This is a genomic window from Corallococcus sp. CA041A (assembly GCF_003612075.1).
GTDB lineage: Bacteria > Myxococcota > Myxococcia > Myxococcales > Myxococcaceae > Corallococcus > Corallococcus exiguus.
In genome coordinates this window covers 1-55807 of record NZ_RAWF01000016.1, presented here as the reverse complement: position 1 = coordinate 55807, position 55807 = coordinate 1, and the positions used below count along the sequence as shown (strand labels likewise).

The 55807-nt window shown below is 70.6% G+C and carries 48 protein-coding genes and 1 pseudogene (1 of these 49 cut by a window edge); 22 read left to right on the top strand and 27 right to left on the bottom strand.

Features of this window, described 5'->3' with window-relative positions; translation table 11 throughout:
- Together D7V77_RS05285 and D7V77_RS05280 are read left to right on the top strand one after the other, a co-directional pair.
- Window positions 1-85, top strand: the 3' portion of a protein-coding gene (locus tag D7V77_RS05285) for an aldo/keto reductase (RefSeq protein ID WP_120575171.1). The gene continues 869 nt to the left of window position 1, outside the view; only the last 85 of its 954 coding nucleotides appear in the window; the start codon falls outside the window, past its left edge; it ends in the stop codon at window positions 83-85.
- Between the two features lie 155 nt (window positions 86-240).
- Window positions 241-3081 carry a GAF domain-containing protein gene (locus tag D7V77_RS05280; RefSeq protein WP_120575170.1) on the top strand — a complete coding sequence of 947 codons (2841 nt, stop codon included), beginning with the start codon at window positions 241-243 and terminating at the stop codon, window positions 3079-3081.
- Window positions 3082-3105: 24 nt separating this feature from the next.
- On the opposite strand, the gene D7V77_RS05275 is transcribed toward D7V77_RS05280, so the two are convergent.
- Both D7V77_RS05275 and adh read right to left on the bottom strand, forming a co-directional pair.
- Window positions 3106-3495 carry a DUF779 domain-containing protein gene (locus D7V77_RS05275; protein ID WP_120575169.1) on the bottom strand — a complete coding sequence of 130 codons (390 nt, stop codon included), beginning with the start codon at window positions 3493-3495 and terminating at the stop codon, window positions 3106-3108.
- Window positions 3496-3505: 10 nt separating this feature from the next.
- Window positions 3506-5032 (bottom strand): aldehyde dehydrogenase, encoded by a 1527-nt coding sequence (gene adh / locus D7V77_RS05270; protein WP_120575168.1) that lies wholly within the window; start codon window positions 5030-5032, stop codon window positions 3506-3508.
- Between the two features lie 239 nt (window positions 5033-5271).
- Between adh and D7V77_RS44600 the strand changes: the two genes are divergently transcribed.
- From D7V77_RS44600 to D7V77_RS05255, 3 genes are read left to right on the top strand one after another with little or no spacing between them, the layout of a single operon-like run.
- Window positions 5272-5943: a phosphoribosyltransferase gene (locus D7V77_RS44600; RefSeq protein WP_120575167.1), complete on the top strand. Its 672-nt coding sequence runs from the start codon at window positions 5272-5274 to the stop codon at window positions 5941-5943.
- A gap of 3 nt (window positions 5944-5946) precedes the next feature.
- Window positions 5947-6648 (top strand): dienelactone hydrolase family protein, encoded by a 702-nt coding sequence (locus D7V77_RS44595; protein ID WP_120575166.1) that lies wholly within the window; start codon window positions 5947-5949, stop codon window positions 6646-6648.
- A complete protein-coding gene (locus D7V77_RS05255; protein WP_120575165.1) occupies window positions 6645-7589 on the top strand; it encodes a ribokinase in 945 nt (314 codons plus the stop codon). The genes D7V77_RS44595 and D7V77_RS05255 overlap by 4 nt, the downstream gene beginning before the upstream one ends.
- 25 nt (window positions 7590-7614) lie before the next feature.
- Here the strand turns inward: D7V77_RS05255 and D7V77_RS05250 are convergent, their stop codons facing one another.
- The 3 genes from D7V77_RS05250 to D7V77_RS05240 all read right to left on the bottom strand — a co-directional run bounded on the left by D7V77_RS05250 (window position 7615) and on the right by D7V77_RS05240 (window position 9099).
- Entirely contained in the window at window positions 7615-8151 is a 537-nt protein-coding gene (locus D7V77_RS05250) for a cupin domain-containing protein (RefSeq protein WP_120575164.1), read from the bottom strand.
- A gap of 9 nt (window positions 8152-8160) precedes the next feature.
- On the bottom strand, window positions 8161-8478 hold the full coding sequence (locus tag D7V77_RS05245) for a hypothetical protein (protein WP_199733740.1): 318 nt from the start codon (window positions 8476-8478) through the stop codon (window positions 8161-8163).
- A 213-nt stretch (window positions 8479-8691) separates the two neighbouring features.
- On the bottom strand, window positions 8692-9099 hold the full coding sequence (locus tag D7V77_RS05240) for a hypothetical protein (RefSeq protein ID WP_120575163.1): 408 nt from the start codon (window positions 9097-9099) through the stop codon (window positions 8692-8694).
- Between the two features lie 30 nt (window positions 9100-9129).
- Between D7V77_RS05240 and D7V77_RS05235 the strand changes: the two genes are divergently transcribed.
- The 3 genes from D7V77_RS05235 to D7V77_RS05225 all read left to right on the top strand — a co-directional run bounded on the left by D7V77_RS05235 (window position 9130) and on the right by D7V77_RS05225 (window position 13512).
- Entirely contained in the window at window positions 9130-9609 is a 480-nt protein-coding gene (locus D7V77_RS05235; protein ID WP_120575162.1) for an SMI1/KNR4 family protein, read from the top strand.
- A 660-nt stretch (window positions 9610-10269) separates the two neighbouring features.
- Window positions 10270-12126 (top strand): serine/threonine-protein kinase, encoded by a 1857-nt coding sequence (locus D7V77_RS05230; RefSeq protein ID WP_233596702.1) that lies wholly within the window; start codon window positions 10270-10272, stop codon window positions 12124-12126.
- A 75-nt stretch (window positions 12127-12201) separates the two neighbouring features.
- Window positions 12202-13512: an AarF/ABC1/UbiB kinase family protein gene (locus D7V77_RS05225; RefSeq protein ID WP_120575160.1), complete on the top strand. Its 1311-nt coding sequence runs from the start codon at window positions 12202-12204 to the stop codon at window positions 13510-13512.
- A 22-nt stretch (window positions 13513-13534) separates the two neighbouring features.
- On the opposite strand, the gene D7V77_RS05220 is transcribed toward D7V77_RS05225, so the two are convergent.
- The gene (locus D7V77_RS05220; RefSeq protein ID WP_120548103.1) at window positions 13535-13930 is read right to left on the bottom strand and encodes a response regulator; all 396 of its coding nucleotides are present in this window, start codon (window positions 13928-13930) and stop codon (window positions 13535-13537) included.
- Between the two features lie 257 nt (window positions 13931-14187).
- Here D7V77_RS05220 and D7V77_RS05215 point away from each other — a divergent pair, with 257 nt between their 5' ends.
- Both D7V77_RS05215 and D7V77_RS05210 read left to right on the top strand, forming a co-directional pair.
- On the top strand, window positions 14188-14607 hold the full coding sequence (locus D7V77_RS05215; RefSeq protein WP_120575159.1) for a hypothetical protein: 420 nt from the start codon (window positions 14188-14190) through the stop codon (window positions 14605-14607).
- Window positions 14608-14726: 119 nt separating this feature from the next.
- Window positions 14727-15785: a chemotaxis protein CheB gene (locus D7V77_RS05210; protein WP_120575183.1), complete on the top strand. Its 1059-nt coding sequence runs from the start codon at window positions 14727-14729 to the stop codon at window positions 15783-15785.
- 9 nt (window positions 15786-15794) lie between these two features.
- On the opposite strand, the gene D7V77_RS05205 is transcribed toward D7V77_RS05210, so the two are convergent.
- Window positions 15795-17045, bottom strand: a complete 1251-nt coding sequence (locus D7V77_RS05205) for a sensor histidine kinase (RefSeq protein WP_120575158.1) — start codon at window positions 17043-17045, stop codon at window positions 15795-15797.
- Complete coding sequence (locus D7V77_RS05200) at window positions 17042-18976, bottom strand: CheR family methyltransferase (protein WP_120575157.1); 1935 nt, start codon at window positions 18974-18976, stop codon at window positions 17042-17044. The genes D7V77_RS05205 and D7V77_RS05200 overlap by 4 nt, the downstream gene beginning before the upstream one ends.
- Before the next feature lie 234 nt (window positions 18977-19210).
- Between D7V77_RS05200 and D7V77_RS05195 the strand changes: the two genes are divergently transcribed.
- Window positions 19211-19900, top strand: a complete 690-nt coding sequence (locus D7V77_RS05195; protein ID WP_120575156.1) for a response regulator transcription factor — start codon at window positions 19211-19213, stop codon at window positions 19898-19900.
- Window positions 19901-19910: 10 nt separating this feature from the next.
- Here the strand turns inward: D7V77_RS05195 and D7V77_RS05190 are convergent, their stop codons facing one another.
- The 9 genes from D7V77_RS05190 to D7V77_RS05150 form a co-directional block, all read right to left on the bottom strand.
- Complete coding sequence (locus D7V77_RS05190; protein WP_120575155.1) at window positions 19911-20585, bottom strand: dienelactone hydrolase family protein; 675 nt, start codon at window positions 20583-20585, stop codon at window positions 19911-19913.
- Between the two features lie 322 nt (window positions 20586-20907).
- Window positions 20908-21942, bottom strand: coding sequence for a methyltransferase (locus D7V77_RS05185; protein WP_120575182.1), 1035 nt, complete (start codon window positions 21940-21942; stop codon window positions 20908-20910).
- A gap of 8 nt (window positions 21943-21950) precedes the next feature.
- Window positions 21951-23096 carry an aminotransferase class V-fold PLP-dependent enzyme gene (locus D7V77_RS05180; RefSeq protein WP_120575154.1) on the bottom strand — a complete coding sequence of 382 codons (1146 nt, stop codon included), beginning with the start codon at window positions 23094-23096 and terminating at the stop codon, window positions 21951-21953.
- Window positions 23093-24658 (bottom strand): tryptophan 2,3-dioxygenase family protein, encoded by a 1566-nt coding sequence (locus tag D7V77_RS44210; RefSeq protein ID WP_199733739.1) that lies wholly within the window; start codon window positions 24656-24658, stop codon window positions 23093-23095. Before D7V77_RS44210 ends, D7V77_RS05180 begins: the two co-directional genes overlap by 4 nt.
- 212 nt (window positions 24659-24870) lie before the next feature.
- Window positions 24871-25290 (bottom strand): response regulator, encoded by a 420-nt coding sequence (locus D7V77_RS05170; RefSeq protein ID WP_120575153.1) that lies wholly within the window; start codon window positions 25288-25290, stop codon window positions 24871-24873.
- On the bottom strand, window positions 25283-28249 hold the full coding sequence (locus D7V77_RS05165; protein ID WP_120575152.1) for a response regulator: 2967 nt from the start codon (window positions 28247-28249) through the stop codon (window positions 25283-25285). Before D7V77_RS05165 ends, D7V77_RS05170 begins: the two co-directional genes overlap by 8 nt.
- A 7-nt stretch (window positions 28250-28256) precedes the next feature.
- Window positions 28257-29420: an FIST signal transduction protein gene (locus D7V77_RS05160; protein ID WP_120575151.1), complete on the bottom strand. Its 1164-nt coding sequence runs from the start codon at window positions 29418-29420 to the stop codon at window positions 28257-28259.
- A gap of 27 nt (window positions 29421-29447) precedes the next feature.
- On the bottom strand, window positions 29448-31307 hold the full coding sequence (locus D7V77_RS05155) for a cytochrome C (RefSeq protein WP_120575150.1): 1860 nt from the start codon (window positions 31305-31307) through the stop codon (window positions 29448-29450).
- A 268-nt stretch (window positions 31308-31575) separates the two neighbouring features.
- A complete protein-coding gene (locus D7V77_RS05150; protein ID WP_120575149.1) occupies window positions 31576-33432 on the bottom strand; it encodes an ATP-binding protein in 1857 nt (618 codons plus the stop codon).
- 342 nt (window positions 33433-33774) lie between these two features.
- Here D7V77_RS05150 and D7V77_RS05145 point away from each other — a divergent pair, with 342 nt between their 5' ends.
- The 5 genes from D7V77_RS05145 (at window position 33775) to D7V77_RS05125 (ending at window position 40941) form a co-directional block, all read left to right on the top strand.
- Window positions 33775-36834 (top strand): helicase-related protein, encoded by a 3060-nt coding sequence (locus tag D7V77_RS05145; RefSeq protein ID WP_120575148.1) that lies wholly within the window; start codon window positions 33775-33777, stop codon window positions 36832-36834.
- 99 nt (window positions 36835-36933) lie between these two features.
- Window positions 36934-37731, top strand: a complete 798-nt coding sequence (locus tag D7V77_RS05140) for a TadE/TadG family type IV pilus assembly protein (protein WP_120575147.1) — start codon at window positions 36934-36936, stop codon at window positions 37729-37731.
- The gene (locus D7V77_RS05135) at window positions 37710-39248 is read left to right on the top strand and encodes a pilus assembly protein TadG-related protein (protein ID WP_120575146.1); all 1539 of its coding nucleotides are present in this window, start codon (window positions 37710-37712) and stop codon (window positions 39246-39248) included. The genes D7V77_RS05140 and D7V77_RS05135 overlap by 22 nt, the downstream gene beginning before the upstream one ends.
- The gene (locus tag D7V77_RS05130) at window positions 39248-40231 is read left to right on the top strand and encodes a hypothetical protein (protein WP_120575145.1); all 984 of its coding nucleotides are present in this window, start codon (window positions 39248-39250) and stop codon (window positions 40229-40231) included. The genes D7V77_RS05135 and D7V77_RS05130 overlap by 1 nt, the downstream gene beginning before the upstream one ends.
- Window positions 40231-40941 carry a hypothetical protein gene (locus D7V77_RS05125; RefSeq protein ID WP_120575144.1) on the top strand — a complete coding sequence of 237 codons (711 nt, stop codon included), beginning with the start codon at window positions 40231-40233 and terminating at the stop codon, window positions 40939-40941. Before D7V77_RS05130 ends, D7V77_RS05125 begins: the two co-directional genes overlap by 1 nt.
- Here D7V77_RS05125 and D7V77_RS05120 read toward each other — a convergent pair whose 3' ends face one another.
- Together D7V77_RS05120 and D7V77_RS05115 are read right to left on the bottom strand one after the other, a co-directional pair.
- Window positions 40942-41496 carry a hypothetical protein gene (locus D7V77_RS05120; protein ID WP_169821335.1) on the bottom strand — a complete coding sequence of 185 codons (555 nt, stop codon included), beginning with the start codon at window positions 41494-41496 and terminating at the stop codon, window positions 40942-40944.
- A gap of 2 nt (window positions 41497-41498) precedes the next feature.
- Window positions 41499-42260 (bottom strand): hypothetical protein, encoded by a 762-nt coding sequence (locus D7V77_RS05115; RefSeq protein WP_120575143.1) that lies wholly within the window; start codon window positions 42258-42260, stop codon window positions 41499-41501.
- 145 nt (window positions 42261-42405) lie between these two features.
- On the opposite strand from D7V77_RS05115, the gene D7V77_RS05110 reads away from it, so the two are divergent.
- Window positions 42406-43098: a hypothetical protein gene (locus tag D7V77_RS05110; protein WP_233596701.1), complete on the top strand. Its 693-nt coding sequence runs from the start codon at window positions 42406-42408 to the stop codon at window positions 43096-43098.
- Here the strand turns inward: D7V77_RS05110 and D7V77_RS05105 are convergent.
- The 3 genes from D7V77_RS05105 to D7V77_RS05095 form a co-directional block, all read right to left on the bottom strand.
- The gene (locus tag D7V77_RS05105; protein WP_126932933.1) at window positions 43067-43999 is read right to left on the bottom strand and encodes a hypothetical protein; all 933 of its coding nucleotides are present in this window, start codon (window positions 43997-43999) and stop codon (window positions 43067-43069) included. The genes D7V77_RS05110 and D7V77_RS05105 overlap by 32 nt on opposite strands.
- Window positions 44000-44081: 82 nt before the next feature.
- Window positions 44082-44555 (bottom strand): hypothetical protein, encoded by a 474-nt coding sequence (locus D7V77_RS05100; RefSeq protein ID WP_233596700.1) that lies wholly within the window; start codon window positions 44553-44555, stop codon window positions 44082-44084.
- Between the two features lie 45 nt (window positions 44556-44600).
- Window positions 44601-46364: an ABC transporter ATP-binding protein gene (locus D7V77_RS05095; protein WP_120575180.1), complete on the bottom strand. Its 1764-nt coding sequence runs from the start codon at window positions 46362-46364 to the stop codon at window positions 44601-44603.
- A gap of 158 nt (window positions 46365-46522) precedes the next feature.
- Here D7V77_RS05095 and D7V77_RS05090 point away from each other — a divergent pair, with 158 nt between their 5' ends.
- Together D7V77_RS05090 and dnaJ are read left to right on the top strand one after the other, a co-directional pair.
- Entirely contained in the window at window positions 46523-46963 is a 441-nt protein-coding gene (locus D7V77_RS05090) for a hypothetical protein (RefSeq protein ID WP_120575140.1), read from the top strand.
- 127 nt (window positions 46964-47090) lie between these two features.
- Complete coding sequence (dnaJ, locus tag D7V77_RS05085) at window positions 47091-48212, top strand: molecular chaperone DnaJ (RefSeq protein ID WP_120575139.1); 1122 nt, start codon at window positions 47091-47093, stop codon at window positions 48210-48212.
- A 49-nt stretch (window positions 48213-48261) separates the two neighbouring features.
- Here the strand turns inward: dnaJ and D7V77_RS05080 are convergent, their stop codons facing one another.
- Together D7V77_RS05080 and D7V77_RS05075 are read right to left on the bottom strand one after the other, a co-directional pair.
- Window positions 48262-48735: an SMI1/KNR4 family protein gene (locus tag D7V77_RS05080; RefSeq protein WP_120575138.1), complete on the bottom strand. Its 474-nt coding sequence runs from the start codon at window positions 48733-48735 to the stop codon at window positions 48262-48264.
- 10 nt (window positions 48736-48745) lie between these two features.
- Window positions 48746-49186, bottom strand: a complete 441-nt coding sequence (locus tag D7V77_RS05075) for a hypothetical protein (RefSeq protein ID WP_233596699.1) — start codon at window positions 49184-49186, stop codon at window positions 48746-48748.
- Window positions 49187-49628: 442 nt separating this feature from the next.
- Here D7V77_RS05075 and D7V77_RS05070 point away from each other — a divergent pair, with 442 nt between their 5' ends.
- Entirely contained in the window at window positions 49629-51773 is a 2145-nt protein-coding gene (locus D7V77_RS05070) for a penicillin-binding protein activator (RefSeq protein ID WP_233596698.1), read from the top strand.
- On the top strand, window positions 51770-53410 hold the full coding sequence (locus tag D7V77_RS05065) for a WD40 repeat domain-containing protein (protein ID WP_120575136.1): 1641 nt from the start codon (window positions 51770-51772) through the stop codon (window positions 53408-53410). Before D7V77_RS05070 ends, D7V77_RS05065 begins: the two co-directional genes overlap by 4 nt.
- Here the strand turns inward: D7V77_RS05065 and D7V77_RS05060 are convergent.
- On the bottom strand, window positions 53404-54096 hold the full coding sequence (locus D7V77_RS05060) for an NAD-binding oxidoreductase (protein ID WP_120575135.1): 693 nt from the start codon (window positions 54094-54096) through the stop codon (window positions 53404-53406). The two genes, D7V77_RS05065 and D7V77_RS05060, sit on opposite strands and share 7 nt — an antisense overlap.
- Before the next feature lie 55 nt (window positions 54097-54151).
- On the opposite strand from D7V77_RS05060, the gene D7V77_RS05055 reads away from it, so the two are divergent.
- The gene (locus tag D7V77_RS05055) at window positions 54152-54937 is read left to right on the top strand and encodes a transglycosylase domain-containing protein (RefSeq protein ID WP_120575134.1); all 786 of its coding nucleotides are present in this window, start codon (window positions 54152-54154) and stop codon (window positions 54935-54937) included.
- A 7-nt stretch (window positions 54938-54944) separates the two neighbouring features.
- On the opposite strand, the gene D7V77_RS05050 is transcribed toward D7V77_RS05055, so the two are convergent.
- Together D7V77_RS05050 and D7V77_RS05045 are read right to left on the bottom strand one after the other, a co-directional pair.
- The gene (locus tag D7V77_RS05050; protein ID WP_120575133.1) at window positions 54945-55427 is read right to left on the bottom strand and encodes a hypothetical protein; all 483 of its coding nucleotides are present in this window, start codon (window positions 55425-55427) and stop codon (window positions 54945-54947) included.
- Between the two features lie 8 nt (window positions 55428-55435).
- A pseudogene (locus D7V77_RS05045) lies at window positions 55436-55807 on the bottom strand (serine/threonine protein kinase); the annotation flags it as partial.

Sequence of the window (55807 nt, the reverse complement as noted above, 5' to 3'; positions counted from 1 at the left end):
GGTGCGGGAGCGGGCGCACACCGCCATCCAGGGGAAGGGGGCGGTGTGGTGGAACCCGCCTTCACCGGACGTCGCGGCGGGCTGAGGCACCGCGCGAGGGCAGGCAGGCCGGGCGGGTTGCCTGCCGGACACTCGCCAGGAGTCAGGTGGCCGGGGAGGCTTGTCTCCGGTCGGGGGCCGTCATTATCGGAACGTCCCTTTGGTGAGGCGTCATCCCCGTGACGCCGTGGCCCGCGCTCCATGCCCGAATCGTCCATCGAGCCTTCGACCGAGCTACCTCCGCCGTCCGCCGTGACGGCGAACGACGGGGTCCCCGTGTCCGGGAGCGGAGGCGAGGCCGTCACGCGTGAGGCCGCCGCCGTGGAGCCTGTCGCGCCCGTGTCCCTGTCAGGTGTGCGCGAGGTGTCATCCTCCGCGGAGGAGGGCCGCTTCGCGTTCCTGGCCCGCGCGGGTGAGGTGCTGGCGTCGTCGCTGGACGAGCCCACGGTGCTGCGCGAGCTGGCGGAGCTGGTGGTGCCGGTGTTCGCGGACTGGTGCGCGGTGGACGTCGTCACGCCTTCGAACCAGGTGGTGCGAAGGGCCGCGACGCACCGGGACCCCTCGCTCGTACCCACCGTGTATGCCATTGGGGAGCGCTGGGCCCTCCAGGAGAACGGCTCGCAGGGCATGGCCCATGTGCTGCGCACCGGTGAGGCCCGCCTCATCCCGGACGTGCCCGAACAGGCCTTCCTGGCGGCGGCACGGGGGAACGCGGCCCTGGAGGAGACGTGGCGCCTGGGGTGCCGCTCCGTGATGGTGGTGCCGCTGGTGGCGCGCGGGCGGGTGCTGGGAAGTCTGTCATTGATGTCCGGTACGGCCGGACGCTTTGGTGAGCAGGACCTGGAGCTGGCGCGCGAGCTGGCCCGCCGGGCGGCGTTGTCGCTGGACAACGCGCGCCTGTATGGCGAGGCCCGTCAGGCCCAGGCACGCACGGCGCGGCTGCAGGCGGTGACGGCGGCCCTGTCCCGCGCGGCCACCGAGGACGCGGTGGCGCAGGTGCTGGCGCGTGAGGTGTGGGAGGCGAGCGGCGCCACGCGCGTCGCGGTGCTGGCGTTGGAGGAGGACGGCCTCATGCGCCCGCTGCGCGTGTTGGGCTACCCGGAAGACGCGCTGGCGTCGTTCACCCGGCCGCCGGACGGGACGGACCCGGCCCCCCGGCGCGAGGCGAAGTGGTTCGGGACGCTGGAGGAGTTCGTCGCACGCCACCCGGAGGGCGCGGAGTTCGCGCGCCGCCAGGGGCCGGGGGCCCGCGCGGTGGTGCCGCTGTGGGGGGAGACCCGCGCGAGGGGCTTGCTGCTGCTTGGGTGGCCGGAGGCTCGCGTCTTCCCCGCCGAGGAGCGCGCGTTCCTGGAGGCGCTGGCGCACCAGTGCGCGCAGGCGCTGGAGCGGGCCGCGCTCTACGAAGCGCTTCGCGAGCGCACGGAGCGGCTGCGGCAGGCGCTGGTGACGGGCGACATGGGGACCTGGCGCCTGGACCTGGTGCGCGGCAAGGAGCTGCGCGACGCGGCGCTCAACCACATGCTGGGCCTGCCGGCGGTGGACTCGGCGGTGCTGGTGGGCGACATGCTGGAGCGGCTGCATCCGGAGGACCGGCCGCACGTGGAGGCGGAGTTCCAACGCTACCAGCGCGAGTCGCCGGGCTTCTTCGAGCTGGAGTTCCGCGTGATTCGCCGCGACGGCGGCGTGCGCTGGCTGCACAGCGTGGGACAGTCCTTCGGCGGACCGGACGGGAAGGTGACGGAGCTCACCGGCGCCATGGCGGACATCACCCGGCGCAAGGCGGCCGAGGAGCGGCTGCAGCTCCTGCTGGCCGCAAGCCGCGTGCTGGCGCTGCGCCTGGACGACGTGGAGGAGGCGCTGCCGGCGGTGGCGCGGCTGGTGGTGGACCACGTGGCCACCGGCTGCCTGGTGGACCTGGCAGCGCCGGACGGCACCCTGCGACGGGTGACCGCGGCCCACCGCTTGGCCGAGCACGACGCGCGGCTCCATGCGGCCCTGGGAGGCACGGACAGGGGGCCCGCCCACCCGGCGCTCCAGTGTTTCCGCACCGGGGAGGTCTGCTTCCTGTCGCCCCTGGACTTCAATCGCTGCGACGCCGTCTCCACGAGCGCCGAGCACCGGGCATTGGTGGATCGCCTGGCGCCCACGTCCGTGCTGTCGGTGCCGTTGCGTGCGCGCGGCCGCACGCTGGGCGTCATCACGCTGTTCACCGCGGAGCCCCAGCGCGCGCTGGAGGCCGCGGACGTGACGATGGCGGAGGAGCTGGCGCTGCGCTTGAGCGTGGCGCTGGAGAACGCGCGCCTGTTCCACGACGCCCAGTCCGCGGTGCGGCTGCGCGACGAGTTCCTCTCCGTGGCGAGCCACGAATTGAAGACGCCGCTCACCAGCCTCATCCTCCAGCACAACCTCATTGGCCGGGCGCTGGAGACAGCGGGCACTCCCGGGCCCGTGACGGGGAGGCTCAACACCGCGCAGCGGCAGGTGCTCCGGCTGACGGCGCTGGTGGACAACCTGCTGGACGTGAGCCGGCTGTCCCTGGGCAAGCTGTCGCTGGAGCGCGCGGAGGTGGACCTGGTGCAGTTGACGCGCGACGCGGTGGAGCGCCTGGGGGACGTGTTCGCCCAGGCGCGGTGCACGCTCGAACTGGAGCTGCCGCGCACGCTGACGGGCCAGTGGGACGCGCTGCGGTTGGACCAGGTGCTGGTGAACCTGCTCTCCAACGCGGCGAAGTACGGCGCCGGCCACCCGGTGTCGGTGCGCGCGGGCGTGGATGCGCGCGACGAGGCCTGGGTGGAGGTGCGCGACGAGGGCATTGGCATCGAAGCGGACGCGCTGCCGCGCCTCTTCGGCCGCTTCGAGCGCGCCGTGAGCGAGCGGCACTACGGCGGCATGGGCCTGGGGCTCTACATCAGCCGCCAGATTGTCGAAGCGCTGGGCGGCCGCATCGACGTGGACAGCCAGCCGGGGCAGGGCGCCACCTTCACGCTGCGGCTGCCCCGGAACACGGCGGAAGCGCGGCCCCCGCCTCCCCCGAAGCCGTGAGGGAGGCCGGGGCCGGCGATGCCTTCAGTGCTGGGGCCCCTTGGGCGGGGGCCCTTCCTGTTCGAGCGCGCGGTACTCGTCGTCGGTGAACAGGCGTGAGCGGATGAGGAAGCGCACGCCTTCAGGGGCTTCGACGGAGAAGCCGCTGCCGCGACCGGGCACCACGTCCACGGTGAGGTGGGTGTGGCGCCAGAGCTCGAACTGCGGGCCGGACATGTAGAAGGGCGTGCGGACGATGTCGCCCAGGTACACGTCCTCCTGTCCCACGCGGAAGTCGCCGCGCGGGAAGCACATGGGCGCGCTGCCGTCGCAGCAGCCGCCGGACTGGTGGAAGAGGAGCGGACCGTGAAGGCCCTGCATCTTGTGGAGCAGGGCCTCGGCGGCCGGCGTGACCTCGACGCGCGGCACGGACATGCGGGGCGTCCTAGAAGAAGCCCATGGGCTTCGGGTCGTAGCTGACGAGCAGGTTCTTCGTCTGCTGGTAGTGATTGAGCATCATCTTGTGCGTCTCGCGCCCGATGCCGGACTGCTTGTAGCCGCCGAACGCCGCGTGCGCGGGGTACAGGTGGTAGCAGTTCACCCAGACGCGGCCCGCCTGGATGCCGCGGCCCATGCGGTACGCGGTGCTGTTGTCACGCGTCCACACGCCGGCGCCCAGGCCGTAGAGCGTGTCATTGGCCATGGCGAGCGCGTCCTCGGCGTCCTTGAACTTCGCCACCGCCACGACGGGGCCGAAGATCTCCTCCTGGAACACGCGCATCTTGTTGTGGCCCTCGAAGATGGTGGGCTCCACGTAGTAGCCCTCCGCCAGCGCGCCGGACAGCGACTTGCGGCCGCCGCCGGTCAGCACCTTCGCGCCCTCCTTCTTACCGATGTCCAGGTAGCTGAGGATCTTCTCCAGCTGATCATTGGACGCCTGCGCGCCAATCTGCGTGGAGACGTCCAGGGGGTTGCCCTGCACGATGCGCTTGGTGCGCTCCACGGCCTTGGCGATGAAGTCGTCGTAGAAGCGCTCGGCGACCAGCGAGCGGGACGGGCAGGTGCAGACCTCGCCCTGGTTGAGGGCGAACATGGCGAAGCCCTCCAGCGCCTTCTGGGCGAAGTCGTCGTCCTTGGCGAAGACGTCCTCGAAGAAGATGTTGGGGGACTTGCCGCCCAGCTCCAGGGTGACGGGGATGATGTTCTCGGAGGCGTACTGCATGATGAGGCGGCCGGTGGTCGTCTCACCCGTGAAGGCAATCTTGGCGATGCGCTTGTTGCTGGCGAGCGGCTTGCCGGCCTCGATGCCGAAGCCGTTCACGATGTTGAGCACGCCGGGGGGAAGCAGGTCGCCCACCAGTTCCGCGAACTTGAGGATGGTGACGGGGGTCTGCTCCGCGGGCTTGAGGACCACGCAGTTGCCGGCGGCGAGCGCGGGCGCCAGCTTCCACGCGGCCATGAGCAGCGGGAAGTTCCACGGGATGATCTGCCCCACGACGCCGAGCGGCTCCGTGAAGTGGTAGGCGACGGTGTTGTCGTCCAGCTGGCTGAGCGAGCCTTCCTGCGCGCGGATACAACCGGCGAAGTAGCGGAAGTGGTCGATGGCGAGCGGCAGGTCCGCGGCGAGCGTCTCGCGGATGGGCTTGCCGTTGTCCCACGTCTCGGAGACGGCGAGCATCTCCAGGTTCTGCTCCATGCGGTCGGCGATCTTCAGCAGGATGTTGGCCCGCTCGCCGGCGGCGGTGCGGCCCCACGCGTCCTTCGCCTTGTGCGCGGCGTCGAGCGCCTTCTCGATGTCCTCCGCCGTGGAGCGGGGAATCTCGCAGAAGGGGCGGCCCGTGACGGGGCTGATGTTCTCGAAGTACTGGCCCTTCACGGGCGGGACGAACTCACCGCCGATGTAGTTGCCGTAACGGCTCTTGTACTCGACCTTGCTGCCCTTCTGACCCGGAGCTTCATAGACCTTCGACATGGGGACTCCCTGCGTTGGGTTTTGACGCACTCCTACGGGGGGTTGACGCGGAACAGACCATAGGCAGGTGACGCCTCGCGTCACGCGCACGAAGTCGGATGTAAATGTTTGTTAATGGTTGATCGCTGAATCAGTCACTCGGGCGTGATGCGAGCGGGCGGGCAGGGTGCCCTTGCTGCCATCCGGCATGTCTTCCACCTCAAGGAGGAGGACGTCTTCTCCGGACCCTGGGGCATGGCATGCAACTGTTTCGAGACCGCGTCGACGCCGGCCGTGCGTTGGGCCAACGGCTCCGCGTCCTGCTTGGCGGAGGCGGTGACCTGCTGGTGTTGGCGTTGCCGCGCGGCGGTGTGCCCGTGGGCTTCGAGGTCGCTCGCATCCTCGGGGTGCCGCTGGACGTGTTCGTGGTGCGCAAGCTCGGCACGCCGGGGCACGAGGAGCTGGCGATGGGGGCCATCGCCACCGGAGGCGTCACGGTCCTCAACGCGGGTGTCGTGCGAAGGCTGGGGATACCCCAGCCGGCCATCGCCGCGGCCGCCGAGCGTGAGGGGCGGGAGCTGGTCCGGAGGGAGCAGCTCTTCCGCGACGGCAGGCCTCCCGCGCGGGTCGAAGGGCGGACGGTGATCCTGGTGGATGACGGGCTGGCCACGGGCTCGACGATGCGGGCGGCGCTCCGGGCGCTTCGTCAGCAGAAGCCCGCGCGCATCGTGGTGGGCGTGGGGGTGGGCGCGCCGGAGACGTGCGCGGAGTTCGAGCGCGAAGCGGACGCGGTCGTCTGCGTCCACACCCCAGAGCCGTTCTACGCGGTGGGGCAATGGTTCGAGGACTTCACGCAGACCACCGACGACGAGGTGCGCGAGCTGCTGGCGCGCGCTGCGCACGGTGGCGCCGTGAGTCCAGCGGAGGTTTGAGACATGGCTGAGCAACGAATTTCGGAGCACGCGGTGCGGCTGGAGGTGGAGCCCGGCGTGGGGTTGGAAGGAACGCTGAGCGTGCCGGAGTCGGTCTCCGGCGTGGTGCTGTTCGCGCATGGCAGCGGCAGCAGCCGCTTCAGTCCGCGCAACCGGTACGTCGCGGGAGTGATGCAGCAGGCGGGGCTGGCGACACTGCTCATGGACCTGCTCACGCTGGGGGAGGAGGAGGCCGAGCGGCGGACGCGGCACCTGCGCTTCGACATCGAGTTGCTGGCGCGGCGGCTGGTGGGAGCCACGCGGTGGCTGGAACGGGTGCCAGGGTTGGGAGGCCAGCCGCTGGGGTTGATTGGTTCGAGCACGGGGGCGGGTGCGGCGCTGGTGGCCGCGGGGCGGATGCCTGAAGCCATCCAGGCGGTGGTGTCCCGGGGCGGTCGTCCGGATCTCGCGGGTGCCGCGCTGCCGGCGGTGCGGGCGCCCACCCTGCTCATCGTGGGTGGAGATGACACGCAAGTGATTGCGCTCAATCAGGAGGCGCTGGCGGCGCTGCGCACGCACAAGCGGCTGGAGATCGTGCCTGGGGCGACCCACCTCTTCGAGGAACCGGGGACGCTGGAGCAGGCGGCCCGGCTGGCCCGGGATTGGTTCCTCCAGCACCTGGTTACGGCCGCACGGGAGCGTCCGTTCGGTGAGGCTCCGCCATGAGCCCGCGCATCGTGGTGGTGGGGGGCGTGGCCACGGACTACCTGGTGCGAGGACCGTCGCTGCCGGAGCCGGGAGGCAGCGCGGAGGGCGACGTCTTCCAGGAGGCGCTCGGAGGCAAGGGAGCCAACGGCGCGGTGGCCGCGGTGAGGCTGGGGGCGCGGGCCTCGCTGGTGGCGAGGGTGGGGACGGATGGGCGCGGCCTGAGGCAGGTGGCGTTGCTGGAACGGGAGGGCGTTGCGCTGGAGGGGGTGGTGCCTGATCCGAAGGCGCCTTCTGGCGCGGTGCTGGTGATGGTGGATGGACACGGGAGGAAGCAGACCTTCTTCTCCCCGGGCGCCAATCACAGACTTTCCATCCGGGATGTGTTGCGGAGCGCGGAGCGGATCGCCACCGCGAAGGTATTGCTCGTGCAGCTGGAGGTGCCGCTGGACGCGGTCCAGGCGGCGGTCCGTCTGGCGCGAGCGGCCGGAGTCCGGGTGGTGCTGGATCCCGCGCCGGCCGTGCCGCTGCCGGAGGTATTGCTGGAGGATGTGCACGTCATCCGGCCCAACGCCTCCGAAGCGCGGACGCTGACAGGCATCACGGTGCATGGCCGTGCTTCCGCGCGGCGCGCTGCAAGGAATCTGCTGATGCGCGGCGTGGGGGCGGCCATCATCGCGGCGCCTGGGGGCAGCCTGTTGGTGTCGCGGGAGGAAGAGGCCTGGCTGCCTGAGTTGCCGGTGGACACGGTGGATACCACCGGAGCGGGGGATGCCTTCTCCGCGGCCCTCTGTGTCGCTCTGGCGGAGTCCCAGCCGCTGCTCTCCGCCGCGCGCTTCGCGCATGCAGCCGCCGCCATCGCGACGACGCGGTTGGGAGCGCAGGTGGGATTGCCCTATCGGGATGAAGTGCTCGGATTGCTCGCGGACGTGGTGCCAGACGTTCAGCTCGCGCCGCCGTAGCGAAGACATCCAGCACGCACCGCCGTCACTTGAACCGGCACGGTTGATTGACGGTGGGCTCCTCCGCGAGTTGCACGACCATCAGCGTCACAGGACCGGGGGTGACGTTCCCGGAGAGGTGGCCCTTTCGGCCCTGTGCGTCCGGCCGTGTGTTCAGGTCCTCGCCCAGGGACACCTGCCCTGGCCCCAGCTCCACGCGCGTGCCGTCCATTGCCTCGACGAACCATGTTCCGGAGAGGGGGATGATCCACTGGACCTTCGGGTCCTCGTGCCAGGACCCCTTCCAGCCGTTGGGTTGGACCGTGAAGATGACCTGGGACTGGCCGGGCGGCTGGTGTGCCTGCCATTGAGGATCGGCGGGCGGAGACATGCTTTTCAGGTCGAAGCTCCGCACGGGACACAGGGTCATGTGGCTGACCCCATGGTCATCCGTCCAGTTGTGCCAGTAGCTGAAGACAGGCGCTTGTCCTGGAGCCGTGGCTGCGGAGTCTCGGTCCCAGGCGCCTCCGCCCAGTCCCAGCACGGCCACCAGGGCCGCCCTCCATCCCAATCGTGAGTGCATGGCCGCTCCTCATTTCTTCGTCCGCGTGGCATCCACCGGATCCGTTGCCTCCAGCGGTGCGCGCATCAACAGGTACGGCGGTTCGCGCAGGTCCTTGCCGCCGTTGAACGACGGCAGCCGGTTCCACTGGCCGAGCGTTACGTAGACATGTCCCGCCGTGGCGAAGATGCCGTCAGGCCAGACGATGCGCGCATCCCGCGCCACCACCGCCAGGAAGTCCTGCTCCGGCTGGGTGGACGGATGCGTGGCCAGCACCCGGCGCTGCCGCCCCGTGGTCAGGTCCACCACCACGAGCGCGGGCGAAGTGCCGAACAGCGTGCCTTGCACCCATTCCGCCAGCGTCGCGCCCTTGTGGTCCTCCGCGTTGTGAGCGGCCAGGTGCCAAAGCCCATGGGAGGAAGCGAGTTCCCGTCGTTCAGCCTGCGCGGGGCTTGCGTGCTCATGGCGTAAGGGTGGCCATCAACGCACGGTCCGCCAGCCGCGAGCCCACGAGCGAGCGGTGCTCCCAGCGCGTGGCCTTCTCCTGGGCTCGTGCCGCCCTCAGGGCTTCCGTCGATGTTTCCGTGCGTGCTTCATCTCGTGGAAGAGCCGCTCCGTCAGCGCGATCAGCTCCTGCTGGGAGAGGACGGGGCACTTCCAGTCCAGCGCCCGCATGTGTTCCAGGAACGCGTCGGGGATGGCCACGCGGTATCGCTCGACGTAGCGAGGCAGGTCGGCCCGCCACGTCCAAACGCCATCGGTCTGGGCGTAGTGGCTGGCCACGAGCGTCTCACCCGTGAGGCAGTCCTTCAGCAGGCCGCCGCTGACCGCGAGCGTGACGCCCGTGTGCAGATAGCGTGCGACGCGCCGCCAGTCCTCTTCCGGCAGCTTCCCTCGCGACTCCACGAGGGAAGGGGCATCCTCGAACCCGCGACCGAACTCCCGGAAGTAGCCTGCCGTCTTGAGCATCCCTTCTCCCTATCAGGGGCGAATGACCCCATGTCGATGAGTGCCTTGCTCGAAGAGGTCTCGCGCCTCCACCACGCACGCCCTCCCGCGACGCCCGCGCAGCTCGACGCCTTCGAGCAACGCGCCGGATGGCGCTTGGACCCGGACCTCCGCGCCTTCTACCTGCACTGCGACGGCGCGGACCTGTTCGACCGCGTCGACCCCGCGTTCTCCTTCCCCCCGCTGTCGGAGCTCCGCCGCGCGCGGATCGTCATGAGCCAGGACGACACGGACCGGGCGGGGCCCGCGTCCTGGTACGCCCTCTGCGAGGTCCGCGATGGGAACTACGTCCTGCTCGACGTGAGCCAGCAGCACGACGGCCGCTATCCCCTGCGCGACGGCTTCCGCGAACGCTTCCCGGATCCAGCGCAGTGCCCCCAGATAGCCAGCTCGTTTTCCGAGTTCCTGGCGGGCGCGCTCCGCTCCAACGGGCGCTGGTTCTGGCTGAAGAAGTTGATGCAGGACGGGTGACGGACCCCGCGTCCCCACCGCACGCAACCGCGTCCCGCCAGAAGCCCGGAAACCCCCGCCATCCTCGCAGGACACTTCATCCCAGGCCGATTTGTCGGCCTCCCAACACCGTCGGATCCGTACGTTCCTCACGCGCTACAGGGCCTTCCAGGCTCCCACTGCCATCCGCGCAATCGCGGCTTACTTCGAGACTGAACGAGATGTTTTCCAGCGTGGATGTTCGTGTCGCTGCGCACTGGAAACCCGCACCGCGTGCTGTCATCGTTGAGGGACTTTCGCGGCGCGGCAGGACGGTTGAAGGGAAGGCAGGGCGGAAGTTGCCCAAGGTCTTGCGGACCGAACGTATTGGGATGTGCTGGACGGAAAACTGTTCCGCCCCGGGGCTGTAAAAACTCCCCGCAACCGAGGGGTGTCTGTCGATGAGTTGGGACCCAGGCCGCATCCGAGTGTCGCAAAAGCGAAGCGGATCAACCGGTTGGCGCGCCCGTCCGCGCGAGCCGGAGAATCCCGGTTCCTGGCACACCGCTCGCATCGGCCGCTGACGCTGTCCTTACCCCCGCATCGCCTTTCGCTGGTTACCGGTCCCTCGTGCTCGCCCAGTCGCCTCTCATCTGCTCTTGCGGTCAGCCCCACTCGGACGCGGAGGCGTGTCCCACGCTGATGCGCGGGCTGGACCTCAACGGCGGCACGATGCTCTACGCCGGCACGCCGCCGCCGGGACCCGCGGCGTCGCTGCCCGCCCCTTCGCTCACGCCCATGTCGTCTCCCACGCCCGTGGTGCCTTCCCTCGTGGGCCAGGAGTTCGGCCGCTTCCGCGTCGTGCGCGAGCTGGGCCGCGGCGGCATGGGCACCGTGTTCCTCGCGGAGCACACGCTCATCCAGAAGCGCGTGGCCATCAAGGTGCTCCACGCGCACCTGGCCCAGGCCCCGGAGCTCGTCGCGCGCTTCCTCTCCGAAGCCCGCACGCTCACGCTCGTGCAGCACGAGAACGTCGTCACCCTCTATGACCTGGACTCGCGCGAAGGGCGCCCGTACCTGGTCATGGAGTACCTGGAGGGTGACAGCCTGGCCAACTTCGCCCGCGGCCCCATGGCCGCGGCACTGGTGGTGGACCTGATGATGCAGGTGTGTGACGCCCTGGGCGCCGCGCACGCGCACGGCATCGTCCACCGCGACCTGAAGCCCGCCAACGTCTTCCTCGTCCCCAGCCCCAGCGGCAAGCAGCGGGTGAAGCTGCTCGACTTCGGCATCGCCAAGCTCCTGTCCCGCCCCGCCGGGGAGATGACCACCGAAGTGGGCGTCCTCCTGGGCACGCCGGAGTTCATGGCCCCCGAGCAGTGCGGCGACGGCATCGTGGACGCGCGCAGCGACCTGTACGCCGCCGGCGTGCTCGCGTACCTGCTGCTCACCGGCCAGGTGCCCTTCTACGGCCGCACCGCCGCCGAAATCCTGGTGGGCCACCTGCAGAAGGAGCCCGTCCCGCCGCACGAACTGAACCCCGCCGTGCCGGAGCCCCTGTCGCGGGTGCTGTTGCGCGCGCTGGCCAAGCGGCCCGAACACCGCTTCGCCTCCGCCGCGGAGCTGAGAGTGGCCCTGGAGGCGTCGCTCGCGCCGCCGCCCGCGCCCTCCGCGCCGCCGCTCACCGCGCTCCTGCGCGGCCAGGGCACGCAGGCCCCCGTGGAGCTCAAGGGCGAGTGGGTGGGCCGCTCCGGCCTCTTCTTCCAGCTGGCCACTCCGCCCCCCGCGCTCCTGTCGGAGGTGTCGCTGGTGCTGCGGCTTCCCGGCGGCGAGCTGCCGTGCACCGCGCAGGTGGTACGCCACGTCACCGCCGAGCAGGCCCAGTCGTGGAACATGCCCCCGGGCTTCGGCGTGCAGCTGCGCGATGCCAGCCCCGCCTTCCAGGCCCAGCTGGCCCAGCTTCGCAACGTCACCCGCGCCACGTCCGCGCAGGCCACCGCCGCCATCCCCACGCCCGAGGACGCGCAAGCAGAGACCGTCCTCCAGGGTTTCCGCCGGCGGCTCGCCGGGGACCCGTACGCCGTGCTGGAGCTGCCGCGCGACGCCACGCTGGAGTCCGTGCGCACCGCGGCCCAGCGCGCTCGTGGGGCGCTGGAGCTGCTCAAGGCCCGCCCGCTGTCGGACGGCCAGCGCGCCCAGGTGGACCGCGCGTTGGATCGCGTGTCCGGAGCGCTCCACACGCTGGGCCACGTGGAGCGGCGCGTGGAGTACGACGCCACGCTGGGCAACGTGGAGGGCATCGAGCGGTGCCTCGCCGCGGGCCTCACCGCCACCATGCTGGAGCAGTGCCGCCGCCGCTTCCTCGCCGGCAACACCGGCCGCGAGGGCCGCGCCGCCGTCCACCGCCTGTCCGGAGACGCGCTCGCGTCCGTGGGCCGGCTGGAGGAGGCGCTCGCCGCCTATGAGCTGGCGGTCCGTGCGGACCCCCTGGACCTGGAGGGGCTCAAGCGCTGGCGCTTCCTCCGGGCCCGGGTGCGGGGCTCGGCCGCTCCCCGGTAGGGGAGCCGGGCTCGCATCCACCCCGGGGGCGTCTTGCGTATGGGAGAGGAGTCTTCGTTAATCCTCTGCTCTCCCATGGCTTCCGAACCCGACGACAAGCTGCCGCCCCAGGGGCGCTTCAACCGCCTGCGCAAGCTGGCGGGCCTCTCCCTGCATGTGGGTACGGAGGTGCTCAAGACGGGTGCGAAGAAGCTCTCCGGGACGAACTCCTCGGAGCTGCTCAGCCTGGGCACCGCGGAGAAGCTGGTGGCCACGCTGGGGGAGATGAAGGGCGCGGCCATGAAGCTGGGCCAGGCCCTCTCCATGGACCCGGACCTGCTCACGCCGGAGGTGCGGCAGATGATGGCCCGGCTGCAGAACCAGGCCCCCGCCATGTCCTACGCGCAGGTGTCGCGCGTGGTGCAGGAGGAGCTGGGCGCGCCGCCGGAGGCCCTGTTCAAGGAGTTCTCCCCGGACGCGCTCGCCGCCGCGTCGCTGGGCCAGGTGCACCGCGCGGTGCTGCATGACGGCCGCCCCGTCGCCGTGAAGGTGCAGTACCCCGGCATCGACGTGTCCATGGGCCACGACATGGACAACCTGGGCCTCGTCGTGAAGACGGTGTCCAAGACGTCGCGGATGATGGACGGCACCGCCTACTTCCAGGAGCTCCGCGACGAGCTCATGCTGGAGCTGGACTACCGCCGCGAGGCGAAGCTCGCGCAGGGCTTCGCGAAGAGCGTGGCGCGGCTGCCGGACCTGTACGTGCCCCAGGTCGTCGAGGAGCGCAGCGCCCACCGCGTGCTCACGCTGGAGCTGTTGGAGGGCCAGACGCTCAAGGACTGGGTGACGACGTCGCCGGATGACGCCGCGCGCTTCCGCGTCGCGCGCCAGCTCATCCGCGCCACCTACGGGCCGTTCCTGGACGCGGGCGAAATCCACGCCGACCCGCACCCCGGCAACTTCATGGTGATGCCGGACGGGCGCATGGGCCTGCTGGACTTCGGCTCCATCAAGCGCTTCAGCCCGGGCTTCATCGCGGCCAACCGCCGCATGTTCCAGCAGGCGCTGCGGCTGGAGACGCTGGACGTGCTGGGCCTGTGCCGCGAAGTGGGCTTCTCCGTGGAGCTGCCGGAGGCGGAGGCGGAGGTGCTCCTGCGCGAGGTGCTCCACATCGCCGGGCGTCCCATGCGCACGGCGCCGTACGACTACGGCACCTGCGACATCAACCGCGACATGCGCAACCACTTCACGCGCAACGCCGCGCGCATCATGCGCATCCGGCCGCCCCCGGAGGCGATGATGTTCTTCCGGGCCACCGGGGGGCTGGCCCAGAACCTGCGCCTCGTGGGCGCGCAGGGCGACTTCCGGCAGGTGTTCCTGGAGGTCGGCGCGCTCGTGGGCGAGTGAGCCTTCGCGTGAGCGCGGAGCGCTACGTGCCGGCGGCGACGCGGGGGCGCTTGTGCAGCCGCTCCAGCTTGCGCGCCAGGTCCGCGCCCTGCGTGCTCTTGGACAGGTAGCCGTCCGCGCCCGCCGCCAGCGCCAGCGCGCGCAGCTTCGACTCGTCGGAGGCGGAGTAGAGGACGAAGCGGGTGTTCTCCGGCGCCTGCTGCCGGGCCAGCGCCAGCACCTTGTCGCCACTCAGCGCGGGGATGTTCACGTCCAGGAGCACCAGGTCCGGCGCCGTGGTGCGCACCAGGTTGGAGACCCCCAGGGACGAACGGTGGGTGCGGACCTCGAAGTTGTACGAGGACAACGAGCGTTCGGTCAGCGCGAGCTGGTCCGGGTCATCGTCCACGATGAGGACGCGAATCTTGGTCTCGGACATGGTGGCTCCCCCTGGAACCGACAGTTGGGTGCCCCGGTCGGCAGGATGCCGCCCCAAGGAAGACACGTGACCCGGGCACTTCCCGAGTATGACCCACCCCCCTCCCTTCTGGCCACCCTCCCTGGAATTTTCTGGAAACTTCCGATTGGAACCACACGCCTCGTCCTGGCGGGTGGGCAGCCCTGGAGGGCGTTCCTAGCTTTGAAGGGTGTGCGCGCCACGGGGCATGTAGGTGGCCTCCCACCAGGAAGGACCTGATGACATCCCAACGGAAGGCAGGGCGGACGGACCCGCGGGGGCACGCCCTGGAGGCCCGGGCGGCGGCCCGGCGGCAGGAGGCCACGGCGGCCCGGGCGCAGGCGGAGGCCTATGGCGTCCTCTCCCAGGCCTGCGTGCAGCGGGCCCAGGCGCTGAAGGTCGTCTCACTGGCGGATCAGGCCGTGGCGATGCTGGGGGGCAACGACTCCGAGCGGACGTGGGCCGCGGGGGACGGTCAGCGGGCCCGGGTCCACGTCGGCCTGATGGAGCGCGAGGCCTCCGTCCACGCGGCCCAGGCCCGCCGGGCGGAAGCCGAGGCCGCGAGAGCGGACGCCGAGGCGGCGGTGTCCGCGCAGAAGGCCCACCTGGCGCCGCTCGCGATGTCCGCGGGGCGCGCCCCGCCGGAGGACCCAGGCTGACCCCTGCCAGGCGGCGGTGCCGTGCCTCCCCGGGCCCGTCCGCACGGGGTTCCAGGCCTGCCTAGCTTGAAACAGACGCGGCGAGGTCTGTTCGCGCTTCCGGATTGGGGGATGGGAACTTGCAACGCCACGACATCATCGTCATCGGCGCCTCCATGGGCGGGGTGGAGGCCCTGACCCAACTGGTGCGGCGACTGCCTGGGGACCTGGCCGCCAGCGTGCTGCTGGTGCTCCACGTGCCGGCCCAGCACCGCAGCTACCTGCCGGAGATCCTCTCCCGCGCCGGTCCGTTGCCGGCCCACCATCCCCGGGACGGAGAGGCCTTGGCGCCGGGCCGCATCTACGTGGCGCCCAATGACAGACATCTGCTGGTGGAGCCGGACCGCGTGAAGGTGGTGAAGGGGCCCAGGGAGAACGGGCACCGGCCGGCGGTGGATCCGCTGTTCCGCTCGGCCGCGCTCACGTACGGCCCGCGCGTGGTGGGCGTGGTGCTGACCGGCGCGCTGGACTGCGGTACCAGCGGCCTGATGGCGGTGAAGCGGGAGGGCGGGCTGGCGGTGGTGCAGGAACCGCGCGACGCGCTCTGCCCGGACATGCCCCGGAGCGCGCTGGAGCTCGTGGCGGTGGATTACTGCGTGCCCCTGGCGGAGATGGGGGCGCTGCTGACGCGGCTGGTGGACACGCCCGTGGCTCCGCGCTCGCGCAAGCGGTCGCGGCAGGTGGAGACGGAGGTGAAGGTGATGTCGGTGGACCTTCCCGCCATGGGCGACCCTCCCTCTCCGGTGGAGTACGCGAAGCCGTCCTATTACGGCTGCCCGGACTGCGGCGGCGTGCTCTTCGAGCTGGAGGAGGGCAGCCTCCTGCGCTTCCGCTGCCGCACGGGCCACGCGTACACGGGGGAGGCGCTGTCCGGCTCGCAGCAGAACCAGCTGGACGGCGCGCTGTGGGCCGCGCTGCGCGCGCTGGAGGAGAGCGCGTCCCTGTCGCGCCGGCTGGCCGCCCGGGCCCGGGAGCGTGGCCATGACCATTCCGCGCGGCGCTTCGAGGAGCGCGCCCGCACGGCGGAGTCCCAGGTGGAGCTGCTGCGCCGGGCGGTGCTCGCGGCGCCTCCGTCCGGCGCGGCGTCCGTGGAGCCTCCGGTGCTCGGGGTCTCCGACGAGTCGGAGCAGACGGGCTGAGGCCCCGGGTCAGCGCGCTCCGCCGTGCGCCGGAGCGGCCTTCAGCGCGGGGAAGGTGAGCGTGAACACCGCGCCCCCTTCCGGGCGGTTGGCCGCGGTGAGCGTGCCGCCCGCCTGCGTCACCACGCCGTGGGCCATGGACAGCCCCAGGCCCGTGCCCTTTTCGCCCTTGGTGGTGAAGAAGGGCTTGAAGATGTTCGGCAGGTGCTCCTCCGGGATGCCCGTGCCCTCGTCCTCCACCACGAGCCGCACGGCCTTCCCGGCCTTGAAGGCCCGCACGCGGATGGCGCCGCCCCGGGGCATGGCGTCGCGCGCGTTGATGAGCAGGTTGATGACGACGTAGCGCAGCTCCATGGCCGAACCGGCCACGCGGGGAAGCCCTTCGGGCAGCGCCACGTCCAGGCTCAGGGGATGGCCGCCCTGGCGCGCCTGGTGCTCGATGCCGCCCCGGACGATGTCCACCGCGTCGCGGACCACGTGGGCCAGTTGGACGGGCTCCAGGGCGGTGCCGTGCTTGCCGCGGGAGAAGTCCTGGAGCCGGCCCACGCGCGCCTCCGCGTCGGACACGATGCTCACGAGCGCGTCCATGTGCTGCTGGCCCTGGCCCGTGGGGCTCACTTCACGCTGGAGCAGCTCCAGCCGCAGCCGCATGGCGTTGAGCGTGGCGCGCAGGTCGTGCGCGATGCCCGCCGCCAGCTCCCCCAGGGCGCGCACCTTCTCGCGCTCCAGCAGGGTGGCGCGCGCGCTCGCCAGCTCCTCCTCGGCGCGCGCCTGTTCGGTGATGTCGCGCGCGAGCACCAGCACCTGTCCCTGCATCTGGCCGGTGACGCGCTCGATGCGCACCTCCAGCACCCGGGGCTGGGCCTCGCGCGCCTGACGGTAGCGGGTGATGCGCGCGCCGCCTTCGGTGAGCGCGAGCACCACCGCGGCCTCCGCCTGGCCCACGTCGCGCAGGGCCATCCGCTCCGCGCCGTCGTCCTCGCGCCTCCAGGGGCCACGCAGCCGCCCCAGCGCGTGCCAGCGGCTGTTGGCCAGCACCACGCTGGTGGCGTTCATCATCGCGAGCGCGCTGTCGCTGGTCTCCAGCGCCCAGCGCGACAGCTTGAGGGTGATGACCTGCCGCCGGGTGTTCTCCCCCAACTTGCGCACCAGGGCGGTGTGCTTCTTCATGAGCTCGCGGTACTTGCGCAGGAGTCCCTGGGACTCCCGGACGCTGGGGCCCGGGACGGTGGAGGGCGGGGGCTCGCGGCGCGGGCTCATGCCTTGAGCTTCTCCCGCAGGCGCTGGTTCTCCTCCAGCAGGGCGGAGGCCCGGGTGGTGTCCTCGAAGAGGATGATGGAGCCCAGCAGGTGCGTGTCGGTGACGAGCGGCGTGGCCACCAGCGTGGCGCTCCCCTTGCCCCCGTGCGGCAGCTGATAGGGGATGCTCTCCAGCCGCAGCGAGCGATTCTCCTGCAGGTGGCGGCGCAGCTTGAGCACCAGCGCGCGCTTCAGCGCGGGCACGTGCAGGGACCACAGGAGCTGGCCCACCGTTTCGCGCTCGGTGAGGCCCAGGAGCCGTTCCGCGGCCAGGTTCCAGGTGGTGATGCGGCCGTCGCCGTCCAGCACCAGCACCGCGGCGGACAGGGTGCGGATGATGGTGCGCTGGCAGAAGGTGAGCGCGTCCATCTCCAGCGTGCGGTGCGCCAGCTCGCGGTTGGTGGCGTCCAGCTCCGAGTTGGCGGACTGGAGCTCCTCGTTGGTCGTCTCCAGCTCCTCGTTGGTGGACTGGAGCTCCTCGTTGGTCGTCTGCAGCTCCTCGTTGGCGGACTGGAGCTCCTCGTTGGTCGTCTCCAGCTCCTCGTTGGACGCGCGCAGCTCCTCCGTGGAGGACTGCATCCGCACCTGGATGGCCTGCAGCTCCTCCTGCGCCGTGCGCAGGTTCTGCTCCACGCCGCGCAGGTGGGTGATGTCGTGGACGGTGTACAGCAGGCCCTGCCGCCCTCCCGCCGACTCGCGCAGGGGCACCACCTGGACGCGCAGGGCGAGGGGCTCCCCGTTGGAGACCTCCATCATCCCGTCGGCCACCTCCCGCTCGGAGCTGCCGGAGCGCACGCGCTGGCTCTGTTCGACGAGCAGGTCGCCGCTGAGGCCCGCCAGGCCCAGCGCGGCCAGCTTCTTGCCCAGCATCTCCCCCTCGTTGCGGTTCCACATCCGGGCCGCCGCGCGGCTCCACAGCGTCACCGTGCCGTCATTGTCCGTCGCGATGTGCGGACAGGGATGCGAGTCCAGGAGGTTGCGCAGGAAGGAGCGCTCGAAGTCCAGGCTGGATTCGAGGATGCGCGTCAGGCTCACGGGCTCCGGTGGCAGGCGGTCCTGCGTCGTGCTGGTGAGCTCCACGTGCCCATCCTTGCGGTAGATGCGCCGGGCCAGGTCGATGGGCCGGAAGAGCCGGGCCGCGAAGGGGATGAGCTCCGAGCGGCCCAACACCATCTGGCCGTTGCGGCGCAGCGCGAACTGGAAGCGCGCCAGCACCCGCTTCTGCAGGTCGGAGTCCAGGTAGATGAAGACGTTGCGGCACAGGAGGAGGTCGATGCGCGACACCGGCGCGTCCGACACCAGGTTGTTCACGCCGAACACCACGGCGCGGCGGATCTCCTTGCGCACCGTGAAGCTGTTGCCCGTGCGCACGAAGAAGCGCGCCAGCCGCTCCGGGGAGACATTCTCCAACTGCTCCGGCGTATAGACGCCCCGGCGGGCCGTGGCGATGGCCTCCTCGTCCACGTCGGTGCCGAACACCTTCAGCTCCGCGCCGGGGTAGCCCGGCCCCAGCGCCTCCGCCGCGATGATGGCCAGCGAGTAGGCCTCCTCGCCCGTGGCGCAGCCCGCGCTCCAGATGCGCAGGTCCTTGTCCGGCCGCTGGCGCACGAGCTCCGCCATGCTCTGCTCCAGGGCCTGCCAGACCTCCCGGTCCCGGAAGAAGGTCGTCAGCTTGATGAGCATGGAGGAGACCAGCGTGCTCACCTCGGTGGGGTCCCGCTCCAGCAGCGCCAGGTAGGCCGCCCGGCTCCGGCAGCGCGTGGCCTGCATCCGCCGTTCGATGCGCCGGTGCAGCGTGGCCCGCTTGTAATTGCGGAAATCAAAGTTCCGCACCTGGCGGACCTTCTCCAGGATGGCTTCGAGCTCGCTGTCGCGTGGAGGCTTGGTCGCCATTCAGAAGGACGTAGTCCAGTGAGACCGACCGGGCAAGACCTGTACTTCCGCTCTTGCGGGAGCACTGTCGGCCATACTCTTCGTCTGGGTCTCGGACGACGAAACGTTCGCTGTTCTTCTCCTCCGCCGCGCGCATACCGGGGGTGGTTTCACAGGGGGCGGCGCGATGGCATAGCGTGGATGTCCCTTCCCAGGGGGTGATGACCAAACGATGGGAAGGCGAGGGTGTCATCCATGGAATTGAACTCAACGGGACGGGAGATCCGTGTCGCGCTGCTGGAGGATCAGCAGGTGTTCCGCGAGAGCCTGGTGGCCCTGCTCGAGGGCGCGGGGATGAAGGTGGTGGCCCGGTGCGCGGAGACAGGCACGTTCCTCTCCAACGTGCGCGCGGCCGCGCCGGACGTGGCGGTGGTGGACCTGCGGCTGGAGCACGTGGGCCGCGAGGGCGCGGAGGACGGATTGAACGCGCTGAAGTACCTGCATGACTTCCATCCGCAGGTGCGCGCGCTGGTGCTGTCCGGACACCAGGAGCCGGACGTGGTGGAGCGCTGCTTCCAGGCGGGAGCGGCGGGCTACCTGTGCAAGCTGAACGCGGGCGTTGACGACGTGGTGCGGGCCGTCGGGCGTGTGGCCCGGGGCGAGCGGCTGCTGCCCATGGACATGCTCCACGCCAGTGCCCTGCACCTGGACGACCTCGAGATGCCGGGCTCCGCGCTGTCACGGCTGACCCTGCGCGAGCGCGAGGTGCTGGGCTACGTGGCGGCCGGCGCGGACAACCTGAAGATCGCCGCCCACCTGGGCATCACCGAGCGCACGGTGAAGGCCCACCTGACGAGCATCTACCGCAAGCTGGGACCGGAGAACCGCGCCCAGCTCGCGGTGATGGCGTGCGAGCTGGGCGTGCCCCGCCCCGTGCTGGCCTGAGGCTGTTCCCTCAAGGCGGCGCGGCTTCCTCCGTGCCGTCTTCCAGCGCTTCCCGGGGGGCGCCCAGGTGCTGGAGGAACCACTCCCCGGCGAGCTCGGCCACCTGCTCCAGCTCCGAGTCCTCCTGGAAGTGGTGGGTGGCGCCCGGGATGATGTCCATGCGCTTGTCGGAGCGGAGCGCTTCGTAGGCCCGGCGGTTGATGTCCAGGCCCAGCGTGTCCGCGCCGCCCACCAGCAGCAGGGTGGGGGCCTGCACCTTGGGGAGCACCGCGCCGGCCAGGTCCGGACGGCCGCCACGCGACACGACGGCCTCCACCTGATCAGGCCGGAAGGCCGCGGCCGCCAGCGCCGCGCCCGCGCCGGTGTGCGCGCCGAAGTAGCCCACGTTCAGGCCCGCGGTGGGGCCCTCTCGCCGGAGCCACCGGGCCGCGCCCGCCATGCGCATGCCCAGCAGGCCCACGTTGAAGCGCAACTGCCGCGTCCTGCGCTCCTCCATCTCCTCGCGGGTGAGCAGGTCCATCAACAAGGTGCCCAGCCCCATCGCCTGGAACAGGCGCGCGGTCTGCGCGAGCCGTGGACTCTGGAGGCTGCTGTCGCTGCCGCGCGCCAGCACCACCACGCCCCGGGCCCCCGAGGGCACCGCCAGCCGTCCTCGGACGAGGACGGCGTCATCGACCGGCACCATCACCTCGCGCTCCAGATGCGAGCGCGCCGCCGGTCCGACACCACGTTGTCGCGCCTGGGACTCCCGCGCTTCTTCCCACCCGTGGTCCTGCCCTACCGCATTCAACCCCGTTCGTGACCGGGGACCTGTCATACAGGCTCCTCCCGTCTGCGTGTGGCTGGTTACCGCGTCTGGCTGAGACACAGTCTGAACATGGCCCCACCCGTTGTGACCTGCCGGAGGGGGCCGGGTGTCCAGCGTAGGACAGGGCCCGCGGGGCAGGCCACGACGCCCCGGGGAGGGCGCCCTTCCTTGCACGCCACCCCTGACGGGGTGGGGCGGTTCAGGGCTTCGTGGCCACCACCAGCTCGAAGGGGCCGGGCAGCACGTGCGCGTCCGTGAAGCCCGCGGCGGTGAGCCCTTCCAGGTAGAACTCCACCTCGCGCAGCCGGCTCACGCACGTGTCCACGCCGATGAGGAAGTAGGACCAGAAGAACTGGGCCGCCAGCCGCTCCGGGGTGCGGAACTCCTCGCAGATGAGCACGCGTCCGCCGGAGGGCAGGGCGGCGAAGGCGGCCTGCATCAGCGACCGCGCCACCTCCGCGGGCCAGTCATGCAGCACGCGCACGAGCGACAGCGCGTCGTAGCCCCGGGGCAGCGGCTCCTTCAGGAAGTCGCCGCCCACGAAGCCCAGCCGCTTGGCGGACAGGCCCGCGCGCTCGCGCGTGCGCGCGACGAGGGGTTCCGTGGCGGGCAGGTTGTAGACGTCCACGGAGAGCATCGGGTGCTGGCGCAGCAGGTGCTCCGCGAGCGTGCCGTCCCCGCCGCCCACGTCGAGCAGCCGGGCCTCGGAGGGCCACAGGGTGCTCGCGTGCGCGCGGAACGTCTCCAGGATGGGGCCCAGGCCCGCGGACATGCTGGCCTCGAAGCCCTCCACCTGTTCGGGCGTGCGCGGAGGCCAGTCGAACGACGTGGCGGACATGGAGTGCTCGCCGTGCAGTGTCTCCGGCAGCCGGCCGTACAGGGCCTTCCAGTCGTACTTCTCGCGGTCGCGCTCCAGCGACCCCGCGCCGAGCACGAGCTCCGCCGCCTCGCGCAGGCCGGGCACGCCCCGGTAGCGCGCCGCCTCCAGCGTGTCGCTGGTCTGCTCGCGCTGCACCAGCCCCAGGCTCTCAAGGCAGTCGAGGAACTTGTAGAGCCGCTTGGGCCGCAGGTCGTACTTCGTGGCCAGCTCGCCCAGCGTCACCGGGCCGGGCTCCAGCGCGTCCAGCAGGCCCAGCTTCAGCGCGGTCTCCACGACGTCCATCGCGCGGGCGCCGTTGAACAGCAGGTGCAGCAGGGCGCGAGGCGACGGCGCCTCACGTGTGAAGGGAGGCATCTGGCTGCTCATGCGGCTTCATTGTGCTGCGCTTCGATGAGCGCGTCCATGAAGGCGTCCACTTCCTCGAGCGTGTTGTAGAAGTGTGGCGCGGCGCGCAGGAAGCCCCGGTGGCTGCAGATGAAGCCTCGCGCCACCAGCCGCGCCGTCACCTGGGCGTCGCCGGGGAAGCTCATCGCCACCACGCCGCCGCGCTGGTCTGGCTCTCTCGGCGTCACCACGCGCAGGCCTGCCTCGTCCGCGCGCGCCATCAGCTGGCCGGTGAGCTTCAGCGAGTGCTCACGCACGGCGTGGATGCCCACGTCCTTGATCAGCTCCAGGCCGGGACGGGACAGCAGCACCATCAGCGGCGCGGGTGTGCCGCCCATCATCCGGCGCGCGTCCGGCGCATAGTCCGTCGTCTGCTGGAAGCCGAGCGGTGACGCGCCGGCCAGCCAGCCGGTGACCGCGGGCCGGAGCGTGGGCAGGAGCCCCGGGCGCACGTACAGGAAGGCGGCCTCGGAGCCGCCCAGCCACTTGTGCGCGCCGCCCATGAGGAAGTCCACGTCCAGCTGGCGCACGTCCACGGGGACGGTGCCCACGGTCTGGTACGCGTCCGTGGCGATGAGCGCTCCGGCCGCGTGCGCCGCCCTCGCGATGCGCGCGACGTCCAGCACGGCGCCGGTGGCGAAGGCCCCGTGCGCGACGCAGACGATGAGCGTGCGCTCATCGATGGCCGCCTCCAGCGCGGCTTCGTCCACGCGGCCATCCTTCGACGGGACGACGACCAGCTCCGCCCCGTAGCGCGCGAAGCCCTTCCAGATGAAGGGCACCGTGGGGAACTCCAGGTCGGTGATGACGACGCGGCGGCGCTCTCCGGTGAACTCCAGGCACGAGGCCAGGCGCGACAGGTGCGCGCTCAGGTTGGTGTCCAGCGCGACGGAGCCGGCGGGTGCGCCGATGAGCTCCGCCACCCCGTCCGCGTACGCCTGCATCTGGGACAGCCACATGTCCCAGGTGTCATCGCGCCACGCGCGCATCGTGTTCCAGTACTGCGCCAGCACGCCCTCCACGGCCCGGGGCAGCGCCCCGGTCGAGTTGCTGTTGAGGTACGTGCAGGTCTGGAGCAGCGGGTACTCCGCGCGCAGGGCTCCCGGGAGTGCCGCCACGGTCACGACTGGCTCCGCAGCTCCTGGGCGTGGGTGTACGCCGAGACATGCGCGGCGTGCGGATGCGCGTGAGGTCCGTGAGGAGTCGGAGCGTGGGGCACCGCCGCATGCGGCCCGTGCGCCACCGGCGCGGGAGCCGCCGCCGCATGGGGAGCGGGCACGTGCGGCACCGACGCGTGCGGGGCGTGGACCACCGGCGCGTGCGCCACGTGCGGAGGATGGGCCGCCGCGTGCGGAGCGTGTGAAGCCAGAGCCGGCTGTGCGTGGACGGCCGGAGCATGGGCCACCGGCGCGTGCTGAGCATGCATCGGGCAGCCGCCGCCGGTGCGCGCCTCGTGCGCAGGGACCGGGGCCGCGTGAGCCGTCGCGGCGTGAGCCACCGAGGCGTGCTGCGCATGGGCCGCGTGGATCTCCGAAGCATGCGCCATGACGGCGTGAGCCACCGAGGCGTGCTGAACGTGGGCCGTAGCGGAGTGCGCATGGACCGCGGAGGCGTGCGCCGCCGGAGCGTGGACCGGGGCCGCGTGGGCCGCCGGAGCGTGGACCGGGGCCGCGTGGGCCGCCGGAGCGTGCTGCATGTTCATCGGGCAGCCGCCGCCGGTGCGCGCCTCATGCGCAGGGGCCGGGGCCGCGTGCGCCGTCGCGGTGTGATGGACCTGCGCCGCCGAGGCGTGCTGCGCGTGCGCCGCCACATGGGCGTGCGCCGCCTGCGCCTGGGCCACCGGCATGTTCACCGCCGTGTCCTTCATCGCGTTGATGGCGGCCATCGGGCAGCCGCCGCCGCGCGACTCACCCGGCGTGTAGCCACCCTCGCGCTTCCAGCCCGCGGTCAGCTCCACGCGCACGTCCCACAGCGCGCGGAACAGCGGCAGCGTCATGCGCGCCTGCAGCACCTGCGAAGGCAGCCCGTCCAGCGCCTTCACCGTGCGGTCGATGCCAATCGTCCGGCGCACCAGCTGGTAGTGCGCGTACAGCCATCCCTGGAAGCTCTCATCCACCGTGACCAGCTGCTCGCAGACGTGCTGCAGGTCCTTCGGCCCCCCAGCCGAATAGACCTGGAACAGCGTCAGTCCGCGACGCGCCAGCATGCGCTCCATGGCGGACTCCAGCCCGTCCGCCGCGAGGCGCAACGTGTTGTAGCCCGGCGACTCCTGGCCGCTGCCGTTGCCCAGGCTGCGGCGGATGACCTGGTACTCGGACGGGGTCATCGTCTCCAGGATGGCCATCTCCGCGCTGATGCCGGCGATGATCTTCTGCACCCGGACCAGCCGCGCGGACACCGCCCACAGCGCGTCGCGGTCCATCTCCGCCACCACCTCCACCATCTCCCGCGACGCCAGCTTCAGGTACAGCTCCTGGGACTGGTGGACGATCTGGAACATCAGCTCGTCATGGGAGACCAGCTCGCCTTCCGGAGACTGCAGCGCCAGCAGGGTGTCCGTGTGCAGGTAGCGCTCGTAGTCCAGCTCGCCCTTGCCCACCCACTTCTTCAACATCACGTTGAACAGCGGTTGAGTCAGCTCCTGCTTCAGCTTTTCGGCGTGGCTGTAATCGGTCGACGTATGCAAGGTGCCTCCGGGGGGACGCAGGCAGATCGTGGTGGGTAGAGCGCGCCCCAGTCGGGAGGAACAGTGAGCGCGTAAATCTCTAGAAGCGACTACCTTACAGCCCTTTTGGTGAACTTCAAGTCATACAGGGCTTGCTGGTTATCGATTTTTGAGATTCCCATCCGTCCGGAGTACGGGGTGGCCCGAGGGGTCGGGCTCACCCAGGGGGTGGGTCAGCTCTCAACCGGTGAGGGATTCCGGTTGGGCGACGCCGGGCGAGGCTTGAGGCGCATGGCGTGGAGCTTCTGCGCCAACTCCGCGCCCTGAACGCTCTTGGAGATGTAGCCGTCCGCGCCGGAGGCAATGGCCAGCGAGCGCAGCTTGGCCTCATCCGAGGCGGAGTAGAGGATGAAGCGGGTGCCGGGGGGCGCGTACTGGCGCGCCAGGCCCACCACCTTGTCCCCCTTGAGGGCGGGGAAGTTGACGTCGATGAGCACGAAGTCCGGCTCGGAGGCGCGCACGATGTTGGACACGCCCAACGCGGACGTGTGGGTCTGCACATCGAACCCGTACGCGCTCAGTGAGCGCTGCACGAGGTCGAGCAGGTCCGGATCGTCGTCCACGACAAGGACGCGCGGTTTGGCTTCAGCCATGGCTTCTCCCTAGGTACTGACGAATCGTCTCGATGAGCTGATCGCGGTCCAGGGGCTTGGTCATGTAGGCCGTGCAACCGGCCGCCTGAGCCTTGTCCTGGTACTCGCGACCCGCGTGTGCCGTGACGGCGATGACGGGCACGTTCTGCCCATCCGGCAACGCGCGGAGCCTGCGCGTGACTTCCCAACCGTCGAGCCGCGGCAGGGACAGGTCCATGAGGATGAGGTCCGGCGCGTCGTTGCGGGCCCGCTCCAGCCCCTGCTCGCCGTCCTCCGCCTCGATGAGGTCATACAGTCCGCCAAGGTACCTGCGGACGATGTCGCGGTTCTGCTCGCTGTCCTCCACGTACAGCACGCGAGGCAGCTTCCCCGCGGATGCCGCACGCTGGGTCATCAAGAGGCCCTTGGCCTGCGCGATGACGTCCTCCAGCGCGTGGCCGCCCTTGCGCACGAAGCCCGCGAAGCCGTCGCGCAACAGCGTCTCTTCTTCGGTGGACAGCGTCTTGCCGGTGAGCACCACCACCGGCACGGACAGCTTCTCCGCGCGCAGCCGGCGCAGCACCTCGAAGCCGTCCAGGTTCGGCATCATCAGGTCCAGCACCACCAGCGACGGCGGAGACACCCGCGCCTTGAGCAGCGCGTCCTCGCCGTTGCGCGCCTCGTTGGTGGAGAAGCCCGCGCGGCGCAGGTTGCGGCTGACCAGCTCGCGCGTGGCCGCGTCGTCGTCCACCACCAGCACGTCGCCCGTGGCGGCGGACGCGCCCGCGGAGGCCAGGCTCTTCTGCACCACGTCCACCAGGCGCTCCGGCTCCACCGGCTTCACCAGGTACTCGCACGCCCCCAGGCTGAAGCCGCGGGCGCGCTGCTCCTCCACCGACACCAGGATGACCGGGATGGCGGCCAGCGCCGGGTCGCTCTTCAGCTGGCTCAGGACGGACCAGCCGTCCATGCGCGGCAGGTGGATGTCCAGCAGGATGGCCTGCGGCTTCACCTCGCGGGCCAGCTTCAGCGCGGCGAGGCCGTCATTGGCCGTCACCACCCTGAAGCCCGCGGGCTCCAGCTGACCCGTGACGAGCTGCTGGATGAGCACGTCGTCGTCCACCACCATCACCGTGCTGCCCGGCCGCGCCATGGGCGCGAGCTTCTGGGCCACGTCGTGGAAGGGGACCAGGCGCTCCGTGGCGTGCGGGCTGTCCGCGCCCACGGTCGTCGCCAGCACGTCCGGCAGCCGCACCGTGAAGGTGGAGCCGCGGCCCAGCGTGCTCTTCACGTCCACCGTGCCGCCCAGCACGCGGGTGAGCTCGCGCACGATGGCGAGCCCCAGCCCCGTGCCGCCCACCTTGCGCGTGGTGGTGCCGTCCACCTGGCGGAACTTCTCGAAGATGAAGGGGAGCTGATCCGACGGGATGCCCACGCCGGTGTCCTCCACCGTCATCAGCAGCTCTCCGCCGCCCGCGGGCACCACCGTGAGCGCCACTTCTCCCGTGTCCGTGAACTTGGCCGCGTTGCTCAACAGGTTGAGCATGATCTGCCGCAGCTTCAGCGCGTCGGTGCGGATCTCCTTTGCCTCGGTGTCCACGTTCACCGTGAGGGCCACGTCCTTGCCCTTCAGGTACTCCTTCACGGTGGCCATGCACTCGTCGGCCAGCTCCTGCACGTCCACCGGCTCGGTGACGACCTCCACGCGGCCCGCTTCAATCTTGGACAGGTCCAGGATGTCGTTGATGAGCGCCAGCAGCGTCTTGGCGTTCGTCTTCACCACGTTGAGGTCGCGCCGGCCGTGCGGCGTCAGGCGGCTGCCCTCCTCGCGCATGAGCAGGTCGCAGTAGCCGATGATGCCGTTGAGCGGCGTGCGGATTTCGTGGCTGAAGTTCGCCAGGAACTCGCTCTTGAGGCGCACGGCGCCTTCCGCCTCGCGGGCGCGCTCTTCTTCATTGCGCTTGGCGACGGAGAGCTCCTGGGCCAGCCGGTCCAGGTCCTCGTTCTGCTGGCGGATGATCTCCATCTGGAGCGCGCGCTGCTGGTAGCTCGCCAGGGAGCGGGCGGACACCGCGCGCGTCTTCTTGATCTCCTCCAGGCTGGCGGCCAGCTGCTTGTTGGCGGCCTCCAGCTCATCCCTGGAGGCGCGCAGGGCCTCCTCGTTCTGCTTGCGGTCGGAGATGTCCTCCGTGACGCCCATCACGAAGCGCGCGACGTTCTGGTCGTCCAGGAGCGGAATCTTGCGCGTGGCGAAGATGCGGTCCACGCCGTCCGCGCGGGCCACCTCCTCGAACGTCTTCATCTTGCGCGTCTCGAGGATCTCCGTGTCGATGGCGATGAACGACTCCGCCTGCTCCTTGGGGAAGTAGTCGTGGTCCAGCTTCCCCAGCAACCACTCCTTGGTGACCCGGAACGCGTCCGCGAACGTCTTGTTCACCACCACCAGCCGGCGCGTCTCCGCGTCCTTCACGAACAGCACGAAGGGCAGCGCGTCGATGATGTTGCTGAGCAGGTAGTTGGTGCGCTTGAGCTCCACGCCCGTCATCTGGTGCTGGGCGCGCTCGGCGTGCAGGCGCAGCTCCCGCGCCACCACGAAGGGCAGGTGGCCGTAGCGGTCCTCGCTGACGTAGTCGCGCGCGCCGGCGCGCATGACGGCGGCCAGCGTGTCCGCGCTCCAGGTGGGCGCGCTCACCACGAAGGCCGTCTCACGGCCGCGCTTCACCCAGGCGGCCTGGACGTCCTCCCAGGTCATGCCCGGCAGCTCGGACCCCACCAGCACCAGGGCCCAGGGGCGCTCCAGCGCCTGCTCCAGGGCTTCCCGCGTACTGACGGGCTCCAGCGTGAGCATGGAGAGGATGTCCTCCTTCTCCAACGCGTCGCGCATGGCGCGCGTCTCACGCTCGCTGCCCACCAGGAGCAGGGACAGGGTGTAACCGAGGGGCGCTTCGGCTTGGGCCACGTCGAACGGGTGGTGGGCCATGGTCTGTTTAGTTGGAGCCGAACGCGAGCACGGTCAGCGTGGTGTTGATGTGGAAGCCCGAGTAGATCTCGAATTGCACGTTCATCCCAGCAGCGGACGGTGCAAGCTTCATGGCCTCGGAGAGCTTTGGCAACATGCCCTGGGCCTGCGCGTACCACAGGCGTCCGCTGCAGTGGAACAGGAGGGCGGCCTGGGGGTTTTGCACCCGCCTGGGCAGTTCCTCCTGGAAGAAGTCCCGCGTCATGCCCGCCAGGTCGCCGGCCTTCATCAGGTCCAGCTCACTGCCCTCCTCCAGGAGGTTGGCGAACAGGATGGAGCCGTCCTCCAGGGGGCGCCACGCGGCGCGGATGAAGTACTCGCGGCCCACCTTGAGCGCGGTGGGGCGCAGCGCGAAGCCACCCGGCCGGCCGAACTCCAGGTCCGCGATGTTCTCCACGCCCAGGATGTCCGCGTAGCGCCGGGCGGCGGGCTGGCCGTCGATCTCCAGGGCGCGCGTGTGCGTCTCGTCCACCTTGGTGATGGTCATGCGCTCGCCGGTGGGCACGTACCAGTGCGAGCGCAGCGCGGCCCAGGGCGCGTTCGTCTTGAACAGGGCCACCAGCACGCCGTCCCCGGCCACTTCGCCATCCACGTGGATGAGGGCGGACTGGCGCGCGGGGTCCGTCTCTGAGTCGCTGGCGCCGCCGCCCACGAGCACCAGGGTCTGGTTCTTCTCCAGGATGCCCAGCAGCAGCTCTTCCTTCTTGTAACGGAAGCCGTCGTCAATCACGAGGCCCACGTACCGGCGCGCGTCCAGGTCCTGCTGACGCACGCCCAGCTCCTCGCACGCGCGCTTGATGGCCTGCGCGCCCGCGGCGATGGCGTCCCCGGTGAGGCCCGAACCCAGGCCCAGGCCCACCTCGAAGTCGCCGGAGAGCGCGCCCATCACCACGCTGTTCTCGTGGATGCCGTTGTTGTCCAGCTCCCCGGCGGTGGTGGCGCCCACCAACCGGGTGTCCTTCGGCAGCCGCTCGCGCACCGCGCGGTTGAGCGCGCGCTGGTCGCGCTGGCGGGCCGCGAACAGCGTCACCAGCTTCGGCGGGGGGCCGTGCAACTGGCGCAGGAGGTCCTCGGCGACGGCGACCGGATCCGTGAGGGTGGAACGAGCCGTCTGCATCTTCACGTGCGCCATGAGGACCTCCGTGCGAACCGGCGGCGGCTAGAAGCCGGCGCCGGGGTGTGTCTTGTGACAACTGCCGGTGCACTGCTGGAACGATTCGCGGCCCCCGCCGACGTACATGCTCTCGATGGGGCCGAACTTCGCCACGTGGCTCTCAGGGTAGCTCTTGTGGCACGACAGGCAGGCGGCCTTGCTGGTGCGCTGCGTGGTCTCCTGCTTCAGGTGGCAGGACGAGCACTTCTCCAGGGGCGCGTCGAAGCGGTTGGAGCGCGAGTGGATGAAGTGCGTGCGCACGAAGATGGGCCCTTCCAGTTCGAAGCCCAGCGGAGCATGACACGACGCGCACGCGGCGCGGTTGTCGTTCGCATGGAGGACTTCACCCAGATCGCCGCCCTTGCTGTGGCAGGTGTTGCACGGACCCGTGGTCAGGGCCGCGCTGGTGTGCGTCTTCGTCCCCACCTGGATTTCGATGGTGCGCGACGCCGGAATGTCCTCGCCCAGGTAATTGCGGCGCGCCTTGGCGGTCACCAGGTAGGTGCCGGGCTTCACGTCCGCGGGCAGGGTGTAGGTCCAGGTGTCGCTCACGGGCGCGTCCCAGCGGCCGTCGTTGGGGAAGAAGGCGCCGCCGAAGAGCTTGTTGGCGGGGGGGAAGGTCATGAACTGCGCATAGACGCCGTCGCGCGCCGGGGTGGCGATGGTCTGCACGTCCTGCGAGTCATCCAGGAAGGCCTCCAGGTCGACGATGGTCCGGATGGGCTGGATGTCCTGCGCCGGCCCGATGAGCTGCGTCATCATCATCCGTTCCTGGTGCTTGCGGCGATAGTAGGTCGTCGTGGGGTTGAAGAACGCCTGATAGTACTGGATGCCGCCCGGGCTACCGGGAGCGCCCGGAGGTGCGACCTCATTGTAGGTTGGGAGGCTCCCGGCCTTGTGCAGGCGCTTGCCCTTGCCGTCCTTCAGGGTCATCTGGAAGGTGACGTCCGACCCGGGGGCATACGTGCCGTCCTTGCGGGGCGCCGTCACGGGCTTGATGTCGATGCCGAACCCGTAGCTGAACTCCGGCTGGGACACCTGCGTGACGGGGATGTAGTAGGGGGCGAACGGCCGCAGGCTCCAGCGCAGGCGCAGACCCGCCGTGCGGGAGTTGAAGGTGAGGGTCTGCTTCTTCGCGTGGTCGTACGCGTTGCGCAGCTCCACCAGGGCCTCTTCCTCATAGGCCCGGGCGCCGTTGCAGTCCGTGAGCGAGCGGCAGTCGCGCGTCCACTGGATGGCGCGCATGCGGCGGACGAAGAAGTCGTCGCGCTCCGTGCGGCGGGTGTCGTCGCTGCCGATGTTCAGCAGCACCGGCGCGCCCGTCAGCACGCCGCGGGAGTCCACCGGCTCCACCGTGAAGAGGCTGGTCGCCTTCATCCACGCGGCGTCACGGTAGAAGCGGCGGCGGGTGAAGGTGCCGTCCGGGTTCGACAGGCCCACGAACTCCTGGTCCGCCAGGCGCACACCCGACCACCCGATGGCCAGGAAGTCGCTGTTCTGGCGCAGGCCGTCCACGCCCTCGTCCCTGGACGCGGTGAGGGAGGCGCGCAGGTCAATCTGGTTCACCCAGAAGCTCTGGCCGGCCTTCACCTTGATGGGCACGCCCTTGCCGTTGTCCACCTCCAGCGCCAGGCCCACGGCCGGCTCGCGGTTGCCGCCGCCCAGGATGTCGCCCAGCGACAGGTCCTGGCCCTGCGCCGCGAGCTGCGGCTCCACGTTGGCGGAGGACTCCAGCTCCGTGGACTCCGGACCACCGCACGCCACCGTCAGGCTGGCGAGCGTCGCCAGCAGGCTCGCGCGGCCCGCCGTGAACAGGTGGGGGGAAGTGCGAGAACACCGCTCCCGAATCGTGTCAGTTCCAGCCATGAGGGGACTCCTCCGAACGCGTATGTGCGGACGGCTGCCGAAGCAGCGTCGCGGCCAGTGGACCCGGGTGCCCTTGCGTCGGGGGGACGCTGGCGGAGGGTCACTCTCAAATCCGGCTTTTGCCGGAAACGAGCAGTTCTAGCCACACGGAGAATATCCACAATCAACAGAGCGATTCAACTTCTGAGAATTATTCCACCCAGAGGCGAACTCGAACTGTCCGTGACTGGATGGGAAGGGCCTCTGGGGCGCAACCCACCCGGGAGGGTCATATTCGAATCGATTTTCCCACTTCCTCCTGTGCTTCCAGGGTGAACGGGAGTTCGACCGTGAACTCCGAGCCTTCTCCCAGCCGGGAGTGGACGCGGATGGTGCCGCCGTGGGCTTCGACGAGCTGGCGGACGATGTAGAGACCCAGGCCGAAGCCCGGCGCGCGGCTGTCCGTCGTGACCCGCTCGAAGCGGGTGAACAGGCGCTGCTGCGCCTCGGCGGGGATGCCGGCGCCGTGGTCCCGCACCGACATCTGGACCCGGTGTGAGTCCTCATCCACGTTCACATGCACCTCCACCGGCTGGCCCCGGCCGAACTTGAGGGCGTTGCTGACCAGGTTGGTGAGGACGCGGTCCAGGCGTTGGCGGTCCCAGCGGCCGCGGGCCGCGTCGCGGGCGTGGACGGTGAGGGCGCAGCCGGCGGCGGCGGCCTGGTCCTCGTGGCGGGCGGTCACCTCGTGCGCCAGCTCCGCCAGGTCCATGGGCCGGGCCTCCAGCACCAGCCGGCCGCCGGACAGGCGCGACAGGTCCAGCAGGTTGTGCACCAGCTGCCCCAGCCGCTTCGTCTCGTCCTCGGCCAGCAGCAGCCCCTCGCGCAGGCGCGGGTCCTCCGTGTGCGCGGGCGCGCACTGCAGGCGCACGCGGCGCAGGCGCAGCTGCAGCGAGCTGAGCGGAGTGCCCAGGTCGTGCGCCGCCACGCCAATGAGCTCCAGCGCGTTCTGCGTCGCCGCCAGCAGGCGGGCGTTGTCCAGCGCCAGCGCGGCGCGCGCGGACAGCTCCTCCAGGAAGGCCTGGTCCACCGCGCCGTAGTGGCGGTGGGGCCGGGTGGACAGCAGGCACAGCGCGCCCAGCACGCGGTTGTCCACGACGAGCGGCACGCTCAGCGCGGAGCGCACGCCCAGCGCGCGCCACAGCTCCGCGCAGGTGCTGTCGCTGACGGAGGAGGGCAGCCGGTCTGGATCCACCTCCGCGAAGCGCTCGGCGCGGCCGGTGTGCATGACGCGCGCGGGGCCGGGCTCGTCCTGCGAGGGCCTGCGCAACAGCGGTTCCCACAGCCGCGCCTGGGTGGCCGCGTCCGCGCACGTCACCGCGCCGGGGCGCACGCCGCCCTGGCCGTCCGGCAGGTAGAGCACGCATGCGTCAGCGATCTCCGGCACGCACAGGCGGGTGAGCGCGTTTCCCAGCTCCTTGGCGCCGGCCTGCGGCTGCAGCACGCGTCCCGCCTCCGCGAGCAGCGCCTGCATGCGCTCGGTGCGCTTGCGCTCGGTGATGTCGCGCGTCACCTCCGCGAAGCCCTGCAGCGTGCCGCCTTCCGTGTAGAGCGCGGTGAGCAGCGTCTCCGCCCAGAAGCGCGAGCCGTCCTTGCGGATCCGCCAGCCCTCCGCCTGCAGGCGCCGCTCGCGCGCGGCCCGCTCGCGGTGGGAGGCGGGCAGGCCGTGCGCCACCGCGTCCGGCACGTGCAGCACCTCCACGCGCTGGCCCACGATGTCGGAGGACGTCCACCCGGTGAGCCGCTCCGCGCCCGTGCTCCAGCAGGACACCGTGCCATCCGGCTCCAGGAAGCACAGCGCGTAGTCGCTCACGCCATCCATGAACAGGTGCAACCGCTGTTCACTCTGCACGGCTTCCGCGTGCATGGGGCCCAGTGCGTTGCGCAGCACCACCACCAGCGCGACCAGGGCGCCCAGGCCCAGCAGGCCGGAGAGGATGTCGGAGGCGTGATGGAGGACGGCCCCGTCGTCCACCGTCAGCGTGTGGGCCGTGGACACAAGGGTGGCAAGCAGGATGAGTCCGGCCAGAAGGCATACGGACAGACCTGCCCCGACCCGCTGAGCGAAGGTCCAACGTCGCAGCATGTGGCACTCCCCCCCGACGGCACCGAGCGCTTCTGTGCAGAAGGACGCTCAACATCACCGAAAAGGTGGGGTGAGCGACATCGCACTGTCGGGCAGGGTATCCTATAACCCTGTTTTTACCTGTTTGTCATGAAATCATGGACCCTACCCGCGGGGATGGGAAAGGTCTGGCGGGCAGGACGCGGCGGGGTTGTCGGATGGTGGACGATGCCCCGGCGCTTTCCGGGAGCTCGGGCCTGGAATCAAGGGGTTGGAAGAGGTGGAGGTGCCCGTGAAATGGCCTTCCGGGCGCCGGGACGTTATGCAGCGCCCCTTCCTCGTCACCCAGGTGTTGCACGGCATATGGCGTCTCTCGTCGAAGGTCTGAAGGTCCGCTACCTCCCGCAGCCCGAGTGGGGCGTGGGGCATCTGCTGTCGCTGCAGGAGCAGGGGGCCAAGGCCCTCATCGCCTTCCCGTCCCGCGAGGATGCGCCGGTGCTGGTGTCCACGCGCGGCGGTGCGCTGGTTCCCTACCAGCTGCCCAAGGGCGAGCCCATCCAGACGCCGAAGGGACGCAAGGCCACCATCCTGGGCGAGGAGCCGGGCGCGCGCGGACTGCGCCGCTACGTGGTGCGCTTCGAGGACACGGGCGAGGAGGACGAGCTGCCGGAGTCGGAGGTGCGTGCGCTGGCGCCGCGCTCCGACCTGTTGTCCACGCTGCGCGACGGGCGGGTGGGGGACGCGAAGGCGTTCATGCTGCGCAAGCAGGCGCTGGTGCTGGACGACGAGCGCCGGGGTGACGCGCTGGGCGCGCTGCTGGCCAGCCGGGTGATGGTGAAGCCGCACCAGGTGGGCGTGGTGCAGCGCGTGTTGTCCGCGCGCCGGCCGCGCTTCGTGCTGGCGGATGAAGTGGGCCTGGGCAAGACGATTGAAGCGGGCATGGTGTTCAGCGCGCTGCGGCTGGTGGGCCTGGCGCGCCGCTGCCTGGTGGTGGCGCCCAGCCACCTCACCGTGCAGTGGCTGGTGGAGCTGTTCCACAAGTTCAACCAGCTCTTCACGCTGATGGACTCGGACCGCTACGAGCAGTCGCTGAAGGAAGCGCCGGACGTCTCTCCGTGGGCGCGCTTCCCGCTGGTGGTGACGAGCCTGGAGCTGCTCAGCCGCACCCGCGAGCACCGCGAAGAGGTGGCCGCCGAGGACGCCTTCTGGGACCTGGTCATCATCGACGAGGCGCACCACCTCAAGGGCGAGAAGGCCTTCGCCGCCGCGAAGGGGCTGGCCGCGAACTCATGGGGCCTGTTGCTGCTCACCGCCACGCCCATGCAGTTGGATCCGGCGGAGTACCACGGCCTGCTCACCCTCATCGACGCGGCGACGGCGCCGTCCGTGAACGGCTTCGAGGCGCGGCTCCAGCGCCAGGAGGAGCTGTCCACCGCGGTGCGCGCGCTCATGGAAGGCAAGGGCGACGGCAAGGCCGCGAAGGCCGCCGTGGCCGCGCTGGCGAAGCGCTTCCCGGAGGACGCGAGTCTCCAGACGTTGAAGGAGAAGGAGGCGCTGCTCGCGCACCTGGCGGAGACGTACAGCCTGTCGGACCGGCTGGTGCGCAACCGGCGCGCGGTGGTGGGCGGCTTCTCCACGCGCAGGCTCCACCGGCACCCGGTGCAGCTCACGCCGGAGGAGCTGACGGCGCGTGACACGGCGCTCGCCACGCTGGCGAAGGGCACGCTTCGCGGCGCGCCGCTGGCCAACGTGCTGCGGCGCCTGGAGTCCAGCCCCGCGGCGTTCATGGGCGCGGTGAAGTCCAACCCGGCGCTGAAGGGCGCGGACCTCAAGCTGACCGGCCGGGACGCGAAGCTCATCGCGTTCGTGGGCGTGCTGCGCGGCATCTGGAATGCGGAGCCGCGCGCGAAGGTGCTCGTGTTCACGGAGAGCCGCGACACGCTGGAGTCGCTCCAGTCGGAGCTGTCGCGCGAGGGCGTGGAGGCGCTGGGCTACCACGGCGATTTGCCGCTCGTGGAGCGCGACCGTCAGGTGGCGCGCTTCCGCGACCCGGAAGGCCCCCGCGTGCTCCTGTGCACGGAAGTGGGCGGCGAGGGCCGCAACTTCCAGTTCGCGCACCACCTGGTCCACTACGACCTGCCGTGGAGCCCCTCTACTGTGGAGCAGCGCATCGGCCGCCTGGACCGCATCGGGCAGGCGCACCCGGTGGAGATCCACGTCTTCGACCCCGCGGGCACGCTCGCGTCGGACGTGCTGATGCTGCTGGCGGACGCCGTGGGCGTCTTCGGTGAGACGGTGGGCGGCCTGGACGCGGTGCTGGAGGAGGTGGAGGACCGCATCGCGGACCTGGCCCTGCTGCCCCGCGAGGCGCGCGTGGAGTACGCCGCGGAGCTGAAGACCCGCGTGGAGGCGGCGCGTGAGCAGGTGAAGCGCGCGTACGACCCGCTGCTGGACGTGCGCAGCTTCGACAAGCCCGCCGTGGCCCGGCTGGTGGCGCGCGCGCAGGAGCGCATGGGGGATGAGCCTGGCGATGAGGACTCCGACGAGGAGGCTCCGCCGCTGGAGGACGGGCTGTGGAGCGTGGCGCGCGACCTGGACGAGCGCCTGGAGGAGACCGTCACGGAGCTGGCGCGCCGCGTGGGCATTGGCGTGGACACCGACGAGCAGGTGGAGGCCTTCCAGGTGGCCTTCCAGTTCGGCCACGCGCTCAACGTGGAAGGCCTGCCCGGCATCGACGTGATGCAGGACCGCACCTTGCTGGGCACCTTCTGGCGCGACACCGCCGTGGAGGCGGAGGAGCTGGAGTACTTCGCCACCGGCCACCCGCTGGTGGAGGCGCTGTTCGGCTTCCTCAAGGACGGACCCTACGGCCGCAGTGGTTTTCGCCACATCGAGAAGCGCAGCGTGAAGAAGCCCGCGCGCGGCCTGGAGCTGCTCTTCCACGTCCAGCTGCCGGAGTCCCAGGACACCTCGCCCGGTGCCCGCGTGCCCAGCCGACAGCTGGCCCGCTTCCTGGCCCGCACCCTCCTGCCCGTCGCCGTGGTGGAGGGCCCCCAGGGCCCCGTGGCGGACGTTTCCGTACTCACCGCTTTGGAATCCGACGGCAAAGCCCTGAAGGGGGATGAAGTCCACCAGGCCTTCCCTGGCTTCGGCGCCTTCGTGGACGCCGCGCTGCCCGTGGCCCAGGCCGCCGCCGAGGCGGAGCTCGGCCGGTCCGCGAAGAAGGCCCGGGCGGCCATCGAGGTGGAGCGCGACTCGGCCGCCGCCCGCCTGCGCCTCTCCCTCTCCCACCAGGGCCTGCCCCCGGAGGAGGTGGACGCCCAGGTTGACGCGGAGCGCAATCACTACGAGCGCCTGCTCCAGGCACTCGCGGGGGCGAAGGTGGCGCTGGACGCGGCCTGCGGGTTCACCCTCAATCGGTGAGTAAACAGTTATGTCACAATGGAATCGGCCCTGTCGGGGCTTCGTCCATTTGACCGATTCCCCAATCACCGAGAATCTAGGAGGAAGGCAGCCTCCCCCATGGCCCTTCCCCACCCCCCACGTCGGCAGCGCGAATCCGGTCAGGCCGCGGTGGAAGCGGCGCTGTGCATGCCGCTCGTGGTGTTCATGGTGCTGGGCTCGCTGCAGCTCTTCATGCTGCTGCAGGGCCGCATCCTGGCGCAGGTGGCGGTGTACCGCGCGGTGCGCGCGGGCAGCCTCAACCACGGCAGCTGCGAGGCGATGACGCACGCGGCGCTGGTGACGATGCTGCCCACGGTGGAGCACACGCGCACGCCCGCGCAGCTGGCCAACGCCTTTGACGAGCGCAAGCGCAACTACCTGCGCGTGCGCGGCTCGCGGGGGACGCTCTTCACCGAGGGGCCCATGGTGGAGATCGTCCGTGAGTCGCCGGATCCCGCCTGGGTGCGCAGCCTCGCGGGCGACGAGGACCTGCTGTTCGACGTGCCCACGGACTCCAATGCGGAGATGCAGCGGCGCACGCTCGAGATCCGCATGGTGGCCTGGTACTACATGCGCATCCCGTTCGCGGACTGGGTGATGAGCCGCATGTTCCTGGCCCAGTTCCACCTCAAGAACTACACGGACGCGAACCCGCTCAACCCGGCGCAGAAGCAGTCGGACTGGTGGGCGGACACCGACGTGGAGCTGGGGCCGGATGACTGGCCCGGCGGCGACCTGGGCGAGCGGATGCTGCGCTGGAACGCGCAGGGCCACTACCTGTTCCCCATCCAGGTCCACGCGGCCATGCGGATGATGACCCCGGTGAAGGCGTCGAACTTCAATGGAGGTGCCGGATGCAGCCTGCACGGCTTCTGAAGTCCGGCGCGCGCGGTCAGGCGCTGGTGCTGTTCTCGCTGACGTTCCTCCTGCTCACGCTGATGGTGCTGCTCACGCTGGGCTTCGGCATGCGCGCCAAGGAGCGCGTCGAAATCCAGATGGCGGCGGACGCGGCGGCCTACAGCCAGGCGGTGTCCACGGCGCGCACGTTCAACGCCATCGCGGTGATGAACCGCGCCCAGATTGCCCACATGGTGGCCATGGCGGGCACGCAGTCGATGATCAGCTTCGGCAGCCAGCAGTACGCCGCGCGGCAGACGTCCCCATGTGCCATGCCCGGCAACGACTGGTCCGCCCTGGACCAGGCGGCGGCCACGCAGGTGCAGATGCTGCAGGGGCGCGCGAGCTCCATGTTCCGCGCGGAGCTGGCCATCTACAACCATCTGGTGGGCACGCACCTGGCGAACCAGAACCTCACCCGGCTCATCGCCAAGGAGATCAACCCGGAGCTGGCCGCCCAGCCCGAGGGCGCCAACAAGTCCCTGTCGGAGGTGTCCGGCGGCGCGTCCTCCGGCTCCAGCTACGACGACCTGATGCAGCAGGAGAAGACGGGCTCGGTGCCGGCGACCTCCGGCGCGGTGATGCCCACGGGCGGAGGCCAGGGCACCGCCACGCTCAACGCCACCATGGGCAGCCTGGGCTGGACGTGGGTGCACAACCGGGGGAGCGGCAGCGCGGGCTTCGGCTCTGGCGCCGCCGCGCACAACCCGGGCTTCCATCACTACGGCAGCGCGTCCGCGATGGACTCCTCCACCTACCAGACCATCTCCGGCCGCAACTCGTGGGCGCACGACCACGGCCGCGCCGTCACCGGCATCTGCCCGGACGGGACCCCCTACACCGCCGGGGCGACGGACGCGTGGGTGATGTCCGACGAGCGCCAGTCCCTCGAGGACCAGCACGTCTACGGCGCGAAGGCGCCGCCCGGCCAGGGCGCGGAGAACAACACCACCGTGGATGAACGCCACACGCTGGGCGCCTGCGTGGTGTGCCCCGGCATCTGGCCTTATTCGGTGGGCTTCAACGCGGGGCTCCTGCACGGCAACGCCGACGAGAACGACTACGGCCAGCCCAAGCTGTACGCGATGCTCCACCGCGACTACGCCAGCGACGCGCGCCGCGCGAAGCCGGACCCCTGGAACCTGCTGTTCACCTTCAAGTTCGCGAACCAGGAGACGGAGTTCGACAACGCCGCGCCGCTCGGGCGCATCCTGCCCACCGGCCGCGAGGACGTGCAGCGCAACCAGGTGGCCCTGGCCGCGGGGCTCGCCTACTACCACCGGCCCCGGCCGGCGGCGGTGGGCGGCGGTTGGGAGGAGCCGCCCAACTTCCTCAACCCCTTCTGGCGCGCCACGCTGGTGAGCACCGAGGGCGCCCGCGACGACAAGCCCGCGAACAGCCTGCAGCAGGCGGGCTTCTCCGAGCACGCGGAAGCGCTGCGCCGCCTGGACAACGCCGGCTACCGGGGCGGCAGCAGCACGGGAGGGAAGTACTGATGCGCGCGCGCGCTTCCACGTCGCGCCGGGGACAGGCGCTCGTCGAGACGGCCCTGGGCTCCATGGTGTTCGTCACCATCCTCCTGTTCGGCATCTACTTCGCGGAGGTGGGCGCGCTGACGCTCAAGGTGCAGGAGGCCGCCAACTTCGCGCTGTGGGAGGCCACCGGGCACGTGATGCACAACCCGCAGGCCGGCGTCTTCCAGCGCGCCAACGCGGAGGCCCTGGCGTCGTCGGAGGCCGCGGGGCGCTACCAGGACTTCGACGGCCGGGCCAGCCACGCCAGCGGCGCGATGACCTTCCAACTGGCCATCGCGCGCGCCACGCGGGTGAACGTGGACTGCGAGCCGACGCGGCCCGCGGGCAGCCCCGTGGGCATCCTGGGCACCCGCCCGGTGGACGCGGATCCAGGCTCGACGGCGCTGGGGCTGGCCATGGCCACCCAGTCCGACGGCATCTCCTGCAACGCCTCCACGACGTTGCGCGCGGAGCGGCTGGGCAACTTCATGGAGCCGGAGTTCTTCAAGGTGTCGCACCGGCTCGCCAGCGACCAGTTCCGCGTGTGCGCGGCGGGGCGCGCGTCGGGCGGGCGCTGCACCCGGCGCTTCTTCATGCTGCTGGATGACTGGGGCCTGTCCTCCGTGGCGGAGGGCCGTGAGTGCCCGCTCATGATCGACAGCGGGGGCACCTGCGGGAACGTGGACTACTACGGGTGGGCCGAGCGCGTGTACCGCGAGAACGGCGGCGGTGGGAGCGCCGGCGCCGCGCTGATGGCGGGCGTGGGCGCGGTGGGCGGCGTGAACGAGGACCAGTTCTTCATGAGCTTCCGCGGCTCGGAGAGCAACTACGAGCAGAGCATCGGTGGCTCGCACGCGGGCAACCAGACCGTCTGGGAGACCACCCCCTTCGTGGCGGACAACCTCTCCCCCACCTACCGGAACGACGGCCGGCGCAACAAATGGCTGGGAGGCGTGCCGCATTGATGCGCGCCGGGCGCGTGGCGGGAGCGGTGCTCTCGCTGCTGCTGGGGCTGTCCGCCCAGGCGGCTCCCGACGCGGGCGTGCCGGACGCGGGCGTGCAGCAGGCCGCGCCGCGCTTCGCGTGGCCCCGGCTCCAGGTCATCGCCCACGTGGAGTCCAGCGACATCGTGGAGGCGGGTGGCATCCCGGTGGCGCTGCGCGCGGTGCACGTGAAGGAGAACATCCGGGACCTGGTGCAGCGCTTCGCGGACGCGTTCCGCGACGGCGGCCTCTACGTGCCGCCCGGCAAGGAGCAGGCGCAGTACGCGAACAACGCGGCCATGCTCACCGCGTTGGATCCAAAGCGGCGCATCACCTACACCGTGGTGATGATGCCGCAGCCGGATGGCACCACCACGCTGTACCTGGGTGAGGCCAACCACGCGCTGGCGCGTCCACAGGAAGCGGCGGGGGACTTCGCGCCACTGCCGCCGCAAGCGAACGGCGTGCTGCGCGTCAACGCGGAGGGCTCACGCACGCTCACCTTCCAGGTGCCGCTCACGGGCCCGCAGGTGGACGCCTTCTACGACGACGCCCTGGCGAAGGCCGGGTGGAAGCGCGGCGATGAGCCCGGCCTGTACTCGCGGCCCGGCGCGGAGCTGCGGCTCACGCACCAGCCCTCCAAGGAGGGTCAGCGCGACGTGGTGCTCATCCACCAGCAGCGCGCGCGCTGATCAGGCGCGCAGCTTCTCGCGCAGCACCTTGGCGCGGCCCTGCATGTCGGGGTCCAGGCCGGTGAGCTCGATGGACTTCAGCCGCTGGTCCAGGCTCTTGGGCAGCTTCTTCTGGAGCGTGCCCGCCTCCTGGAGCGACTCCAGCTTCGCCAGCGCCTTGTCCACGATGCGCTCGCGCGGGTGGTCCAGGAGGCTGTCGAGGAAGTACGCGTCCTCGGGCAGGTCCGGATACTTCTCCAGGTAGTCCACCACGCCCTTCACCCAGTCCGCGCGCGTCTCCGACTCCTGCACCTTGCGCAGGGCGTCCTTCTGGGCCTTGCGCTTGCCTTCGGGGTCGAACGTCTTCGCGAGCCCTTCCGGCAGCTCGCCGCCGGTGAAGAGGGCGTCCGCGGCCGTCTTGTATTTCTGGTAGCTGGCGCTGCGCTCCAGCTTCTGCTGCGCCGGGTCGTCCTGGCGCGAGTGGTACTTGCTCTTGCCGCGCTGCGCGTCCAGCTCGCGGTAGGACTTGTTGCGCTTGCCGGTGAAGCCACCACCGTCGTTGTCGTCTCGGGCCATCTTCATCTCCCCTTGCGGGCGCGCCACAGCGCGACCAGTCCCCGCCGGACGAGGGTGCGCACCTGCGCCAGCTCCTCGGGGGCGAGGGGGTGCTCCTCGTCCTGCTCCGCCTCGAACAGCGCTTCCGTCACGTACTCCTGGAGGGCATCCGGCGCGGGCGGCGCATCCGGCTCCCTGTCCAGGGCCCTGGCATCCACGGCCGAGAGCCCCGGCGGCCAGCCCAGCTCCAGCATGGAGTGCAGCTCGAAGAGCAGGTGGCGGGCGACCCCATAACCTTCGTCCGTGAGGCCAGCGGCGTCAAGCGCACCCAGCAGGCTGTCCTGCCGGTTCTCGTAGGCATGCATCAGCCGCGTGCGCGCCTTGTCGTCGTCCTCCAGGTAACGCCAGGCGGCCTCCACGAATTCGCTGGAGGGGTCGTCCGGATGGAAGGGCGTGGGTGGCTGCAGCCGCTCCTTCTTCGGGCGCGGCGGGCGGGGGCCGTCCTCCGGCCGCACCGTCTTTCCCTCCAGCACCACGTCCCAGAGCCCCAGCAGGTTCTGGTACAGGCGGCGCGCCAGCTCCGGGTCCGGGAAGCGGGGCTCCCCGTCGAAGAGGGTGGGAATCACCTGGCCGGCATCGGCGCCTTCCGCGCGCGCCTCCTGCATGCGCTCGAGCACGTCGGCGGTGTCGCAGGGACTGCCAGCCAGCTCCAGCAGTCCGTCGAGCGTCTGTGCACCCTCGAACTGGCGGATGAAGTCGGGGGCTCGGTTCTTGGAACGGCTCATCGTGGAATGGACGGTAGGCACAAGGCGGGCATCCACGCACGGGGCAATCACACCGGAGCGGGCGTCGCTTCCGTTTCGGGCGCGGCGCCCCTACTCTGCGGCAGTCATGGCCGTGGAAACTTCGTCCGACCCCTTGAAGTCCGCGATGCAGGAACTCTACCGCGCTCGCGCGGTGGAAGGACCGCTGGGGGAGAACGGCCTGCGCACCGTCTGGCACCTGTCTCCCCAGGGCGCGGAGCTGATGTCCCTGGTGGACGAGGACGGCCGGGTGCGCCGCCAGGAGCTGACGCTCTTGGATGAACACTGCATCTGGGCCAGCGGACAGGGCGTGCGCACGGGCCGGGTGGAAGCCGGCGAGGCGCGGCCCGTGTCCACGGAGGTGCGCGCGGACCCGGAGCTGGTGCCGCAGCGGCTGGTGCGCGCCGCGCAGGCGCTCGCCACCTACGAGGGCCAGGACCGTTACATCCTGCACATGCAGCGCGTGCTGGCGCTCGCTCGCGAGGGGCTGGAGATGTCCAGCGTCACGTCGCCAGAGCACCTGGCGGACCCGTCAGGCCGCAACCCCGGCACGCGGGACACCGTCGCCACCCGGACCGTGACCTTCACGCCGGTGGCGCCGCCTCCGCGCGAAGCCGCTCCCGCCGCCGTCGCTTCAGCGCCCGCGCCGCGGGTGGCCCCGGAGCCGGAGCCGCTGGTGCTGCGGCACGGTCAGCCGCTGCCCAACGAGGTCCTGCCCCCGGTGGTGCGCAAGTCGGAGGGGCTGGTGATGGTGGCCGTCTTCGGCTTCGCCGTCGTGGTGGGGCTCGTCATGCTGTACGTGCTGACGCGGGGAAGCTGAGCCGCACGGGCGAGCGCTCGCCCATCAGGTGTGTCACGTCCGCGTCGGTGGGAACGGGGCCGGACGTCCTGCGGCCGGTGGTGACGCGCTCCGGGCCCAGCGTGGTGTGCAGCGGGTGCGCGTCCAGCACCAGCAGCACGGCCACCGCGGCGGTGAGCACCAGGCCGCCCACCCAATCCAGCGCGCGGGTCCGCCGGGCCTCCGCCGCGCGGTACGTCATCAGCCAGGCGCAGCCCAGCACCAGCAGGCAGGAGAAGCAGCTCCAGCGCACCGTGCGCAGCCGCGCCGCCTGCGCCATGCCCTCCGCCATCAGGTCCGGGCGGAGCGCGCCGGGAGCCCGAGACAGCCGGGACAGCAGCGTGAAGAGGTGGTGCGCCTCCAGCGTGCCCACCACCGCCATGCCCGCCAGCGCCGCGGACACCAGGCTGCCCAGCAGCAGGCTGCGGCGCGTGTTGTCGTGGACCACGCGCGCCGTGTTGTAGCGCGCCATGCCCAGCGCCACCGACAGCGCGCCCAGCAGCACCGCGCTCGTCCAGGCCCCCAGCAGCCGGGGGGCCATCGCCTTGCCCAGCCCCGCCGTCAACGCGATGCCCGCGTCCGTGGCGGACACCATCGGCAGTGCCACCTGCATCCGCTCCAGCGCCACCTCCGTGCCCAGCAGCCCCAGCGTCCACGGCACCGTCGCCATGCCCACCATCACCGCCAGCGGCACCGTGCGGCCCATCAGCGTGGAGCCCGTCGCCAGCATGAGCAGGGGCACCTCCACCACCAGCGTCAGCACCAGCAGCGCCGCGAAGGGCCCCGCGGAGCTCACCACGCTCATCAGGCCGGCGGGACTGCCCAGGAGCACCGGCAGCGTGCTCCCCAGCACGCACACCGTGGTGGGGACGGCCAACGCCACGACGAACGGCCCGGGCGCGACGTGAGGTCTGACTGGAACAAGCATTTCCAGTGAGAATAGGGGGTCTGTGATTCCTTGTAATTCAGACGGGGGGACGGCCCACGAGCCAGTACACGACAGAGCAGACGGCGCCGGCCACGGGAGCCAGCACGATGCTCCAGAGAAGTGTCTGGCCGCAGTCCGCGCCTTCGCAGCCGATGCGCCCGTAGGCGAGCACGCCACCGGTGAGCATGGGCAGGTGCATGCCCGCGATGAACAGGCCCAGGCCGCGCAGCACGAGCCCCCGGTACCAGGGCCGCGTCCACAGCCGGAAGACGAGCGGGACGAGCACCAGCGTGCCGGTGAACGCGGCGGCCAGCGCGAAGTGCCGGGCGGCCACCGCGACGCACGCGCCCGCGGCCAGCAGCAGGGCGGGCACCAGCAGGAGCGCGTTGAGCGACAGCGGCTCTCGTTCGCGGGGCGGCGTCTGGGGCATGGGCCAGGGCGGAAGGCTCGCAGGGCGTGCCCGGTCGCGCAAGGTCAGCGATGGCGTGGAGCGAATGGGCACGGGACCCATGAACACCTCTTCGGAAGCGAAGGCCATGGCCCCGCGGGGCGGCGTTCAGGCGGCGACGGCGCCTTCGCCCAACAGGCGCGCATAGCGGCCCCGCAGCGCGAGCAGCTGCTCGTGCGTGCCGGCCTCCACCACCTGTCCGCCCTCCACCACGGCGATGAGGTCCGCGTCGCGCACGGTGCTGAGCCGGTGCGCGATGACCAGCACCGTGCGGCCCTTCATCAGCGCCTGGAGCCCCGCGCCCACCGCAGCCTCGCTGGTGGCGTCCAGGGCGCTCGTGGGCTCATCCAGCAGCAGCAGTGACGGGCGGCGCAGGAACGCGCGCGCCAGTGCCAGCCGCTGCCGTTGTCCGCCGGACAGGCGGCTGCCCCGCTCGCCCACGGGCTCATCCAGGCCGCCGGGCAGCGCCCGCACGAAGTCCTCCGCGTGCGCCAGCCGCAGCGCTTCCCACAGCGCGTCGTCCGTCGCGTCCGGCTGGCCCAGGCGCAGGTTGTGGCGCACGGTGCCGGAGAAGAGCACCGGCTCCTGCGGCACCCACGCCATCTGCGCGCGCACGCTGGACGCCTTGAGCGAGGACAGCGGCACGCCGTCCCACTTCACTTCACCGCCGCTCGGCGGCAGGAAGCCCAGCAGCACGGAGAACAACGTCGTCTTGCCCGCGCCGGACGGGCCCACCAGCGCCACGCGCGCGCTGGCGGGAATCGTCAGGTCCACGCCCTTCAGGGCCTCGCGTCCGTCCGAGTAGGTGGCGCGCACGCCGGACAGCTCCAGGGCGCGCGACAGGGGAGGGGCCTCCGCGCCCACGTCCGGTGGCACCGGCGAGTCCGCGAGGGAGAACAGGCGCTCCGCCGCCGCCAGCCCGGTGAGCACCTGGGACAGCGTGCCGCTCAGTGACTTCACCGGCTGGTAGAGCAGCAGCGCCGCCGCCATGAAGGACAGGAGCCGCCCGGCCAGCGTCGGGTCCATGGACACCGCGCGAGCGCCCCACGCCACCGCCACCGCCACGCCGACGATGCCCAACAGCTCCACCGTGGGGCTGAAGGCGCCGCGGATGAAGAGCGAGCGGCGCATCTCCGTGAGGTACGCCTCCGCCTCCGCGTCGAAGGACTCCAGCGCGCGGGGTACCGTGCCGTAGGCCTGCACCACGGGGAGGTTCTGCAGCTGCTCGGCGGTGATGGCGCTGAGCGCGCCCAGGTTGGCCTGCGAGCGGGTGGCCACCTTCTTGAGCGACCGCGCGAAGCGGCTCACCGGCACCACCGTCACGGGCACGACGACGAACGTGAAGAGAAAGAGTTTCGCGTCGATGAGGAAGCAGGTCGCCAGCAGTGCGCAAATCTGGAGCCCATCCCTTACGTACGATGACAGCGCCTGGGTGACGGAGAACTCCACCAGGGGTACGTCCGAGGTGAACCGGGAGACAAGTTCGCCAGAGTGGCGCTGCTCGAAGAAAGCCGGAGGCTGGGCGAGCAGGCGGCCATAGAGGAAGCCCCTCAGGTCGGCCATCACCCGCTGGCCCAACCGCTGCATCAGGCCCCCCTGAAGGAACTGGGCGGTGGCCTTCACCAGCGCCACCGCGACGACCAGCAGGGGCAGCCGGGACAGCAGGGCCTCCGGCGCCAGGGTCATCCCCGCGACGGTGACGGGGGCGCCGGTGAGGACGGCGCGCAGCAGGGGCCCGACGATCCACGCGTACGCGGCGGTAGCGGCCGCGGCGGTGAGCGAGGCGAGCGTGCCCGCGAGAAGCAACCGGCGGTACGGGCTCAGGTAGCCCAGGAGCCGGCGATAGACGTGCGCGGAGGGACGGGGGGCCACGGAGGGGGCGCACTCTGTCACCGAGGCGACGGTGTCGTCCAAGTGAAAGGGAAGTGGGAAGCGCGCGTGCATGGCCGCCCGCCCCACGGCCGGTCAGGGAGCGCTCGCGCCCGCCTGCGTTGCCGCATCCCACACACGCGGACAGCTTGAGATGCGCCATGGAAACCAACACTGAGAAAGAAGTCCTGTTCAATCCCGGCTGCGAGTCGGTCGTGGATGACGAAGATCGCCGCCGTCTGCTCTGGCTGATGGCCGAGTACTTCCGGACCATTGGTTACTCGGACATCAAGGCCCGGCTCCCTGGCTTCATGCCGCCGCCCGTGCTCTCCGGAACCATCGAGGACCACCGGCCGGACTTCACCTGTCGCCAGTCCGACTCCGCCCGCACGCCCATCATCCTGGAGATCGTCACCCCGGGCATGGTGGATGATCCGACCGCGGAGAACCGCTGGAGCCTGCTGGCGAGCGCCGCGAAGCTCTACAACGCGGAGCTGCACTTCGTGGTCCCCAAGTGGTCCATGAACGGCCCCGTGGACCCGGCCCTCAAGCGCCGGCTCGCCCGCATGGAGCTGACGGTCAACCGTGTCTGGACCGTGTAGCGGCAGACCCCCTGCGTCACACAGGGTTGGACCCCGGCCTGGATTGCTGGCGTGTTTCGCTGCGTTATAGTGACTCCGATTCTCTACGCAGCTTGAAAACGCCAGCAAATTCCAGGGGTTCGATTCAATGGCAGGGGCCGCAGGGCAGAAGCGCGACTACTACGAAGTCCTCGGCGTCCAGAAGAGCGTTACGGCGCAGGACCTGAAAAGCGCGTTCCGGAAGGTCGCGTTGCAGTACCACCCGGACCGCAACCCCGGGAACCACGAGGCCGAGGAGAAGTTCAAGGAAGCCTCGGAGGCCTACGAGGTCCTGAGCGATCCAGACAGGCGCACGAAGTACGACCGTTTCGGACACGCGGGCAATCCCTTCGGGGACGCGGGCGGCGGCTTCCAGGGCGTCAACATCAACGACATCTTCGGAGAGATTTTCGGCGACATCTTCGGGGGTGGCGGCGGGCGTGGCCGGCAGCGTCAGAGCCGGGGCGCGGACCTGCGCTACAACCTGGAGATCAGCTTCGAGGAGGCGGCGTTCGGCTGCCGCCCGAAGGTGACCATCCCCCGTCCGAAGAAGTGCGAGACCTGCTCCGGCTCCGGCAGCAAGAGCGGCGCGGCGCCCCGGCAGTGCGCGGCGTGCGGCGGCAGCGGGGAGCTGCGCTACTCGCAGGGCTTCTTCGCGGTGTCGCGGCCGTGCGGTGACTGCGGCGGTTCCGGCGCCACCATTCCGGATCCGTGCGCCAAGTGCCGGGGCTCTGGGAAGACGCCGTCGGAAGAGGTCATCGAGGTCGCCATCCCGGGCGGCGTGGACAACGGCACGCGCGTGCGTTTGTCCGGCATGGGCGAGCCGGGAGACCGGGGCGCGCCCCCGGGTGACCTGTACGTGACGGTCATCGTGCGCGAGCACCCGCTGTTCCAGCGCGAGGAGTACGAGGTCTTCTGCGAGGTGCCGGTGTCCTTCACGCAGGCGGCGCTGGGCGCGAAGATCGACGTGCCCACGCTGGACGGCAAGGTGAAGATGACCATTCCGCAGGGGACCCAGTCCGGCAAGGTGTTCCGCCTGAAGGGCAAGGGCATCCCGCACCTGCACAGCCAGCAGCGCGGGGATCAGCACGTGCGCGTCATCATCGAAACGCCCACGGAGCTGTCCTCCAAGCAGCGCGAGCTGCTGGAGCGCTTCGCGGAGGTGTCCGGCGAGGAGACCCATCCCCAGTCGAAGACCTTCTTCGACAAGGTGAAGGAACTCTTCGGCTGATTCACCTGCGACGTTTCCCTTCTCCCGTGGAGGAGAAGGGAAGCGTCGTTCATGGCGACGGAGGCTGGCTTGTCAGCCAGAACCAGTCGCCATTGCTTCGAAGCGCCCCCTCTATGAAGTTCGCGAAGGTGCTGGCGATCTCCGGGCAATATTCGGGATCGGGAAACATCTCGCGATAGCCATCGCGAAGTGGATATCGGCCAGCTCGTGCGGAACCGACATCCAGGATGATGCAGTTGCCGTCCTTGACCGCGCAGATGGACCACCAGTCAGCGGGTCCTCTGTCGTCGGTGTCCTTCCCGCGGATCGCGACGCGCGCGCGGACGATTTGCGCGAGCGGATGGAATCGAAACGGGGGATCGATGTGGTCGAAGAGATCCGCGCCGTCGCAGTGCAGGTAGAACGCACGCAGGTCCGGATCCAACCTCCAACCCACCCGCTGCTCGAAGGCTTCGATCTGCTCGGCCGTAGCGGGCGGATTCGGAAAATGCCGCTGGGAAATCTCCAGCAGCATCGCGTTCATCGGGTCTGGCTCATTCGCCATAGGGATAATCGACTCCCACGCCATTCCACGGCGGCGCTCCGGCATAGCACTGGCCATAGGAGTCCGTGACGTACTGGTGGAGGTCCTGGGGCAGCGGAATCACGTTGTCCCAGTCGACAGGGTTGCCACCATGACCCAGGTCGAAGACGTGGTGCCCCTGCCAGGGTGTACCGCCCGCGTCGCTCGGCCAGGCCCCCATGCGCTTCGCCCACTCACGACGGAAGGTGTCGCGGATGTTGTTCCAGCGACTGCGGCTCGCTCGTGTCATGGCCGGTGCAACGGGGGTGTAGTTGCAGCAGCAGTGCGTCACGCCGTATCGGCTGCCCGCGTGGACAACAGGCCCTTCGAAGTCCATCTTGATGTCAGCCAGCCAGATGCACCCCATGAGCACATTGCCCGTCGCCGCGCACTTGCTCTCGCAGGAGCGCATGAACGTGGGTCTGCATTGCCATGGGCCATAGTGGATGACCGTGCGGAAATGGCCCCCTCCGGGAACGGCTACCTGGGGGCCCACCCACTTCCGACCAGGGCCCACCAATGAGGGGGTGATCGAGCCGCAAGCCGTGGAGGCAAGCACCAGGGCCACCATGGCGAGGATGCTCCATCGCGGGGACCTGGAAGAGTGGGGTTCCACGGCCACGATGTTAGATCGTCCGCGACCTGCGACGTGATGTGTCCATGGTCGCCCGCCGGGCGTGCGGCCGGGGCCACGCGGTGGCGTGGCTCCGGGGCCGCACGGAGTGGGGAGGGCAGGGGTTTCCCCTCGGTGACGCACGCGGGCATGCGCGGTGCATTGAAGCGGACGTTCCAGGGGAATCTTCCCCCCGCTCAAGTGTCGACGGAGCCGCACCCGCGCTGCTATGCACCTCGCCATGGAAGTCCTCTCCGCATCGCGCCGCGCGCTTGTCGCCGCGCTGGCCCTGACGTTGACCGCCTGCCCCAAGACGCCTTCCCGCACTGACAGCCGGGACGACACCTCCGGGGGCGACTCCACCCAGCCCGATCGCCCGCGCGTGGAGGTGAAGCAGGACGCCACCGCGAACGCCGCGCTCGCGCAGGCCCGCACCCAGGCGCAGTCGAACCCGGACAAGAAGCAGGCCGCGGAGGCCTACCTGTCCGTGCGCAAGGCGTACCCCGCCACCACCGCCGGCCAGGACGCGCTCTACAACGCGGGCGTCCTCTACTTCGAGGCGAGGGACTACGCGAACGCGCGCAAGAGCTTCAACGAGCTGCTCTTCGAGAACCCCCTCTACGCCCAGGCCGATGACGCCAAGCACAAGCTGGCCGTCTCCGCCATGGAGGTGGGCGCCTACCGCGACGCGTACCAGACGCTCACCAGCCTGGCGGAGCGCGCGGAGGGCGCGGAGAAGGAGCAGCTGCTGAGGGAGGCCGCGCGCGCGGCGGAAGGCGCGGGCCTGTACACGCAGGCGCTGTCCTCCGCGGTGAAGGAAGCGGGCGACGCCCGGACGGATGAGGAGAAGGCCGCCGCGGTGAAGAAGGTGGAGCAGCTGGTGGAGGGCCGCGCCAGCTTCCTCGACATCGCCCGCGTGCAGGAGGGGCTGTCCCCGTCCAACCCCGCGTGGCCGGTGCTCCAGTTCAAGCTGGCGCGCATCTACTACCACCTGCGTGACTGGTCCCGCCTGGAGGAGACGCTCCAGACGTTCCTGCGAGATGCGCCCAACAGCACCTTCGCGCCGCAGGCCAAGGAGCTGCTCGCGCGCGCCACCCGCCGCGTGGAGGTGCGTCCGCGCACCGTGGCGGTGCTGCTGCCCATGTCGGGCCGCTACCAGCCCATCGGCGAGGCGGTGCTGCGCGGCGTGAAGCTGGGCCTGCAGGGCAGCGACATCGAGCTGGTGGTGAAGGACACGCAGGGCGACGTCAACAAGACGGGCACGGCGATGGAGCAGCTCGCGTTCGACGACGGCGCCATCGCGGCCCTGGGCCCGCTGCTGGTGGACGACACCAAGCGCGCGGCGCTGCTGGCGGAGGAGCTCCAGGTGCCGCTGCTGACGCTGAGCCGTCAGGAGGGCATCACGGACATTGGCCCGTACGTCTTCCGGAACATGCTGACGAACTCCGCGCAGGCGCGCGCCATCGCGGACTACGCGATGAACGTGAAGGGCTACAAGCGCTTCGCGGTGCTCTACCCGAACATCCCCTACGGTGTGGAGCTGGCCAACGAGTTCTGGGACGACGTGGTGTCACGCGGCGGCGTGATGCGCGGCGCGGAGTCGTACTCGTACGACCAGACCACGTTCACCGGTGAAGCGAAGCGCCTGGTGGGCCGCTACTACCTGGAGGACCGCGGCGACTACGCGGAGGCCGTGCGCGACGTGCAGGGCGAGAAGATCACGGACGCGTACCGCCGCCGCAAGGCCATGGAGAAGGCACGCAGCGGCGTGGAGCCCATCATCGACTTCGAGGGCCTCTTCATCCCGGACGACTGGCGCCGGGTGAGCCTGGTGACGCCCGCGCTCGCGGTGGAGGACATCGTCACCAACGCGTGCGACCCGCGCGACCTGGAGCGCATCCGCAAGACGACGGGCAAGAAGGACCTGAAGACCGTCACGCTCTTCGGCACCAACCAGTGGTCCAGCCCCAAGGGCCGCTCGGGCCTGCCGGAGCTCCTGGAGCGCGGCGGCAAGTTCGTCACCTGCTCGGTGTACGTGGACGGCTTCTTCGTGGACTCGCAGCGGCCGGCCACGCAGAAGTTCGTGAAGAGCTACCGCGACGCGTACCGCGAGACGGGCCGGGACCCGGGCCTGCTGGAGGCCATCGGCTACGACTCGGCGCGCATGGTGCGGCAGGTGCTGGACAAGCAGCGGCCCAACACGCGCGCGGCGATGCGCGAGGCCCTGGCGGGACTGAAGGACTTCGACGGCGCCACCGGCCGCACCTCGTTCAACGACAAGCGTGAAGCGGACAAGCAGCTGTTCCTCTTGTCCGTGGACAACAAGGGCGTGAACGAGATCAACGTGGACAAGGAGAAGGCCGCCGTCCGCGGGTCGGGTTCATGAGACAGCGCACCGGGGGCTTCGTCCTCGCGGGCGTGCTGACGCTCACGGGCTGCGCGCACACCGCCGTGGGCCTGGCGCCGGACACGCTGGGACGGTTGGAGTCCACGTCCGGAGGCTTCCTCTCCGGCACGGTGGAGGGCTTCGACGCGGAACCCACCGTCCTCAACCGCAAGGACTTCATCTGGGCGCTGGACTTCGCGCCGCGCGGCCAGCGCGTGGCGTACACGCGCCTGGGGGACAATGCGTACCACGTCTCCATCTGGGACCTGTCGCCCGCCGCGGCGAAGTCCGGTGACGCCCGCGCGCCGGTGATGCGCGCGGATCCCTCGGTCAACGTCCAGCAGTACGACCTGGAGGGCGTGACGTTCTCGCCGGACGGCTCGCGCGTGGCCACGGTGAGCCGCAGCGGCGCGGTGCAGCTCTTCGACGCGGCGACGGGCTCGCAGGTGGTGGCGCTCGCCACGGAGGAGCCGCTGGTGTCGGTGGCTTTCCACCCGGATGGCAAGTGGCTGGCGGTGGGCAGCGCGCAGGGCCTGGTGTCCCTGCTGTCCGTGCCGGAGCTGTCGTTCGGCGCGGAGGCGCGGCTGCACGTGGGGCCGGTGAGCGCGCTGGCGTTCGCGGCGGACGGGACGCTGTACTCGGGCGGCTGGGACGGGCACGTGCGCGCGTCGGACACGCCGGAGCAGGTGCTGAAGCCGGATGTGGCGCGCACGCACTTCGAGCGGCGCGGCGGCTTCGCTGCGGTGCAGGGCCGCGTGGACAGCGGGCCGCCGGTGGTGCTGGCGCTGGATTCGCGCACGCCGGTGGTGGTGCTCACCACGGCGGCGGCCACGGCGTCCGGTATCGACGTGGCGTTCCTGAAGGACACCGTCACCGTGCCGGGCGCGCTGGGCAACACCGTGGCGCGGCTGTCGCGTGGACGCACGCTGCGCTTCAAGCAGCTGACGCTGCCGGGCGTGGACGTGGCGGTGTGTGACGCGTGCGTGCCGCAGGGCAGCCAGGGCGTGCTGGGCGCGCCCTTCGCCGAGCGCGTGGACACGGTCTTCGACGAGACGACGGCGGAGGCGGTGCTCACGCTCAAGGGCGGCGCTCCGGAAGGGGCGAGCACGGCGATGGCACGGACGCTCACGCCGCGGCTGGACTTCACCTTCCCGGCGCACGTCAACGACGTCACCGTGGACGCGCGGGGAAAGCGGCTGGGCGTGGCCTTCAGCCAGGAGAAGGCGGAGCGCAACCGCACGGTGTACGAGCGCGAGCGCAAGGGCATCCAGGAGCCCCAGGGCCCGTGGAACGCGGGCGCGCTGGTGGATGCGGCCTCCGGTCAGGTGCTGCGCAAGTGGGAGCTGCACCACGGCGTGGTGTCCACCGCTGCCATCGCGCCGGATGGGCGCTCGCTGGCGTCGGGCGGATGGGACCGGCGCGTGTATCTCTTCGCCGAGGGCGCGCCGGAAGCGGCGGGTGAGCTGGAGTTCGGCTGGTCCGTGCGGCGCGTGCGCTTCTCGCCAGAGGGGCATCAACTGGGCGTGGCCGCGTGGACGCCGCAGAAGGCCACCGGCAGCCAGGAGAGCGACCCGGCGGCGGTGGTGGTGGGCGTGCGCTACGCGTCCCCCGCGGTCGAGGCGCGCGCGGCTCAGTAGTTGAGGAACACGGCGCTGCGCGGAACGCCGCGCTGGGCCAACTGGGCCATCACGTCCTGCACCATGTCCGACGGGCCGCACACGAACGCGATGGCGTGTTCCAGCGGCTCCTCGCCCAGGTGGGCCTGCACGTAGCCGGTGAGGCCCTGCCAGCCGCTGGCGCCGGGGCGGCTCACGGTGCACAGCACGCGCACGCCGTCCTCCAGCCACTGCTGCAGTTCGTGCTGGTACGCGAAGCCGCCCGCCGTGCGCGCGCCGAAGTACAGCGTCACCCGGCCATACGCGCCGCGCTCCTGTCGCACGGCGGCGATGACGGGGCGGATGGCGGAGATGCCGGAGCCGCTGGCGAACAGCAGCAGGTCGCGGCCGCGCGCCTTCTCCATGGGGAAGCCGGGGCCCGCCGGACGCGTCACCTCCACGTGCGCGCCCAGCGGCAGGTGCAGGAGCGCGGACGGCAGCGTGCCTTCGTCCTTGAGGAGGAACTCCCACCGCGTGCTGTTGAGGGCGGGCGGCGAGGCGATGGCGAACATGCCCGGCTGCCCACCGGGAAGGCGCAGCTGCACGTACTGTCCCGGATGGGCGTGCGAGCCCACGAGCGGCGTCCCGCCGATGTCGAGCACCCAATCGGTGAGGCCATCCGCCGCGGGGGTGCGGGCGGTGACGGTGGCTGTGTGCCAGTCGCTCATGGGGACTTTCTAACCCGTCCTCCTGGCACGTGCCTGCCCTGCTAGAGTCGTGCCCGTGAAGACCGTGTTCTGGCTGTTCATGTTCCTCGTCGGCCTGGCCGGCGTGGTGATTCCGATCACGTACCTCTACACGGCCAGCAAGCTGCCGCGGCTGGAGAGCGAGTTCGACGTCGAGAGCCAGCTGCGCCATCGCATCGAGGGCGACCGGATGAGTGTCCTGGCCGGCCGGATGGACCAGGGCATCCGGGACCGCTCGGCGGTGACGTTCACGCGGCCGGACTTCTCGCGGATGCCCAAGGACCTGGTGGCGCTCTACATCCGCCAGATTGAGTGCCCCACCTATTTCCAGACGCCGCGCGAGGATGGGCGCGCGTGGGCGTGGCGCCTGTTCGCCGGCGTGACGTTGGGCACGGCGCCTCCAGGGGACGGGGCCTGCGAGCGGCGGCTGGCCATGCGCATCGCGCGGGAGATGGGCATCGAGGGAGACCTGCAGCTGTCCGTGGCCGCGCACAGACTGCACGCCTTCTTCCAGAAGGATCAGCTCGTCGCGTACGACCTGTCCATCATCCGCTTCGAGCGCGGCGTCGTCGGCGTGGAGGACGCGGCCCGCAAGCTCTTCCACCGCGAGCTGGGAGAGCTCCAGTTGTCGGAGCTGGCGGAGCTGCAGCTCGCGCTGCCGCCGTACGGGTATTACGGCGACATCAAGGCGTGCAAGAACGCGGGCCTCATCCGGCAGAACCGCGACATGCTGTTGCAGGACCTGGCGGGCTACGCGCTGGTGAGCGAGGAGCGCGCGCGCAACGCCATCGCGCAGCCGGTGGCGTGCGTGTCGGTGAAGTAGCGGGCGGTCAGCGCCGGACTTCCGCGGGCACCTGCGGAAGCCAGCCCACCTCCAGCGCGCCCCACAGGCCCAGCAGGATGGCCTCCGCGGCGTCGTGGCGCAGCGAGGTGGGGCGGGGCGCGTGGGACCAGTCGATGACCCGCCGCGCGAGTGCGTCAGCGGCGTCCTTGGCCAGCGAGCCGCTGCGCTGCTCCCGTGCGTAGAGCAGCCGGTGCCGCCAGTCCTCCGCGGCCACGCGAAGCACGGGCAGGGCGCGGCGCAGGGCCTCGCGCTCCCAGACATCCGCGATGGGGCCACCGCCCTCCAGCACGAGCCACGCGAGCGGAGACGCGTCCTGGAGCACGGCGGGCACCGCGCGCTTGAGCCGCGCGTGCGTGCCGAGGTTCTGCGAGCGGTACCAATGAAGCCGCCCGTCCGCGCCAAAGCGCGCGAGCCCGCAGCGCAGGCCCAGGTCCACCGCGAGCAGCGCAGGACCCGGGGGCGCGGTCATGGCGTGGGCTACTTGAGGTACTGCTGCTTCCAGCCGCGGAGCTCGCTGAGGATATCCGCGCGGCCCGCCGCGTCGTCCGCGTTCTCCAGCCGCTTGATCTGCTTGTCCAGGTAGTTGAGGGCGGCCTGCTGGGTGAGCCCCTTGTGGACCTTGTTGTCGGCGTACAGGGGGCTGTTCTCGACCTGCTTCACGGTGTCGAGGATCAGGTTCTTCACGGCGGACTCGCTCGAGGACTCCGTGCGCTTGGGCACCGGGACGTCGCGGACGGTCTTCACGGCCACGGCCTTGACGGCGGGCGGCACCGGTTTCGCCGGAGGGGGCTCCTCGACGACAGGCACGGGAGCGGGCCTGTCTCTTATACACCTCTCCGAGCCCACGAG

Bases quoted from the DNA above. Each gene is read 5' to 3' on its own strand.
- D7V77_RS05280 (WP_120575170.1), top strand. From the start codon at position 241: ATGCCCGAATCGTCCATCGAGCCTTCGACCGAGCTACCTCCGCCGTCC.
- D7V77_RS05275 (WP_120575169.1), bottom strand. From the start codon at position 3,495: ATGTCCGTGCCGCGCGTCGAGGTCACGCCGGCCGCCGAGGCCCTGCTC.
- adh (WP_120575168.1), bottom strand. From the start codon at position 5,032: ATGTCGAAGGTCTATGAAGCTCCGGGTCAGAAGGGCAGCAAGGTCGAG.
- D7V77_RS44600 (WP_120575167.1), top strand. From the start codon at position 5,272: ATGCAACTGTTTCGAGACCGCGTCGACGCCGGCCGTGCGTTGGGCCAA.
- D7V77_RS44595 (WP_120575166.1), top strand. From the start codon at position 5,947: ATGGCTGAGCAACGAATTTCGGAGCACGCGGTGCGGCTGGAGGTGGAG.
- D7V77_RS05255 (WP_120575165.1), top strand. From the start codon at position 6,645: ATGAGCCCGCGCATCGTGGTGGTGGGGGGCGTGGCCACGGACTACCTG.
- D7V77_RS05250 (WP_120575164.1), bottom strand. From the start codon at position 8,151: ATGCACTCACGATTGGGATGGAGGGCGGCCCTGGTGGCCGTGCTGGGA.
- D7V77_RS05240 (WP_120575163.1), bottom strand. From the start codon at position 9,099: ATGCTCAAGACGGCAGGCTACTTCCGGGAGTTCGGTCGCGGGTTCGAG.
- D7V77_RS05235 (WP_120575162.1), top strand. From the start codon at position 9,130: ATGTCGATGAGTGCCTTGCTCGAAGAGGTCTCGCGCCTCCACCACGCA.
- D7V77_RS05230 (WP_233596702.1), top strand. From the start codon at position 10,270: ATGCGCGGGCTGGACCTCAACGGCGGCACGATGCTCTACGCCGGCACG.
- D7V77_RS05225 (WP_120575160.1), top strand. From the start codon at position 12,202: ATGGCTTCCGAACCCGACGACAAGCTGCCGCCCCAGGGGCGCTTCAAC.
- D7V77_RS05220 (WP_120548103.1), bottom strand. From the start codon at position 13,930: ATGTCCGAGACCAAGATTCGCGTCCTCATCGTGGACGATGACCCGGAC.
- D7V77_RS05215 (WP_120575159.1), top strand. From the start codon at position 14,188: ATGACATCCCAACGGAAGGCAGGGCGGACGGACCCGCGGGGGCACGCC.
- D7V77_RS05205 (WP_120575158.1), bottom strand. From the start codon at position 17,045: ATGAGCCCGCGCCGCGAGCCCCCGCCCTCCACCGTCCCGGGCCCCAGC.
- D7V77_RS05200 (WP_120575157.1), bottom strand. From the start codon at position 18,976: ATGGCGACCAAGCCTCCACGCGACAGCGAGCTCGAAGCCATCCTGGAG.
- D7V77_RS05195 (WP_120575156.1), top strand. From the start codon at position 19,211: ATGGAATTGAACTCAACGGGACGGGAGATCCGTGTCGCGCTGCTGGAG.
- D7V77_RS05190 (WP_120575155.1), bottom strand. From the start codon at position 20,585: ATGGTGCCGGTCGATGACGCCGTCCTCGTCCGAGGACGGCTGGCGGTG.
- D7V77_RS05185 (WP_120575182.1), bottom strand. From the start codon at position 21,942: ATGCCTCCCTTCACACGTGAGGCGCCGTCGCCTCGCGCCCTGCTGCAC.
- D7V77_RS05170 (WP_120575153.1), bottom strand. From the start codon at position 25,290: ATGGCTGAAGCCAAACCGCGCGTCCTTGTCGTGGACGACGATCCGGAC.
- D7V77_RS05165 (WP_120575152.1), bottom strand. From the start codon at position 28,249: ATGGCCCACCACCCGTTCGACGTGGCCCAAGCCGAAGCGCCCCTCGGT.
- D7V77_RS05160 (WP_120575151.1), bottom strand. From the start codon at position 29,420: ATGGCGCACGTGAAGATGCAGACGGCTCGTTCCACCCTCACGGATCCG.
- D7V77_RS05155 (WP_120575150.1), bottom strand. From the start codon at position 31,307: ATGGCTGGAACTGACACGATTCGGGAGCGGTGTTCTCGCACTTCCCCC.
- D7V77_RS05150 (WP_120575149.1), bottom strand. From the start codon at position 33,432: ATGCTGCGACGTTGGACCTTCGCTCAGCGGGTCGGGGCAGGTCTGTCC.
- D7V77_RS05145 (WP_120575148.1), top strand. From the start codon at position 33,775: ATGGCGTCTCTCGTCGAAGGTCTGAAGGTCCGCTACCTCCCGCAGCCC.
- D7V77_RS05140 (WP_120575147.1), top strand. From the start codon at position 36,934: ATGGCCCTTCCCCACCCCCCACGTCGGCAGCGCGAATCCGGTCAGGCC.
- D7V77_RS05135 (WP_120575146.1), top strand. From the start codon at position 37,710: ATGCAGCCTGCACGGCTTCTGAAGTCCGGCGCGCGCGGTCAGGCGCTG.
- D7V77_RS05130 (WP_120575145.1), top strand. From the start codon at position 39,248: ATGCGCGCGCGCGCTTCCACGTCGCGCCGGGGACAGGCGCTCGTCGAG.
- D7V77_RS05125 (WP_120575144.1), top strand. From the start codon at position 40,231: ATGCGCGCCGGGCGCGTGGCGGGAGCGGTGCTCTCGCTGCTGCTGGGG.
- D7V77_RS05120 (WP_169821335.1), bottom strand. From the start codon at position 41,496: ATGGCCCGAGACGACAACGACGGTGGTGGCTTCACCGGCAAGCGCAAC.
- D7V77_RS05115 (WP_120575143.1), bottom strand. From the start codon at position 42,260: ATGAGCCGTTCCAAGAACCGAGCCCCCGACTTCATCCGCCAGTTCGAG.
- D7V77_RS05110 (WP_233596701.1), top strand. From the start codon at position 42,406: ATGCAGGAACTCTACCGCGCTCGCGCGGTGGAAGGACCGCTGGGGGAG.
- D7V77_RS05100 (WP_233596700.1), bottom strand. From the start codon at position 44,555: ATGGGTCCCGTGCCCATTCGCTCCACGCCATCGCTGACCTTGCGCGAC.
- D7V77_RS05090 (WP_120575140.1), top strand. From the start codon at position 46,523: ATGGAAACCAACACTGAGAAAGAAGTCCTGTTCAATCCCGGCTGCGAG.
- dnaJ (WP_120575139.1), top strand. From the start codon at position 47,091: ATGGCAGGGGCCGCAGGGCAGAAGCGCGACTACTACGAAGTCCTCGGC.
- D7V77_RS05080 (WP_120575138.1), bottom strand. From the start codon at position 48,735: ATGAACGCGATGCTGCTGGAGATTTCCCAGCGGCATTTTCCGAATCCG.
- D7V77_RS05075 (WP_233596699.1), bottom strand. From the start codon at position 49,186: ATGCGCTCCTGCGAGAGCAAGTGCGCGGCGACGGGCAATGTGCTCATG.
- D7V77_RS05070 (WP_233596698.1), top strand. From the start codon at position 49,629: ATGGAAGTCCTCTCCGCATCGCGCCGCGCGCTTGTCGCCGCGCTGGCC.
- D7V77_RS05065 (WP_120575136.1), top strand. From the start codon at position 51,770: ATGAGACAGCGCACCGGGGGCTTCGTCCTCGCGGGCGTGCTGACGCTC.
- D7V77_RS05060 (WP_120575135.1), bottom strand. From the start codon at position 54,096: ATGAGCGACTGGCACACAGCCACCGTCACCGCCCGCACCCCCGCGGCG.
- D7V77_RS05050 (WP_120575133.1), bottom strand. From the start codon at position 55,427: ATGACCGCGCCCCCGGGTCCTGCGCTGCTCGCGGTGGACCTGGGCCTG.